53 protein-coding genes and 1 pseudogene (2 of these 54 running past the window's edge) are annotated in these 56,421 nt (G+C 64.6%); 26 read left to right on the top strand and 28 right to left on the bottom strand.

The annotated features are described in order from the left end of the window. Positions 1–522, bottom strand: partial view of a DMT family transporter gene (locus QAZ47_RS00785; protein WP_278232158.1) — the 5' portion only. The gene continues 399 nt to the left of window position 1, outside the view; the window shows 522 of its 921 coding nt (coding positions 1–522); the start codon lies at positions 520–522; its stop codon lies off the left edge, out of view. 393 nt (positions 523–915) lie between these two features. Then, on the bottom strand, positions 916–2,196 hold the full coding sequence (locus QAZ47_RS00790; RefSeq protein WP_278232159.1) for an amidohydrolase family protein: 1,281 nt from the start codon (positions 2,194–2,196) through the stop codon (positions 916–918). A gap of 164 nt (positions 2,197–2,360) precedes the next feature. On the opposite strand from QAZ47_RS00790, the gene QAZ47_RS00795 reads away from it, so the two are divergent. Next, positions 2,361–4,115 (top strand): ABC transporter ATP-binding protein, encoded by a 1,755-nt coding sequence (locus tag QAZ47_RS00795; protein WP_278232160.1) that lies wholly within the window; start codon positions 2,361–2,363, stop codon positions 4,113–4,115. A gap of 172 nt (positions 4,116–4,287) precedes the next feature. Here the strand turns inward: QAZ47_RS00795 and ilvD are convergent, their stop codons facing one another. Continuing rightward, positions 4,288–6,132 (bottom strand): dihydroxy-acid dehydratase, encoded by a 1,845-nt coding sequence (gene ilvD / locus QAZ47_RS00800; protein ID WP_278232161.1) that lies wholly within the window; start codon positions 6,130–6,132, stop codon positions 4,288–4,290. A gap of 224 nt (positions 6,133–6,356) precedes the next feature. Between ilvD and QAZ47_RS00805 the strand changes: the two genes are divergently transcribed. Next, entirely contained in the window at positions 6,357–6,827 is a 471-nt protein-coding gene (locus QAZ47_RS00805) for a VOC family protein (protein WP_278205055.1), read from the top strand. Positions 6,828–6,996: 169 nt separating this feature from the next. Here QAZ47_RS00805 and QAZ47_RS00810 read toward each other — a convergent pair whose 3' ends face one another. The 4 genes from QAZ47_RS00810 to QAZ47_RS00825 all read right to left on the bottom strand — a co-directional run bounded on the left by QAZ47_RS00810 (position 6,997) and on the right by QAZ47_RS00825 (position 9,841). Beyond that, positions 6,997–8,589, bottom strand: a complete 1,593-nt coding sequence (locus QAZ47_RS00810; RefSeq protein ID WP_278205056.1) for a peptide chain release factor 3 — start codon at positions 8,587–8,589, stop codon at positions 6,997–6,999. 124 nt (positions 8,590–8,713) lie between these two features. Next, positions 8,714–8,956, bottom strand: a complete 243-nt coding sequence (locus QAZ47_RS00815; protein WP_278205057.1) for a DUF1127 domain-containing protein — start codon at positions 8,954–8,956, stop codon at positions 8,714–8,716. Between the two features lie 74 nt (positions 8,957–9,030). Further along, on the bottom strand, positions 9,031–9,546 hold the full coding sequence (locus QAZ47_RS00820; RefSeq protein WP_278205058.1) for a hypothetical protein: 516 nt from the start codon (positions 9,544–9,546) through the stop codon (positions 9,031–9,033). Positions 9,547–9,562: 16 nt separating this feature from the next. Continuing rightward, on the bottom strand, positions 9,563–9,841 hold the full coding sequence (locus QAZ47_RS00825) for a DUF4242 domain-containing protein (protein WP_278205059.1): 279 nt from the start codon (positions 9,839–9,841) through the stop codon (positions 9,563–9,565). Positions 9,842–10,046: 205 nt separating this feature from the next. Here QAZ47_RS00825 and QAZ47_RS00830 point away from each other — a divergent pair, with 205 nt between their 5' ends. Then, positions 10,047–11,855, top strand: a complete 1,809-nt coding sequence (locus tag QAZ47_RS00830; protein ID WP_278232162.1) for a winged helix-turn-helix domain-containing protein — start codon at positions 10,047–10,049, stop codon at positions 11,853–11,855. A 67-nt stretch (positions 11,856–11,922) separates the two neighbouring features. Continuing rightward, positions 11,923–12,996 carry an FAD-binding oxidoreductase gene (locus QAZ47_RS00835; RefSeq protein WP_278205062.1) on the top strand — a complete coding sequence of 358 codons (1,074 nt, stop codon included), beginning with the start codon at positions 11,923–11,925 and terminating at the stop codon, positions 12,994–12,996. On the opposite strand, the gene QAZ47_RS00840 is transcribed toward QAZ47_RS00835, so the two are convergent. The 4 genes and pseudogenes from QAZ47_RS00840 to QAZ47_RS00855 form a co-directional block, all read right to left on the bottom strand. Then, positions 12,990–14,363, bottom strand: a complete 1,374-nt coding sequence (locus QAZ47_RS00840; RefSeq protein WP_278233745.1) for an amidase — start codon at positions 14,361–14,363, stop codon at positions 12,990–12,992. The two genes, QAZ47_RS00835 and QAZ47_RS00840, sit on opposite strands and share 7 nt — an antisense overlap. A gap of 123 nt (positions 14,364–14,486) precedes the next feature. Next, the gene (locus tag QAZ47_RS00845) at positions 14,487–15,287 is read right to left on the bottom strand and encodes a class II glutamine amidotransferase (RefSeq protein WP_278232163.1); all 801 of its coding nucleotides are present in this window, start codon (positions 15,285–15,287) and stop codon (positions 14,487–14,489) included. A gap of 139 nt (positions 15,288–15,426) precedes the next feature. Continuing rightward, positions 15,427–16,227: pseudogene (locus tag QAZ47_RS00850) on the bottom strand (class II glutamine amidotransferase). A gap of 16 nt (positions 16,228–16,243) precedes the next feature. Then, positions 16,244–16,501: a DUF6356 family protein gene (locus tag QAZ47_RS00855; RefSeq protein WP_278077340.1), complete on the bottom strand. Its 258-nt coding sequence runs from the start codon at positions 16,499–16,501 to the stop codon at positions 16,244–16,246. A 115-nt stretch (positions 16,502–16,616) separates the two neighbouring features. Between QAZ47_RS00855 and QAZ47_RS00860 the strand changes: the two genes are divergently transcribed. From QAZ47_RS00860 to QAZ47_RS00870, 3 genes are all read left to right on the top strand, one after another. Next, positions 16,617–17,087 carry an Lrp/AsnC family transcriptional regulator gene (locus QAZ47_RS00860; protein WP_278232164.1) on the top strand — a complete coding sequence of 157 codons (471 nt, stop codon included), beginning with the start codon at positions 16,617–16,619 and terminating at the stop codon, positions 17,085–17,087. Positions 17,088–17,176: 89 nt separating this feature from the next. Then, positions 17,177–17,662, top strand: coding sequence for a dUTP diphosphatase (gene dut, locus QAZ47_RS00865; protein WP_278205070.1), 486 nt, complete (start codon positions 17,177–17,179; stop codon positions 17,660–17,662). Further along, entirely contained in the window at positions 17,662–18,327 is a 666-nt protein-coding gene (locus QAZ47_RS00870) for an HAD family phosphatase (RefSeq protein WP_278232165.1), read from the top strand. The genes dut and QAZ47_RS00870 overlap by 1 nt, the downstream gene beginning before the upstream one ends. 77 nt (positions 18,328–18,404) lie before the next feature. Here QAZ47_RS00870 and QAZ47_RS00875 read toward each other — a convergent pair whose 3' ends face one another. Then, complete coding sequence (locus QAZ47_RS00875) at positions 18,405–18,551, bottom strand: hypothetical protein (protein WP_278232166.1); 147 nt, start codon at positions 18,549–18,551, stop codon at positions 18,405–18,407. Between QAZ47_RS00875 and QAZ47_RS00880 the strand changes: the two genes are divergently transcribed. Further along, positions 18,550–19,404 carry a hypothetical protein gene (locus tag QAZ47_RS00880; RefSeq protein ID WP_278232167.1) on the top strand — a complete coding sequence of 285 codons (855 nt, stop codon included), beginning with the start codon at positions 18,550–18,552 and terminating at the stop codon, positions 19,402–19,404. The genes QAZ47_RS00875 and QAZ47_RS00880 overlap by 2 nt on opposite strands. Before the next feature lie 79 nt (positions 19,405–19,483). Continuing rightward, entirely contained in the window at positions 19,484–20,290 is an 807-nt protein-coding gene (locus QAZ47_RS00885; RefSeq protein ID WP_278232168.1) for an oxaloacetate decarboxylase, read from the top strand. A 1-nt stretch (position 20,291) separates the two neighbouring features. Here QAZ47_RS00885 and QAZ47_RS00890 read toward each other — a convergent pair whose 3' ends face one another. Continuing rightward, entirely contained in the window at positions 20,292–20,987 is a 696-nt protein-coding gene (locus QAZ47_RS00890; protein ID WP_278232169.1) for a sulfate transporter family protein, read from the bottom strand. A 65-nt stretch (positions 20,988–21,052) separates the two neighbouring features. Continuing rightward, positions 21,053–21,955, bottom strand: a complete 903-nt coding sequence (locus QAZ47_RS00895) for an EamA family transporter (RefSeq protein ID WP_278232170.1) — start codon at positions 21,953–21,955, stop codon at positions 21,053–21,055. Between the two features lie 292 nt (positions 21,956–22,247). Between QAZ47_RS00895 and QAZ47_RS00900 the strand changes: the two genes are divergently transcribed. Next, positions 22,248–23,240, top strand: a complete 993-nt coding sequence (locus QAZ47_RS00900) for an adenosine kinase (RefSeq protein WP_278205077.1) — start codon at positions 22,248–22,250, stop codon at positions 23,238–23,240. 219 nt (positions 23,241–23,459) lie between these two features. Here the strand turns inward: QAZ47_RS00900 and QAZ47_RS00905 are convergent, their stop codons facing one another. After that, positions 23,460–24,542, bottom strand: a complete 1,083-nt coding sequence (locus QAZ47_RS00905; RefSeq protein WP_278230985.1) for a transposase — start codon at positions 24,540–24,542, stop codon at positions 23,460–23,462. A gap of 510 nt (positions 24,543–25,052) precedes the next feature. Between QAZ47_RS00905 and QAZ47_RS00910 the strand changes: the two genes are divergently transcribed. Both QAZ47_RS00910 and QAZ47_RS00915 read left to right on the top strand, forming a co-directional pair. Continuing rightward, positions 25,053–25,757, top strand: a complete 705-nt coding sequence (locus QAZ47_RS00910; protein WP_278232171.1) for an antitoxin Xre/MbcA/ParS toxin-binding domain-containing protein — start codon at positions 25,053–25,055, stop codon at positions 25,755–25,757. A 383-nt stretch (positions 25,758–26,140) separates the two neighbouring features. Then, positions 26,141–27,271 carry a porin gene (locus tag QAZ47_RS00915; RefSeq protein WP_278205079.1) on the top strand — a complete coding sequence of 377 codons (1,131 nt, stop codon included), beginning with the start codon at positions 26,141–26,143 and terminating at the stop codon, positions 27,269–27,271. A gap of 71 nt (positions 27,272–27,342) precedes the next feature. Here the strand turns inward: QAZ47_RS00915 and QAZ47_RS00920 are convergent, their stop codons facing one another. Further along, on the bottom strand, positions 27,343–29,622 hold the full coding sequence (locus QAZ47_RS00920; protein WP_278205080.1) for an NADP-dependent malic enzyme: 2,280 nt from the start codon (positions 29,620–29,622) through the stop codon (positions 27,343–27,345). 231 nt (positions 29,623–29,853) lie between these two features. Between QAZ47_RS00920 and mutS the strand changes: the two genes are divergently transcribed. After that, positions 29,854–32,589 (top strand): DNA mismatch repair protein MutS, encoded by a 2,736-nt coding sequence (mutS, locus tag QAZ47_RS00925; RefSeq protein ID WP_278232172.1) that lies wholly within the window; start codon positions 29,854–29,856, stop codon positions 32,587–32,589. On the opposite strand, the gene QAZ47_RS00930 is transcribed toward mutS, so the two are convergent. Both QAZ47_RS00930 and QAZ47_RS00935 read right to left on the bottom strand, forming a co-directional pair. Beyond that, positions 32,590–33,219, bottom strand: a complete 630-nt coding sequence (locus tag QAZ47_RS00930; RefSeq protein ID WP_278232173.1) for an isoprenylcysteine carboxylmethyltransferase family protein — start codon at positions 33,217–33,219, stop codon at positions 32,590–32,592. It abuts the gene before it with no gap. 31 nt (positions 33,220–33,250) lie between these two features. Next, positions 33,251–34,249, bottom strand: coding sequence for a DUF3313 domain-containing protein (locus QAZ47_RS00935; RefSeq protein WP_278232174.1), 999 nt, complete (start codon positions 34,247–34,249; stop codon positions 33,251–33,253). 81 nt (positions 34,250–34,330) lie between these two features. Between QAZ47_RS00935 and QAZ47_RS00940 the strand changes: the two genes are divergently transcribed. The 3 genes from QAZ47_RS00940 (at position 34,331) to QAZ47_RS00950 (ending at position 36,121) form a co-directional block, all read left to right on the top strand. Then, entirely contained in the window at positions 34,331–34,921 is a 591-nt protein-coding gene (locus tag QAZ47_RS00940; protein ID WP_278232175.1) for a TetR/AcrR family transcriptional regulator, read from the top strand. A 101-nt stretch (positions 34,922–35,022) separates the two neighbouring features. Beyond that, positions 35,023–35,487 (top strand): nuclear transport factor 2 family protein, encoded by a 465-nt coding sequence (locus tag QAZ47_RS00945; RefSeq protein ID WP_278232176.1) that lies wholly within the window; start codon positions 35,023–35,025, stop codon positions 35,485–35,487. 64 nt (positions 35,488–35,551) lie between these two features. Continuing rightward, the gene (locus QAZ47_RS00950) at positions 35,552–36,121 is read left to right on the top strand and encodes a TetR/AcrR family transcriptional regulator (protein WP_278232177.1); all 570 of its coding nucleotides are present in this window, start codon (positions 35,552–35,554) and stop codon (positions 36,119–36,121) included. A gap of 9 nt (positions 36,122–36,130) precedes the next feature. Here QAZ47_RS00950 and QAZ47_RS00955 read toward each other — a convergent pair whose 3' ends face one another. The 4 genes from QAZ47_RS00955 to QAZ47_RS00970 all read right to left on the bottom strand — a co-directional run bounded on the left by QAZ47_RS00955 (position 36,131) and on the right by QAZ47_RS00970 (position 40,914). Next, the gene (locus QAZ47_RS00955) at positions 36,131–36,790 is read right to left on the bottom strand and encodes an MBL fold metallo-hydrolase (protein ID WP_278232178.1); all 660 of its coding nucleotides are present in this window, start codon (positions 36,788–36,790) and stop codon (positions 36,131–36,133) included. Between the two features lie 192 nt (positions 36,791–36,982). Further along, the gene (locus tag QAZ47_RS00960) at positions 36,983–37,828 is read right to left on the bottom strand and encodes an aldo/keto reductase (protein WP_278232179.1); all 846 of its coding nucleotides are present in this window, start codon (positions 37,826–37,828) and stop codon (positions 36,983–36,985) included. 141 nt (positions 37,829–37,969) lie between these two features. Next, positions 37,970–38,359, bottom strand: coding sequence for a DUF305 domain-containing protein (locus tag QAZ47_RS00965; protein ID WP_278205087.1), 390 nt, complete (start codon positions 38,357–38,359; stop codon positions 37,970–37,972). 44 nt (positions 38,360–38,403) lie between these two features. Then, complete coding sequence (locus tag QAZ47_RS00970; protein ID WP_278232180.1) at positions 38,404–40,914, bottom strand: heavy metal translocating P-type ATPase; 2,511 nt, start codon at positions 40,912–40,914, stop codon at positions 38,404–38,406. A gap of 189 nt (positions 40,915–41,103) precedes the next feature. Here QAZ47_RS00970 and QAZ47_RS00975 point away from each other — a divergent pair, with 189 nt between their 5' ends. Together QAZ47_RS00975 and murJ are read left to right on the top strand one after the other, a co-directional pair. After that, complete coding sequence (locus QAZ47_RS00975; RefSeq protein WP_278232181.1) at positions 41,104–43,905, top strand: [protein-PII] uridylyltransferase; 2,802 nt, start codon at positions 41,104–41,106, stop codon at positions 43,903–43,905. Positions 43,906–43,944: 39 nt separating this feature from the next. Beyond that, complete coding sequence (gene murJ / locus QAZ47_RS00980; protein WP_278232182.1) at positions 43,945–45,552, top strand: murein biosynthesis integral membrane protein MurJ; 1,608 nt, start codon at positions 43,945–43,947, stop codon at positions 45,550–45,552. On the opposite strand, the gene QAZ47_RS00985 is transcribed toward murJ, so the two are convergent. The 3 genes from QAZ47_RS00985 to QAZ47_RS00995 all read right to left on the bottom strand — a co-directional run bounded on the left by QAZ47_RS00985 (position 45,527) and on the right by QAZ47_RS00995 (position 46,892). Next, a complete protein-coding gene (locus tag QAZ47_RS00985; protein ID WP_278232183.1) occupies positions 45,527–45,931 on the bottom strand; it encodes a type II toxin-antitoxin system VapC family toxin in 405 nt (134 codons plus the stop codon). The genes murJ and QAZ47_RS00985 overlap by 26 nt on opposite strands. Then, positions 45,931–46,176: a type II toxin-antitoxin system VapB family antitoxin gene (locus tag QAZ47_RS00990; RefSeq protein ID WP_278205092.1), complete on the bottom strand. Its 246-nt coding sequence runs from the start codon at positions 46,174–46,176 to the stop codon at positions 45,931–45,933. Before QAZ47_RS00990 ends, QAZ47_RS00985 begins: the two co-directional genes overlap by 1 nt. A gap of 89 nt (positions 46,177–46,265) precedes the next feature. Then, positions 46,266–46,892: a LysE family transporter gene (locus QAZ47_RS00995; protein WP_278232184.1), complete on the bottom strand. Its 627-nt coding sequence runs from the start codon at positions 46,890–46,892 to the stop codon at positions 46,266–46,268. 173 nt (positions 46,893–47,065) lie between these two features. Here QAZ47_RS00995 and trpS point away from each other — a divergent pair, with 173 nt between their 5' ends. From trpS to QAZ47_RS01015, 4 genes are all read left to right on the top strand, one after another. Next, positions 47,066–48,133, top strand: a complete 1,068-nt coding sequence (trpS, locus tag QAZ47_RS01000; RefSeq protein WP_278232185.1) for a tryptophan--tRNA ligase — start codon at positions 47,066–47,068, stop codon at positions 48,131–48,133. A 103-nt stretch (positions 48,134–48,236) separates the two neighbouring features. Beyond that, positions 48,237–48,728: a universal stress protein gene (locus QAZ47_RS01005; protein WP_126096486.1), complete on the top strand. Its 492-nt coding sequence runs from the start codon at positions 48,237–48,239 to the stop codon at positions 48,726–48,728. A gap of 309 nt (positions 48,729–49,037) precedes the next feature. After that, complete coding sequence (locus QAZ47_RS01010; protein WP_278232186.1) at positions 49,038–51,206, top strand: glycogen debranching N-terminal domain-containing protein; 2,169 nt, start codon at positions 49,038–49,040, stop codon at positions 51,204–51,206. Between the two features lie 146 nt (positions 51,207–51,352). Continuing rightward, complete coding sequence (locus QAZ47_RS01015; protein ID WP_278232187.1) at positions 51,353–51,922, top strand: NifU family protein; 570 nt, start codon at positions 51,353–51,355, stop codon at positions 51,920–51,922. Positions 51,923–52,060: 138 nt separating this feature from the next. Here QAZ47_RS01015 and QAZ47_RS01020 read toward each other — a convergent pair whose 3' ends face one another. Next, positions 52,061–52,678, bottom strand: coding sequence for a L,D-transpeptidase (locus QAZ47_RS01020; RefSeq protein ID WP_278232188.1), 618 nt, complete (start codon positions 52,676–52,678; stop codon positions 52,061–52,063). A 226-nt stretch (positions 52,679–52,904) separates the two neighbouring features. Between QAZ47_RS01020 and cueR the strand changes: the two genes are divergently transcribed. Beyond that, on the top strand, positions 52,905–53,309 hold the full coding sequence (cueR, locus tag QAZ47_RS01025) for a Cu(I)-responsive transcriptional regulator (RefSeq protein ID WP_278205100.1): 405 nt from the start codon (positions 52,905–52,907) through the stop codon (positions 53,307–53,309). An 18-nt stretch (positions 53,310–53,327) separates the two neighbouring features. Here cueR and QAZ47_RS01030 read toward each other — a convergent pair whose 3' ends face one another. Continuing rightward, on the bottom strand, positions 53,328–54,293 hold the full coding sequence (locus tag QAZ47_RS01030) for a helix-turn-helix domain-containing protein (protein ID WP_278232189.1): 966 nt from the start codon (positions 54,291–54,293) through the stop codon (positions 53,328–53,330). 280 nt (positions 54,294–54,573) lie between these two features. Between QAZ47_RS01030 and QAZ47_RS01035 the strand changes: the two genes are divergently transcribed. From QAZ47_RS01035 to QAZ47_RS01045, 3 genes are all read left to right on the top strand, one after another. After that, positions 54,574–55,311, top strand: coding sequence for a hypothetical protein (locus tag QAZ47_RS01035; protein ID WP_278232190.1), 738 nt, complete (start codon positions 54,574–54,576; stop codon positions 55,309–55,311). Then, the gene (locus tag QAZ47_RS01040) at positions 55,308–55,484 is read left to right on the top strand and encodes a hypothetical protein (RefSeq protein ID WP_278232191.1); all 177 of its coding nucleotides are present in this window, start codon (positions 55,308–55,310) and stop codon (positions 55,482–55,484) included. The genes QAZ47_RS01035 and QAZ47_RS01040 overlap by 4 nt, the downstream gene beginning before the upstream one ends. A gap of 114 nt (positions 55,485–55,598) precedes the next feature. Next, positions 55,599–56,099: an MmcB family DNA repair protein gene (locus QAZ47_RS01045; protein ID WP_278232192.1), complete on the top strand. Its 501-nt coding sequence runs from the start codon at positions 55,599–55,601 to the stop codon at positions 56,097–56,099. Positions 56,100–56,195: 96 nt separating this feature from the next. On the opposite strand, the gene nhaA is transcribed toward QAZ47_RS01045, so the two are convergent. Next, positions 56,196–56,421, bottom strand: partial view of a Na+/H+ antiporter NhaA gene (nhaA, locus tag QAZ47_RS01050; protein WP_278232193.1) — the 3' end only. It continues 959 nt past the right edge of the window; the window shows 226 of its 1,185 coding nt (coding positions 960–1,185); its start codon lies off the right edge, out of view; the stop codon is at positions 56,196–56,198.

The following is a 56,421-nucleotide window of genomic DNA, read 5'->3' on the forward strand; positions in this document are numbered from 1 at the left end:
GATGATGGCGAAGCCGAAGGCGATGCTGCCGATCAGGGCATAGGTCGACGACAGCGAGAACGCCGCCGACGAAGGCTTCAGGATGATCAGCACGCCGCAGAAGCCGACCAGGATCGCCAGCCAGCGCCGCCAGCCAACCTTCTCGCCAAGCAGGAGATGCGACAGCGCGGCGACATAGATCGGTCCAGCCATGTAGAAGCTCATCACGTCGGCGAGCGGCAGATAGACGACGGCGGCGTAAAAAAGCCCGGTGTCGAGCGTGGTTGCGATAACGCGCAGCAGTTGCAGCAGCGGCCTTTCCATCTGGAACAGCTTGCCCGCGCCCTGGTTGGCGATCATCGGGCCGAGCACGAAGAAGGCGCCGATGGAGCGGATCAGCACGACCTGGCCGACGGAGAAGGAGGCGACCAGCCATTTGCCCATCGCATCGTTCAGCGCGAACATGAAGTCGCCGGCCAGCATCAGGAGGATGCCGGCGAGCAGGACGTTCCGGATCGTGAGATTGCGGGCGAGTACAGCCATGCCGGCTCCCCTAGCCGCAAGCTGTCGCTTTGACGAGAGAAATTCGTAAGACCAGCGGAGGGAATCTAGATTGGCCGAAGCGCCGGAACTTCGTCATCCACGGGCGGAGCGGGAGCGAAGCGGACGCGCAGACCCGAGGATCCATGCCGTGACCTCTCGCGACGAGTGAAGGCGGCGCAAAACAGAGGATGTTCTGAACCGCTGCAACTCTCATAAGTAATGGCATGGATCCTATGGTCTGCGCCGCGTCGCTTCGCTCCTTGCTTCGCCATAGGATGACGAAGTGACGAGCGTTCCGGCCAATCGCAGATCGTTCACGATGCTTTGTCCCAAAGAAGCAAAGCGCTGGCTTTGGAGATTGGCGGAAGCGCGCTGTCCGTCCGCGGACGCGACCTACGCTGTCTTATGCCGCCGGTTCACCTGTGCCGGCCGGCCGGCGATCGACAGCCTGGTCTCCTGCTTCGTCCGTTCGGCGACCACCTTGCCCCTGGCGATCACGCACAGGCGCTCAGGGCGCAGGCGCACGGCCTCGATCGGGTTGCCGGCGTCGAGCACGACCAGGCTGGCCCGCTTGCCGACCGCAAGCCCGAGGTGGTCGAGGCCCATGATGGCGGCGTTGACGTTGGTGACCATGTCGAAGCAGCGCGCCATGTCGGCCGGACTCGACATCTGGGCGACGTGGAGCCCCATGAAGGCGACGTCGAGCATGTCGGCGGTGCCCAGCGAGTACCACGGATCGAGCACGCAATCCTGGCCCCAGCCGACGCGGATGCCAAGCGCCAGCATTTCCTTCACCCGGGTCAGGCCGCGGCGCTTGGGGAAGGTGTCGTGGCGCCCCTGCAGCATGATGTTGATCAGCGGATTGGGGATCGCAGAGACGCCGGCTTCGGCAATCAGCGGCAGGAGCTTCGAGACGTAGTAATTGTCCATGGAATGCATGGAGGTGAGATGCGACCCGGCCACCCTGCCCTGCAGGCCGAGGCGCTGCGTTTCATAGGCAAGCTGCTCGATATGGCGCGACAGCGGATCGTCGGTCTCGTCGCAATGCATGTCGACCATCAGGCCGCGTTTGGCGGCGATCTCGCAAAGCTCCGTCACCGAGCGAGTGCCGTCGGCCATGGTGCGCTCGAAATGCGGGATGCCGCCGACGATGTCGACGCCCATGTCCAGCGCTCGGATGGTGTTTTCGCGCGCCGTCGGCGAGCGGTAGAGACCATCCTGCGGAAAGGCGACCAGCTGCAGGTCGATATAGGGCGCGACCGTCTTCTTGACGTCGAGCAGCGCCTCGACGGCGAGCAGCCGGTCGTCGCAGACGTCGACATGGCTGCGGATGGCGAGCAGGCCCATCGAGACGGCCCAGTCGCAATAGGCGAGCGCGCGGTCGCGCACGGCTTCATGCGTCAACAGCGGCTTCAGCTCGCCCCAGAGCGCGATGCCTTCGAGCAGCGTACCCGAGGCATTGATGCGCGGGATGCCGTATGACAGCGTGGCGTCCATGTGGAAATGCGGATCGACGAAGGGCGGCGAGACGAGATTGCCGCGCGCGTCGACTTCGCTGCGGGCCGAGCCCGGCAGTTCCGCCTCGATCGCCCGAATAGTCTCGCCGGCGATGCCGATATCGGCAATCCTGCCGTCCGGCAGCGTGCCGCCGCGCACGATGAGGTCGAAATCCATCTTTCGTCATCCCTTTGTAGAATCAGTAGCTACCGTGGCTAAAAGGACGGCCTGCCGCAGCCTTTTCTTCCCCCGTCGGCGGAAGGTTTCCTCCGGCGGCAACTCGCTCTATAAGCCGCCTCTCGCCTTCGTGGCGAATCCGAAATTCACATGGGATAAGCCGTTTGTTTCGCTTCTTCCGCTCGACGGAGAACCAGCGCCTCGTCGCGAGGCTGGTGAGGGAATCCTTCCGGGAGCACAAATTCGGCTATGGCGCGGCCATAGTGTCGATGCTGGTGGTGGCCGCCATGACGGGCGCCAGCGCCTGGATCCTGCGCGAGATCACCAACGAATTCGTGATCTACAAGCGGATCGACCGCGTCAACCTGATCGCGGGCGGGGTCGCGGTCATCTTCCTGCTCAAGGGCGTGGCCAATTTCGTCCAGGCCTATTTCATGAGCAGGGTCGGCAACGCCATCATCGCCGACCGGCAGCGCAAGATCTATGACCGGATCCTGGCGCAGGGCATCGAGTTCTACCATTCGACCTCGTCGTCCGACCTGATCACCCGCATGACCAACAATGCCCAGGCGGCGCGCAGCGTGCTCGACCTCGTCGTAACATCTTATGTGCGCGACCTGGTGACGCTCATTGTCCTGGTGCTGGTCATGGTCTGGCAGCAGCCGGTCCTGTCGCTGATCTGCTTCATTGTCGGGCCGGTGGCGATCTACGGCGTCAATCGCATCCTGAAGCGCGTCCGCAAGATCGCCCAGATGGAGTTCCGCTCGCTCGGCCAGATCGTGCACGTGATGCAGGAGACGGCGATCGGCGTGCGCGTCGTCAAATCCTTCAATCTCGAAGGCGCGATGCGCAAGCGCATGTACAAGGCCGTGTCGGACGTGCAGAACCGCGCGAACAACATCGCGACGCTCGAAGCGGCCACCAGCCCGGTGATGGAAACGCTTGCCGGCCTGGCGATCGCCGGCGCCGTTCTGGTCAGCGGCTTCCTGGTGCTGGAGGGCGGCCAGATGCCGGGCAACATCATGGCCTTCATCGCAGCGCTGCTGCTCGCTTATGAGCCGGCAAAACGCCTTGCGCGCGTGCGCATTTCGCTGGAGACCGGCATCGTCGGCGTGCGCATGATGTTCCAGCTCGCCGACCGGCCGCTGACGCTCGCCGAAAAACCCGACGCCAAGCCGCTGCAGCCAGGCCCGGGCGAAATCCGCTTCGACAATGTCAGCTTCGCCTATCCCGAAAGCCCGCCGGTGTTCGAAGACTTCAACCTGACGCTGGCAGCCGGCAAGATGACGGCGCTGGTCGGGCCTTCGGGCAGCGGCAAGTCGACGATCCTCAACCTGATCATGCGCATGTACGACCCGCAGAGCGGCAAGGTGATGTTCGATGGCCAGGATATCTTCTACGCCACACTTGCCTCTCTCAGGGAGAAGATCGCCTATGTCAGCCAGGACACGTTCCTGTTCGCCGGCACGATCATGCACAACATCCGCCTCGGCCGTGAGAGCGCGACCGACGAGGAGGTCATCGCCGCCGCCAGGGCCGCGAATGCGCACGACTTCATCAGCGCCATGGCCAAGGGCTACGAGACGGAAGTGGGCGAGAACGGCTCGCTGCTTTCGGGCGGCCAGCGCCAGCGCATCTCGATCGCGCGCGCGATGCTGCGCAACGCCGAGATCCTGCTTCTGGACGAGGCCACCAGCGCGCTCGACGCCGAGTCGGAAGCGCTGTTCCGCGACGCGCTGCAGCAGCTTACCGCCGGACGCACGACGATCGTCATCGCGCACCGGCTGTCGACGGTGCACCAGGCCGACACGATCGTGGTGCTGGAGAACGGCAAAGTGCGGGAGAGAGGTGAGCACAAGACGCTGCTCAGGCAGGGCGGGCTTTACCAGAAGCTCTATGAATATCAGCTGATGCCGTAGGGGCGCCTCTCCCTCCTCCCCTTGTGGGAGAAGGTGGATCGGCGCGCAGCGCCGAGACGGTTGAGGGGTGTTCCAGCGGAGTGAGACGTGGGCTTTCCCTGGAACACCCCTCATCCGACCTCGCTTCGCGAGGCCACCTTCTCCCACAAGGGGAGAAGGGGAAGGCCGGGCCTTATTCCGGCACTTTCCTCACAGCGCCCTTGTCGGCGCTGGTGGCGAAGGCGGCGTAGGCGCGCAGCGCCGCCGTCACCTTGCGCTTGCGCTTTTCCGCCGGCTTCCAGGCATCGGCACCCTTCGCCGCCATCGCGGCGCGGCGCGCTTCAAGTTCGGCCTCGCTGACGGCGAGATGGATCTTGCGGTTCGGGATGTCGATCTCGATCGTGTCGCCTTCCTGGACCAGGCCGATCAGCCCGCCTTCGGCGGCTTCGGGCGAGACGTGGCCGATCGACAGACCCGACGTGCCGCCGGAGAAGCGGCCGTCGGTGATCAGCGCGCAGGCCTTGCCGAGGCCCTTCGATTTCAGGTAGCTGGTCGGGTAGAGCATCTCCTGCATGCCCGGACCGCCGCGCGGCCCCTCATAGCGGATGACGACGATGTCGCCGGCCTTGATCTCGTTGCCGAGGATCGCCTTGACGCTCGCGTCCTGGCTTTCGAAGACCCGCGCGGGGCCCGTGAATTTCAAGATCGACTCGTCGACGCCGGCCGTCTTCACGATGCAGCCATCGAGCGCCAGATTGCCCTTCAGCACCGCCAGGCCGCCATCCTTCGAGAACGGCGTCTTGGCCGAGCGGATGACGCCCGTCTCGCGGTTCGTGTCGAGCTCGTCCCAGCGCCGGTCCTGGCTGAAGGCGACCTGCGTCGGGACGCCGCCGGGCGCGGCACGGAAGAACGCGCGCACATTCTCGGCCGAGGTGCGGGCGATGTCCCAATGATCGAGCGCCTCGCCGAGCGTGGCGGTGTGTACCGTCGGCAGATCGCCGTTGATCAGGCCGGCCTGGTCGAGCTCGCCGAGGATCGCCATGATGCCGCCCGCCCGGTGGACATCCTCCATGTGGACGTCGGCCTTGGCCGGCGCGACCTTGCACAGCACCGGCACTTTTCGCGACAGCCTGTCGATGTCCTCCATGGTGAAGTCGACCTCGCCCTCGTGCGCGGCGGCGAGGATATGCAGCACCGTGTTGGTCGAGCCGCCCATGGCGATATCGAGCGCCATGGCGTTCTCGAAGGCGCCCTTGGAGGCGATGCTGCGCGGCAGCGCTGTTTCGTCGTCCTGCTCGTAATAGCGCTGCGCGAGATCGACGATCAGATGGCCGGCCTCGACGAACAGGCGCTTGCGGTCGGCATGGGTGGCGAGGGTCGAGCCGTTGCCAGGCAGCGAGAGGCCCAGCGCTTCGGTCAGGCAGTTCATCGAGTTGGCCGTGAACATGCCCGAGCACGAGCCGCAGGTCGGACAGGCCGAGCGTTCGATGACCTTGACGTCCTCGTCGGAAACACGGTCGTCGGCGGCCGCCACCATGGCGTCGACCAGATCGAGCGCCTGCGCCTTGCCGGCCAGCACCACCTTGCCGGCCTCCATCGGGCCGCCGGACACGAAGACTGTCGGGATATTGAGGCGCAACGAGGCCATCAGCATGCCGGGCGTGATCTTGTCGCAATTGGAGATGCAGACCATGGCGTCGGCGCAATGCGCGTTGACCATGTACTCGACGGAGTCGGCGATCAGCTCGCGCGACGGCAGCGAATAGAGCATGCCGTCGTGGCCCATGGCGATGCCGTCGTCGACGGCGATGGTGTTGAACTCCTTGGCGACGCCGCCGGCCTTCTCGATCTCGCGGGCGACAAGCTGGCCGAGATCCTTCAGATGCACGTGACCCGGCACGAACTGGGTGAAGGAATTGACCACCGCGATGATCGGCTTGCCGAAATCCGAATCCTTCATGCCGGTGGCGCGCCACAGGCCGCGGGCGCCGGCCATGTTGCGGCCATGGGTGGTGGTGCGGGAACGATAGGCAGGCATCGGATTGTCCTTGCTGGCTGGCCGCGCCTAGCATGGCGCGACGGCACTGTATCTTAGTCGGCGCCGGTTATAGCGACCAAGGTCCGGCCTTGCCACAGTTTTGCGCTGCGCCACGATTCTTCAGGAAATTTGAAAATCGCTGTCGGATCGCACTTTCCCGATCCGTCCTTGCGGCAGACGGCACCAAATCGCCGCCCAACCTGAACAAGCCCGAGGAGCAAGACATGCAGAAGATCACCACCTTCCTGTGGTTCGACGGCCAGGCCGAGGAGGCCATGAACCATTACCTCTCCATCTTCGAGAATTCGAAGGTGCTGAGCGTCACGCGCTGGCCCAAGGGCCATCCCCAGGAGGGCCAGGTGCTGGTCGCCTCGTTCGAGCTCGACGGCGTGACCTTCCAGGCACTGAACGGCGGGCCGCAATACAAGTTCACCGAAGCGATCTCGCTGTCGATCGACTGCAAGACGCAGGACGAGGTCGATCATTTCTGGACGAGGCTCACCGAAGGCGGCGGCCAGCCCGGCCCCTGCGGCTGGCTGAAGGACAAGTTCGGCGTGTCCTGGCAGGTCGTGCCGGAGCAGCTGCCGCGCCTGCTTCAGGACCCCGACCAGGCGAAGGCCGGCCGCGTGATGTCGGCGATGATGCAGATGGGCAAGATCGAGATCGACAAGCTGGAGGCGGCGGCGAAGGGGTGAGCGCGACTTTCCCCTTCTCCCCTTGTGGGAGAAGGTGGATCGGCGCGCAGCGCCGAGACGGATGAGGGGTGTTCCAGCGGAGTGAGACGTTGGCTTTCCCTGGAACACCCCTCATCCGACCTCGCTTCGCGAGGCCACCTTCCCCCACAAGGGGGAAGGGAAAACAGCGCTACGCCGCCTTGTCGCGGACCTGATAATCCTTGACCGCGGTGAAGCGGATCGCTTTCCAGCGCTCAGCCTCGTAGTTCAGCGAGAAGGCGTGCTGGGCGAGGAACACCGGATCGTTGTCGAGGTCGCGGGCGATGTCGCCGCGATGCGCTTCGATGAAGCGCTGCACGTCCGCCTTGTCGTCGGCCGAGATCCAGCGGCAGACGGAAAAGCGCGACATCTCGAAATCGACGGGCAGCGTGTATTCGATGTTGAGCCGCTCCTTGAGCACGTCGAGCTGCAGCGCGCCGACGACGCCGACGATCGCGGGCGAGCCGTCCTCCGGCGAGAAAAGCTGCACGACGCCTTCCTCGGCCATCTGGTGCAGTGCTTCCTTCAGCTTCTTGGCCTTCATGGCGTCGCCGAGGCGCACCCTGCGCAGGATTTCCGGCGCGAAGTTCGGCACGCCGCGGAACAGGATCTCCTCGCCCTCGGTGAGGGTGTCGCCGATGCGCAGCGTGCCGTGATTGGGGATGCCGACGACGTCGCCGGCGAAGGCCTCGTCGGCGGTGACGCGGGTGCGGGCGAAGAAGAATTGCGGCGCCGACAGGCTCATCGGCTTGCCGGTGCGTACGAGCCTAGCCTTCATGCCGCGCTCGAGCTTGCCCGAGCAGACACGGACAAAGGCGATGCGGTCGCGGTGGTTGGGGTCCATGTTGGCCTGGATCTTGAAGACGAAGGAGGTCATCTTCTCCTCGGTCGCCTCGACCGTTCGTTCATCGGCTTCCTGCGCGCGCGGCGGCGGCCCGAAGGCGCCGAGCGCCTCGATGAGATCGCGCACGCCGAAATTGCGCAGCGCCGAGCCGAAATAGACCGGCGTCAGATGGCCTTCGCGGAATGCATCGACGTCGAGCGGTCGGCAAGCTTCCCGCGCGAGCTCCAGCTCCTCGATGAAGTCGTTGCGCTCGTTTTCGGGCAGCAGTCCGGCGACACGGTTGGAATCCGGACCGTGGACCGGCGTGCGCTCCTTCTCGTCATCGCTCCGGCGCACGGCGTTCTGCGCCAGGTGGTAGGTGCCGCAAAAGGTCTTGCCGCGGCCGATCGGCCAGGTGACGGGTGCGGTGTCCAGCGCCAGCTTCTGCTCGATCTCGTCGAGTATCTCGAACGGGTCGCGGCTCTCGCGATCCATCTTGTTGACGAAGGTGATGATCGGGATGTCGCGCAGCCGGCAGACCTCGAACAGCTTCAGCGTGCGCGGCTCGATGCCCTTGGCGGCGTCGATGACCATGACCGCCGAGTCCACCGCCGACAGCGTGCGGTAGGTGTCGTCGGCGAAATCCTCATGGCCGGGTGTGTCGAGCAGATTAAAGACGTTGTCGCCATACTCGAAGGTCATCACCGAGGTGACGACCGAGATGCCGCGCTCGCGCTCGATCTTCATCCAGTCGGACCGGGTCTGGATGCGGTCCTTCTTGGCCTTGACCTCGCCGGCAAGCTGGATGGCGCCGCCGAACAGCAGCAGCTTTTCGGTGAGCGTGGTCTTGCCGGCGTCGGGGTGGGCGATGATCGCGAAAGTGCGGCGGCGCGATACCGCCTGTTCGATGTCTTCTGCCAATCTGATGGAATCCTGTCTGTGGCGCGGGCTTCTAGCAGCGCTTTCCCGCCCTGTCGACGGTTTTGGGCAGATCGGCTCGACCCGAGCAGCGATCAGAAGGCCACAGCGGGAACCCCGCATCATTTCATATCCGCCCGCTACCGCCTTCCTTGCGGCCCAATCTGGTAACCGACCGTATCTCCGCCCGCTCGATGCCGATGTCGCGTAGCAGGTAGTCCGGCAATTCGTCGAGCCGCGCGCGATCCCTGCGGATGCGCAGGACAGGCGCGAGAACACGTCGGCCGGAATGACAGATTTCGACGATCGCGGCGAAGACGCGCCCAAATGCCGAGCGGTTAGCCGTGAGCTCCTGCCCAAGGATGGTCATGTCGTATCTCCTTCAGTTGAACGACGGAAGCTGGGAGGACCGGCGATGGCCCTCCCGAGGCCCGAGTCAGCAGATCAGGACCGCTCGTGTCCGCAGCTCACATACGGGTTCCAGTCGGCGAACATGCCGGCCGGATTGTGCCGCCAGTGCCAGACATGGAGCTCGTAGTACGGGTCCACCGGGTGGACACCCACCGTCGTCTTGCGCTGGAGGGTGCGGCCGAGGAATTCGGGAACGCCTTTTCCCTTCCAGTCCTTTTCGAAGACGATGTACTCCATCCCGACGAGCTGCATCGAGCCATCAGCCTGAGGCTCGTAGGTCAGCACGTCCGGCTCGCCGAGCATCAGCTTGCCGTCGCCGGCGCGACCGGGATGGATGAAGTGGACGCCCATCGTGCCGTGCTCGTCATGCGTCGTGCACTCGAAGAGCTGCTGATAGCCGTCCGCCTTGGCGACCTCGATGTTGAAGTACTTGGACGCCATCTCCCGTGACCGGTTGACCGCCGGGTCTGGTGCGTCATGGGCGACTGCGGAACCGCAGAAGAGCGCGGAGGCGCCCACAGCGAAGATAATTTCTGCAAAGCGCTTCACGATCCATTCCTCCCTGTCAGGCGGCATATGCCGTCGTTGGATCGAACATGCGCTTGATCTGCGTGATCTTGGTCGCCGGGAAGCCGCTCATCTTGGCGTGGCGCTGGATAATGGCCTCGTCCTTGGCGAGGTAGACGCAGAACGTCTTGTCGTCCGCCACGAAGGATTCGACCCACTGGATGTCCGGGCCAAGCTCGGCAAGAACGGCGTTCGAAGCCTTGGACGCGTCGCGAAGCTGCTCGCGCTCGAAGGTGCCTACCTTGGGAATTTCCCGTTCGATGATGTATTTCTGCATGTCGCAATCTCCTTGATCTGAGGTTCAAATGCCTCCCGACGCTCGACCAGGTCAGCGCCGGTGACATCGCCGGGGCGGCTGAGGTAAACTTTCACTTGGCTCGCCAGGCAGGTGGAGAATTACGGGAGAGGCGGCCAACAGTCCTTATGCCGCTCTTATCTTGTTCTGATCCTTTGCCTATTGCCGTTTACAGGGATTACAGCCGATGGGAATTTATTGCTTCGGCGACTTCGAGCTTAACGAGGACTCCCGCGCCCTTCGTCTCGCCGGGCGCGAGATCGAGGTACAGCCCCTGGTCTTCGATTTCCTTGCCGTTCTGCTACGGCACCAGGACCGGGCCATGAGCAAGGACGAGTTGCTTGAAACGCTGTGGCCGGGCGTGACGGTGACCGAGGCTTCGTTGCAGCGCGTGGCAAGCCTTGCGCGCGGCATCCTTCGGCAGGGCGGCATGGAGGCGGCGCTGCGCAACCTGCCCCGCTTCGGCTACCGCATTTGCCTCGATCAGCCGCCTGTTTCGGAAAATGGGCCGGCCGATACCGGCAGCAAGCCATCGCGTCCCGGCTCACCAATCCTGGCGGCACGCACGGCCGTCGCAGCCAGAAAATGGCAGGACGCCGCTGCTTCCTTCGCCAAGGCGGATGCTGCCGACGAGTTGCTGACGGCCGATCTCGAAGAGTGGGCATTGGCGCTGGAATGCATGGGGCGGCCGGCCGAAGCCATACCACTCCTGGCGCGGGCGGTGACGGAATACGGCGTCGCTGGCGAGCGGCTGCGTGCCGCGTCCCCGGCAATCAGCCTCGCCAAAATCCATCTGGAAAGAGGTGAACTCGCGGTCGCCAAGGGCTGGCACAAGCGCGCCGCACAGCTGATTAATACCTCGGCCGATAGCAGGGAGCACGGACTGTGGTGCTGGATGGGCGCGCGGATCATGGGTGCGGAAGCCGAGCCCGAGCAGGCGCTTGCACTCGCCGATCAGGCGTTCGAGGTCGGCAGACAGCTCGAGGACCCGGTCGTGGAGTCGCTCGGGCTGATCTATCGCGGCTTCTTCAAGCTTTGCCTCGGTGAAACCAAATCCGGCCAGGAAGATCAGGATCTTGCCGCCGCGCTCGGTCTTTCCAGCGACGTGGATCCGATCGTCGGTGGCATCCTCTACTGCAACATTCTGTGGGCCTGCCGGAATTTCGGCGACTGGTCGAGGGCCAACCAATGGACGCTTGGCTACGAAGGCTGGTGCAAGGGACACGGGCTGGAAGACCTGTCGGGCTCATGCCGGCTGCATCGCGCCGAGGTGCTCGGCGTCCACGGCACGTTGAAGGAGGCCGAGGCACTGGTACGCGCTGCGCTCGACCAGCTTGCGCTCGATGCGCCTTGGGCGACAGGTGACGCGCTGCGCGTCCTGGGTGACATTCATCTCGCGGCCGGCGATTTTGCCGAGGCGGAGATCGCCTATCGCGCGTCCCATGCCGCGGGCTGGGACCCGCAGCCCGGCCTTGCGCTGCTGCAGCTCGAGCAGGGGCACGCGGAGGCCGCCTTCAGCGCGCTGGAGCGGTCTCTGGTCGGGAACGGCTGGCCGACTCTGCAGCGACGCGGCCTCGTGCTCGCCACTCTGGCAAAAGTGGCAGCGCGGATCGGCCGACTGGAGCGCGCAAAGGAGGTCATAGCCGAGCTGGAGACCCAGCCGCAGCGCTGGCCGATGGCCTCCGTCCGGGCGCTGACCGCCGAGGCCAAGGCAGAGCTTTTCATACAGGAAGAACGCCTCGCCGAGGCCGTTCGGGAACTGCAGACCGCATGCTCGCGCTGGAGCGAAATCGGCTCGCCGATCAATGTCGCCGACGCCAGGCTTTCGCTCGCGGCGCTGCTCATTCAGCTTGGCGATCGCACCGGCGCCGAGCTGGAGCTCGGCACCGCGTTGGCGGTTGCGAGGAAGGTCGACTCCTCACGGCTCATGCGGCGCTGCGAAGAGCTCAAGGACCTGCTTTCCGGGGCGCAGAAGGTGGCCGCGGGCAGCGCGTAGGCGCTTCGCGCTTGAGGTCCGGCCAGCGTGGTGGCATGACGGGGAAAATCTCCCCCGAAGGTCCAGCATGAACAGCGCAAAACAAGTCATCGTCATCGGCGCCGGCATCATCGGCGCATCGGTTGCGTGGCATCTGACAAAGGCAGGAGCGCGAGTAACGGTCGTTTCGACAAGTGGCGCGGGCGGTGTGGCAACGCCGAATTCCTTCGCCTGGATCAATGCAAGCTGGGGCAACCCCGAGACCTATTTCCGCCTGCGCACCCGCGCCATGGCCGAGTGGACGCGGCTGGCGGGAGATGTGCCGGCTATTCCGCTCGCCTGGTGCGGCGGCCTGTGCTGGGACCTGCCGGTGGACAGGCTCGAAGCCTTTGCGGCCGAGCATTCGTCCTGGGGCTACGGCATCGAGCGGGTCGGCCGCGACCAGGCGGCGCGCATCGAGCCCAATCTGGCTGAGCTTCCCGATTTCGCCCTCTACGTTGCCGAGGAAGGCGTGGCCGAGCCGATGGCGGCCACAAAGGCACTACTGGCGGATACCGAGCGGCGCGGCGCCCGGATCGTCACGGGGACCGTCCAAACGCTGGCGCTGTCCGGCAGCAAAGTCACCGGCGTCGTCGTTTCGGGTGAAACCATCACCGCCGACGAAGTGGTGGTCGCCGCAGGCGCCGGCGCGCCGGCCATTGCAGCAACGGCCGGCATAAAGCTGCCGATCGAGACGCCGCCGGGCCTGATCGTCCATTCGCGCCCCTACAAGAAATTGCTCAACGGGCTGGTGCTGGCCGAGACGCTGCATATGCGCCAGACGGCCGAGGGACGCATCGTCGCCGGCTCGGATTTCGGCGGCGGCGATCCGGGTGAGGATCCGGAAGCCACCGCGCGCGAGCTTTTCGAAGCGACGAAAGCCATGCTGCGCAGCGCTGACGGGCTGGAGCTCGATTTCCACACTGTCGGCTACCGCCCCACCCCGGCCGACGGCTTTCCGATCGTCAGCCGCGCCGACGGCGTCGGCGGCATCTACATCGCCGTCACCCATTCCGGCATCACGCTGGCGCCGGCGGTCGGCCTGTTTGCAGCCCGCGAAATCCTCGACGGCGAGCGCGATGCGCTGCTCGCGCCCTATGCACTGTCGCGTTTCGCTCAGTAGCCCGGCGGCCGGCGAAACCCACCAGCCAACGGCGCGATCGCTGCGGCGACGCCGAGCAGCCGCGCTTCCGACCAGCGCTTGCCGAGGAGCTGCAGACCGATGGGCAAGCCATCGCCGTCCTGTCCGCAGGGGAATGCGAGCGCCGGGTGGCCTGAATAGTTGAAGACCGCGCCATAGGCCGGCAGCATCCAGTAGCTCTCGTCCTTGCCGTCGACCTCGAGCGGGCTGCCTGGCTTGCAGTGCGCAAAGGCCGTGGTCATCGCGGCCGGGCAGAGCAAGGCGTCGCAGCTTTCGAAAAAGCGTTCCCAGGCAAGGATCGACCGGTCGCGACGGGCAAGCGCCACGAACCAACTCGATACCGGGGTCGGCTCAGCCGGCGGTTCCGGCTGAGCGGCCTCCAGCATCATGCCGATCAGCTTGCCGCCCTCGGCGAGATCGTCGTGCAGGTCGAGCTTCGGCAGACTTGCTTCCTCGACGCGTGCACCGGCGGACGCCAGCGCGGCAGCCAGTCTTTCGACCGCGGCGCCGATCTCCGCCGCCACCGGAAGGCCGGGGAAGGTGCTGGCGAAGGCTATGCGCAGCGATTTCAGCTCGAGCCTCGGCACCGGATCAACCGGCACCGGCGCCAGATCGGTGTCGGCTCCGTCAGGTCCAGCAATGATCCGATAGATCAGCGCCAGGTCCTCAAGATTGCGAGCAATCGGCCCAGCACAGGACATCAAGCGGACGCTGCGCGGAACGCCGCCCGGATCGGGAAAGGCACCCTCCAGCGAAACGCGGTGCTCGGTCGGCTTCAGGCCATAGACGCCGCAAAAGGCGGCCGGCAGGCGGATGGAATCCTGCATGTCGGTGCCGATCTCGAAGGGCGTCATGCCCGCAGCGACGGCTGCAGCAGCACCGCCGCTGGAGCCGCCCGCCGTGCGATCGAGGGCCCATGGATTGTTGGTGCGGCCGAACAGCGGATTGTCCGATTGCCAGTCGCCCAGCATGGTGGCGACATTGGTTTTGGCCGTGAGCACGCCGCCGGCGGCTTTCAACCGGGCGACGACGGGACTGTCGCTCCCCAACACATAATCGGCAAAGGGCGGGAAGCCGGCGGTGGTCCTTATGCCCGCCGTCTCGTGCGCGTCCTTCAAGGTGAACGGCACGCCATGCAGCGGGCCGTGCGTGTCGCCGTGCGCCAGTGCCGCATCGGCCCGACTGGCGCGCTCACGGGCCTCGTCGCGGTCGAGGATGACGACGGCGTTGACTGCCTCGTTGTGCCGATCGACTTGAGCGAGGTGCGCGTCGAGCGCCTCGACTGCCGAGATTTTGCGCTCGGCGATCATCGCCGCGAGTTCGGTGACGGATGAGAAGGCGAGGTCCATGACCAGTGCTCCGGCTGGCTGCGCGCCGCCATCAAACATGGCGGACTTCGATGTGGCTTCAAGCCGAGTTCAGCATCCAGAGGATCGAGACGCTTGATCGAAATTGCGCTCGCGCCAGTCGTTTCAGCCCGCCAGCGCGAACCGGGAAGCCGCAGGCGCAAAAGGCCTGATGCTGGTGCTGTCCCTGGTCATGGTGACAAAGGTCGATTGCGGGATCTCGTGCCAGGTGCGGCCATCGCGGTCGAAAGGTTCGGAGACGATGCAGCGGCCCGTACGCTTGGCGAAGGCAGCGGTGTAGAGCGTCGGGGCATGATCGTCGGTGGTGTAGCGGACGGCGTGAAGCGCCCTTCCGTTACTGAAGGCGGCGGTCAGTTTCAGCGACGGCTCGATGCCGGCGCGGCGCGAAGCCTCCAGCACATGAGCGGCAGCACGCGACACCGCGCCATAAGGATCGTTCGAGAGCCCCTCGCCCAGCATCAGCCGGAAGAACAATTCGGAATCGGTGGTCCCTTCGAGCTGGTCGAACAACGCATCGGAAAGCGAATGCTCCAAGGCACGGCGAATCTTCTCGAAGCCGCCGATCTGGCCGTTGTGCATGAACGACCAGGGGCCGGAGACGAAGGGGTGGCAGTTCATGCGGCTGGTGGCGCCGCCGGTCGAGGCGCGCACGTGAGCCAGGAACAGCCCGGATTTTATCTGGCTGCCAAGGCTCTTCAGATTGGGATCCGACCAGGCCGGCAGGATGTCGCGGTAAAGGCCGGGCTCCGGCCGGTCGCCATACCAGGCCACGCCAAAGCCATCGGCATTGGTCGGCGATTTCGCTTCCTTCGCACCATGACTCTGAACGATCAAAGAATGCGGCGGTGCGGCGATGACGTCTTCCAGGAAGATCGCGTCGCCAAGATAGGCGGCCCATCTGCACATTGTCCTGTCATCCTTCTGTTCACGCGCTTTTCGAGCGCGCGAATGAACCCATTCGCCGCTCGTCGGGCGCCACAGATGACAGGAGGACGGTTTGGCGTCCTTACACTGCGCTTATGTTTCGCTGATCATTTGCCTGAAGTCAGCCGGCCAGGGCCAATTGGGACGTGGCAGGCGCAAACGGCCGAACGCTGGTGCCGTCCGTTGTCATGGTGACGAAGCTTGACGGCGGGATCGCCTGCCACTCGCCGCCTTCGCGGTCGAACGGTTCCGAGACGATGCAGCGGCCGGCGCCTCTGGCGAAGGCGCCGGTGTAGAGCGTCGGCGCGTGGCCGTCGGTGGCGTAGCGCACGGCGTGGAGCGCCTGCCCGTCGGAAAAAGCGGCGGTCAGTTTCAGGGACGGCTCGATGCCGGCGCGGCGCGAGGAGTCCAACACGCGGCTGGTAGCGCGCGACACCGCGCCTTGCGGGTCGTTGGACAGACCCTCGTCGATCATCAGGAGAAAAAAGAGTTCGGAATCGGTCGTCCCTTCGCGCTGGTCGAAGACTTCGTCGGAGAGCGAATTCTCCAGCGCGCGGCGGATCTTTTCAAAGCCGCCGATCTAGCCGTTATGCATGAATGACCAGCGCCCGGAGACGAAGGGATGGCAATTCATGCGGCTGGTGGCGCCGCCGGTCGATGCACGGACATGGGCGAGGAAGAGGCCGGACTTGATCTGCCGGCATAGGCTCTTCAGGTTGGGATCGGACCAGGCAGGCAGGATGTCGCGATAAATGCCGGGCTCAAGCCGGTCGCCATACCAGGCAAGGCCGAAGCCGTCGCCATTGGTCGGCGACTTCGCCTCCTGGGCGCAGTGGCTTTGGACGATCAGCGAGTGGCAGGGCGCGGTGATGATGTCTTCCAGGAAGACCGCTTCACCGAGATAGGCCGCCCACCGGCACATCGCATTCCACCATCTATCAGGCGCGGTCCATGAGAGTCCTCGCCGGCTCCTTCACCGCATGCGCGCCTCTGTTGTGCGTGCGCTCATAGAGCTCGCGAACGATTCGGCTCGCGGTAGTTTCGAACAGAAATGGCAAGAAAGCGTGAACGAACGCGGCGCCTGCGGCCATCGACAGGCGGGAACAGAACCAGGCGGCAAAGGCCATGTGGCCGAAATAGGTCTCGCCCACCTTGGCCGGGTGTGACGTGAAGAGCGCTGTGAGCCGTGTCATCATGGTGATCCCTCCTGCCGGGATAAGCCCCGATGCCGAGCAGCCTGCCATGGGTCGCAGGTTCACAGGTCTCAAATTGTCCTTGTGTTAAAGCCATTTTTGGGACATTTATCCCAAGATGCCCTTTGAACTCGATGCAATTGATCGAAGATTGCTGGCGGAGCTGCAGCGCGACGGCACGCTTTCCGTCGACCAGCTGTCGGAGCGCGTGGCGCTGTCGCGCAACGCCTGCTGGCGTCGCGTCAAGCGGCTGGAGGAGGACGGCGTCATCACCGGGCGCGTGGCGCTCGTCGATGCTGACAAGCTTGGGCTCGGCCTTTCGGTGTTCATCCTGATCCGTACCTCCAACCACGACCCGGACTGGCTGCAGAAGTTCCGCGCGGCAGCGACCGGCTTTGCCGAGATCACCGGCGTCTACCGGATGTCCGGCGACCTCGACTATGTGCTGAGGGCCAGAGTTGCCGACGTCAAAGCCTATGACCGGCTCTACCAGCGGCTGATCGCCAAGGTGCCGCTGTCGGATGTGTCGGCTTCCTTCGTCATGGAGGAGATCAAGGAGACGACGGTGGTTCCGGTGGAGCTGCGCTGAAACCGGCGGAACCGTCGCTCAAAGAAAGCCGTTGATAGGCTTGCCGCCGAGTTGACCGAATCGCCATTCGCGACGATAGGAATGGGTTCATGCGCACCGCTGTCTATCCTTCCTCCGTCATCGGCCCCACCGTCGGTTTCGTCAGGCTTCCGCACGGCGAAGGCCTGCCGTTGCCTGCCTATGAAAGCACGGGCGCGGCCGGCATGGATCTGCGCGCCGCGGTGCCTGAAGACCGGCCGCTGCTCATCCTGCCGGGAAAACGCGCGCTGGTGCCGACCGGGCTGATCCTGGAAATCCCTGAAGGCATGGAAGGCCAGGTGCGGCCTCGTTCCGGCCTCGCCTTCAAGCATGGCCTGACCGTCCTCAACACGCCCGGCACCATCGACAGCGACTATCGCGGCGAGGTGAAGGTGCTGCTGATCAACCTCGGCGACGAGGATTTCGCCGTGACGCGCGGCATGCGCATCGCCCAGATCGTGTTCGCCGCGGTGACGCAGGTCGCCAGCGAGGAGCGCGCGCTCGCCGGCGGCACGACGCGTGGGGCCGGCGGGTTCGGGTCGACCGGCACGGCCTGATGTTCAGGCCCCTTCCAGAGCTGGTCATCTTCGACTGCGACGGGGTTCTGGTCGACACCGAGAACCTTGCCAACAAACGCCTCGCGGAATGGCTTTCCGAGGCCGGCTTTCAAACCACATTCGAATATTGCCGCAAGCACTTTTCCGGCCGCAGCATGGTCTCGGTGCAGAAGGAGATCGAAGCGGCGACCGAGGTCAGGCTCGGTGCCGACTTCGTCGAGCGCTGGAATGCCGGCCTGCCGGACCTGTTCGCGCACGGCGTCGAGGCGATCCCTCACGTCCGCGACTTCATCGACAAGGTAAGCGCCGCCGGCATCGCTTATTGCGTGGCTTCATCGGCGCGGGTCTCGAAGATGCATATCACGCTCGGCCAGACCGGACTTTTGCCGCTGTTCAAGCACGCCATGTTCTCCTCCACCATGGTCGGACGCGGCAAGCCGTTCCCCGACCTGTTCCTTCATGCCGCCAAGACGATGGGCTTCGCGCCGGCCGGCTGCATCGTCATCGAGGACAGCGTCGCCGGCACGCAGGCCGGCATTGCCGCCGGCATGCGCGTGTTCTCCTATCATGCGGATCCATTCTCCGACCCAGACGGCCTGGCCGCGGCCGGCGGCATCCTCTTCGACGACATGCGCGAACTGGCGGACATGGTGCCAATTCCCTGATCGCGTTCCAGCTGCGCGCCGCGAAACTCCGTGCCAGAGCAGCTCATCGTTTCACGGAAACGCCGAGCTTGCTCCAGCTATTTCTTTTTACGCAATTCCGGACGGAAAACCGCTTCACACTTTTCCTGGAATTGCTTCTTTTTACGCAATTCCGGACGGAAAACCGTTACACACTTTTCCTGGAATTGCTCTAGCGTGAGCGCCTTCGAGGGGGCGCTTTCCATGACTTCCGTATTATCCCGTCTCGTGCTTGCGTGCATGCTGCTGCCGTGCCTGTGGATGGCGGCGGACGCGCAAGCGGTCAGCTTTCCGGAGCTGAACAGTGCCATTCCCGGCCATCAGGACGTCACCTATCTCGACCTTGCCAGGATGATCGTCCCCGATCTCGCCGCCGGCGATGACGGTTTCTACAAGGGAAGCGCGCCGATCGAGATGCGCCACATACTCGGCGGCGACGAGGGCGGCTCGCCACCCGAGACCATCAACCTGCCGAACGCCGCCGTTCTTTCCATCAAGGCCGGCGGCAGGGAGCGGCTGACCATGCTTTTCGACCTCGGGCAGGCGCAAGACAGCGCCGAAGGATTTGCGGTGCTGGCGCTCTACGATCTTTCAGGCAAGCCGAGACTGCTCGACGCGGTCAATGTCGGAACCGACCAGAGCAGCTATTTTCGCGATCCCGGCAAGCTCGCGCTCGGTCCCGGCGACGACGCGCTCATCACCATGAGCACGCATTTCAATTCGAACCAGGGTTATGTCAGCACGATCCTGGTCGTGGTCCGTGACGACCGTTTCGAGCCGATCGATCAGATCGACACGTTCGACGAGAATGTCTGTGCCTACAGGCGCACGCAGGACCTGTCCTTCCAGACGCCCGGTGACGAAAAGCCCTACGCGGCGATCAGGGCGACGGTGACCGATGCCACCGTGCCGAGCGGCGAAAACTGCGAGGAGCCGCCGCCCGAAGCCGCCTCGCGCGACATCTCGGTCACCTATCGTTGGGACAAGGCCAAGTCGCGTTATGCGAAGGATTCAGACGCCTTCGAGAAATTGGCAGCAGAGAACGCCGAACGCTTCTGAACCAACCGCATTCGTTTGCCCGGGCCGGCGGGCCGCGATAAATTCCCCCTACAATCCCCTCTCATGATTGAGGAGCGCCATGGACAAGGGCAAGATTTTTCGCGATCTGCATGCCTCGACTTTCGTCATGCCCAATCCCTGGGATGTCGGCACGACGAAGCTTCTGACCTCTTTCGGCTTCAAGGCGCTGGCCACGACCAGCGCCGGTTTCGCCTTCTCGCGCGGCCTGCCTGACGGCGCCGTGACGTTCGAGGCCATGATCCACCATTGCCGCGAGGTGACGGCGGCGACCGAGCTGCCGGTTTCGGCCGACCTCGAACGCGGCAAGGGCGACAGCCCCGAGCAGGCGGCCGAAACCATCTTCGCGGCCGAGGCAGCCGGCCTTGCCGGCTGCTCGATCGAGGACCATACCGGCGACCCCGACAACCCGATCTATGAGTTCTCGCATGCCGTCGAACGCGTCGCCGCGGCCGTCGAGGCCGCCCGGGCGCTCAAGCACGATTTCGTCTTCACCGCGCGGGCCGAAAACTTCCTGTGGGGCAAGACCGATCTCGACGACACGATCAAGCGGCTGCAGGCCTTCGAGAAGGCGGGCGCGGACGTGCTCTATGCGCCGGGCCTGGGCGACGTCGACACGGTGCGGACCGTGTGTTCGGCGGTGACCAAGCCGGTCAACATCATGGCGCGGCCCGGCTTCACCGTCGCCGACCTTGCCATGGCCGGCGTCAAACGCATCTCGCTTGGACCGTGGCTGACGAACTTCGCCTATGGCATGCTGGAAACGGCGGCGCGCGAAATCCAGCAGGACGGCACTTTCGATTTTACCCGCGCGGCCATGCCGTTCGGCAAGCTGCAGGCGCTGTTTCGCGAGGGTGGTGCCGAATAGGTCAGACCAGTTCGCGGGCGGACACAGCCTTGTGCAGATGCACCATCATGGCGGCGGCAAAGAGCGGCGTCAAAAGGTTGAGCAGCGGCACGGCAAGGAAGACGGCGATGACCAGTCCAGCCAGGAACACCGTGCCGGCATATTTGCGGCGCAGCGCCTTGGCCTCGGCCTCGGGGCGGAAGCGCATGGCGGCGAATTCGAAGAACTCGCGCCCGAGCAGATAGCCGTTGACGATGAAGAAGGCGGCGATGTTGATGCCCGGCACCAGGAGCAGCAGCAGGGCGACGACGTTGCCGATGATGACGACGCCGAAGAATTTGACTGCCAGCACCAGCGCGTGCAGCGCCGGGACGGGGCGGCCGGACGGATCGCTCGGGTAATCGGTGCGCTCGACCACCTCGGCGACATCGTCGAGGAACAGGCCGGCAATGATTGCCGTCACCGGCGCGATGAGCAGCGCCATCCCGGCCGCCAGGGCGATGCCGGCGATGATGGCGCCGAGCCAGCCGGCCCAGGCGGGCAGCCCGGGCACAAATGTCTGCAGCCACGGCCAGGCCAGCCACTCGAGCACGCTCTCGATGCCGAACCACAGCGCCACCAGGGCCAGCAAGGTCAATCCGAGCGTCTTCAGGAAGACGGAGCGGAATTCGGGCGAGAACAGCCGGCTGGCGGCGGCGCGGGCAGCGTCTAGGATCACGGCAGGTCCAGGCCCCTATCGAGGAACGACGTTGCCGAGATAGGCGGGGTTGTCGCCCAGCGCAACTACCGCGCAAGCCTGATCTGACGAGCCGGAATGGTCATGGCGGCGACGCCGACGACGACAAAGGCCATGCCAAGCCAGGCCGTTGGCCCGAGGCTTTCGCCGAGAAAGACGGCGCCGATGCCGACGCCGATCGGCACGCGCAGATAGGCCTGCGAGGTGGTGCCGACCGAGCCCAGCGTGTGGATGAGCCGGAAGAAGATCGAGAAGGCGAGCGCGGTCGAGAAGATCGAAAGCCCGAAGAGCGCCAGGATCGACGCCGTCGATGGCGTCAATGCCCAGGGCCGGTCGAAGACGAGGCTCAAGGGAATCAGGATCGCGGCGCCGCAGATCATCGAGCCGGCAGCCGGCACCATCGGGTCGAGCCCCCTGAAATTGCGCCCGAAAATGGCGGCGCCCGCATAGCTGACGGTAGCCGCGATGACGGCAAGCTGCGCCCAGAGCTGATGGCCGAGACCGCCAAGCGCCTCGGTGCCGACGATGAGGCAAATACCGGCGATGCCGGCACCGACGCCGACCAGCTTGCGCAGCGTCACCGGCTCGTGACGCGTGATCAGCGCGGTCAACAAAAATGTGAAGATCGGCGACGTGGCGTTGAGGATGGTAGCAAGGCCGGCGTCGATCGAGCGTTCGGCAGCGGCGATCAGCGTGAAAGGAATGACGCTGTTGAGGCAGGCCTGGAACATGAAGCGGCGCCAGTTCACCGCATCCCGAGGCATGGCGAGGCCGCGCCAGCGGATGAGGCCAAGCAGAATGGCGCCCGCGATCAACGTGCGGCCGGCGATGAAGGTCACCGGCGGGATGGTCTCGACGCCGATCTTGATGAAAGTGTAGGAGGCACCCCACAATACCGCCAGCATGGCCAGCAGCGCCAGTTCGGTGGTCATCCCGGTCTTTTCGGACATTTGTGGTTCGCGCCTTCAGCCTGTTGCCGGAAACCATCCGCTTCTAGCTTACGGCGCGGCGGACCCGTTTCGATGACGGTGAAACCATAGCTGCGAGCCACGCATCTGTTATGAGCCAGTTCGACGCGAACGCTGCCGCAGCCGGCGAACAATCGCGGCCAGATCGGCACGACGCAAAGCGACGCCAATTTTCGGGGTAGGCAAAGTGGCTGCAAGCCGCTAGACCCGCGCCCGGCCGGCATGGCAGAAAGCCGGTGGGGCAGAAAGCCGGTGGGTGTTGGCGGAGACATTGATGCCGAAATATGACGTGCTTTGCATCGGCAATGCCATTGTCGACATCATCGCGCAGTGCGACGAGGCCTTTCTCGAAACCAACGGCATCATCAAGGGCGCGATGAACCTCATCGACACCAGGCGCGCCGAGCTGCTCTATGCCCGCATGGGACCGGCGATCGAGGCTTCGGGCGGCAGCGCCGGCAACACGGCGGCGGGCGTGGCGAGCTTCGGCGGCCGCGCCGCCTTCTTCGGCAAGGTGTCGAACGATGCGCTCGGCGACATCTACACCCACGATATCCACGCCCAAGGCGTGGCCTTCGACACCAAGCCGCTCAAGGGCGAGCCGCCGACGGCGCGCTCGATGATCTTCGTCACGCCCGACGGCGAGCGCTCGATGAACACCTATCTCGGTGCCTGCGTCGAGCTCGGACCGGAAGACGTCGAGGCCGACAAGGCCGCGGGCGCCAAGGTCACCTATTTCGAGGGTTATCTGTGGGATCCGCCGCGCGCCAAGGAGGCGATCCGGCAGACCGCGAGGCTGGCGCATGCGGCCGGGCGCGAAGTGTCGATGACGCTGTCGGATTCCTTCTGCGTCGACCGCTACCGCGACGAGTTCCTCGAACTGATGCGGTCGGGCACGGTCGATATCGTTTTCGCCAACAGCCACGAGATCAAGTCGCTCTACCAGACCTCTTCGTTCGAGGACGCGCTGGCGGCGATACGCAAGGACTGCAAGATCGCCGCCGTCACTCGCTCGGAAAAGGGTTCGGTGATCGTGCGCGGCGACGAGACCGTGACCATCGAGGCGACGAAGATCAAGGAACTGGTCGACACGACCGGCGCGGGCGACCTTTATGCCGCCGGCTTCCTCTACGGCTACACGACCGGGCGCAGTCTCCAGGATTGCGGCGATCTCGGCTCGCTGGCGGCCGGGCTGGTGATCCAGCAGATCGGCCCGCGGCCACGCCAGAATCTGCGCCGCGAGGCGGAACAGGCCGGGCTGCTGTAGCGACAGCGAAGCTGCCGATCTCCCCCCCTTGTGGGCATATGCGCTAAGATAGCTTTGGCATGGCTTGAAATTTGCGTTTTCGCGGTGGCTCACGCCAACGATGCCGCAAGGCATGGAGATTTTGGCGCAAGCTTGCCAAGCGAGGCTGAGTAAAGATCGCTGCGATCAGCGAGGCGACGATCTGGCGGGTGGCGCGCCACAGCAGCGGGCGCCCGTCGCTCAAGGGGGAGAGACACCCAACTCCTGCGAGAGGGGTTCGGTCACAAGCGCGATGAGGAAGTGGGCAAGAATCCAAGGCTTTGCGATCCTTGGGTCTTTGGCGGGAGGCGCGCGCAGCCCGATCAGGCTCTTCAGACGCTTGAAGGCGAGCTCGATGCGCCAGCGCATGCGATAGAGCTTGAGAACCGTGCCGGCGGGAAACTCCTGCCGGTCAAGCGAGGTCACAAGGATGACGAAGCCGGCCGCAATCAGCGTCTCGGGTCGAACCTTGTTGCCCTTGGCCTTGGCTTCCTTGTTGATTTTGCGCCGCGCTTCTTGTGCCGCTGCCTCGGATTTGCGCAAGGCGATCAGGCGCATCTTCACAGGCTCGCCCTTCTTGAGGGCCAACCGGACAGGCGTTTCGAAGACTTCCTCGCGGCGGCTCTCCAGGTAGCCGATGAGATCGAACGCCTTGCCGTTGGCGTCGAGCCATCGCGCATTCTTCCACGACGCGCGCACGACAACGTCGCCGCCTTGCGCCATGACCCTTGCGATCCGCTCGGCCTGCAGATAGGCGCGGTCGCCGATGCGGATCTCGCCCGCCACCACCGGCACGCGGTCGATCAGCTCGGCCTCGCTTTGGTCGGTGATCTCGAGGAAATCGAACTGCTCGCGCTCAAGCTCGAAGGCGCAGTGCATGCGCCAAAGGCCATTGTTCTTCTTCTCATGCGCACCGGCCTTGGCAACCGCCGTCGCATCGAGGATGCGGATCAGCCGGCCCTTGGCCAAGCCTTTTTCCTCGCGCTTCAAAAGATGCCCAATCAACTGCTGCAGCCACGGCCCTGCATTGCGCAGCCGGCCGAGCAAGGCCACGTCCGAGATGTCGGCAATCCCGCTCGCCGCCGCCCAGGCCACGACGCCCCGCATGCCCACCTTGCCAAGGCAGTAAGCCAATGTCAGGCGCAACAGATCGCACGCCGACCGGATACCCCGCGGTCGCAGGAACGCCTTCGTCTCGCGCGCACTTCCTGCGATCAACTCTTCGCCGCCGAGAAGCGCAATCGTCTCGGCCCAGCCGTCATCAACAAGTGATTCGTGTGTCATCCTCAGCGTAGAATCACAACCGATTCCGCGCTGCAACACCTATCTTAGCGCCTATGCCCAAGTGGGGGAGATGGCCGGCAGGCCAGAGGGGGGCGCTGTCCCGCCAACATCTCCAAGATCCCACACCGCCGCGAAACTCAGAAGTGCGTCATGGACTTGGTATCCATGGCGTGACGCCAATCGGCGAGCGCGGGGCGTAAGAGCATCGCTCGGTAGTGATCCTTCGCGCCCCCCTCTGCCCTGCCGGGCATCTCCCCCACAAGGGGGGAGATCGGCAGCTTCGGTGCCGCTCCCGCGTCTGTCGCGCTGCTGTCACAGAGCGCTTCTACTGGCAATCTGGGCGTTGCCGCGACTGACATTTCGGGACGCCCGCAGCGTTGGGGTGTCAAAATGCAAGACAGCAACCTTTACGGTCGCTGCATCTGTTGCCGTTGCGATTGCCGCTTGCCGTTGTAGCCGTTCAAAAACCAGCCGCGGCTAGGGGGAGAGCGCGGCGCGCAAGACAGATGCATGACCAGATTTCAGAATCCGCCTGAAGGAATTTCGCAAGAAGCTTTGGCAGGCCTCGTGGCCGAGGCCGTGCAGCAGGCATTGATGCAGCATGGGGTCCTGCTGGATGCCGAAGCCCTGGTTTCCGCCAGCGCGATGGCTGGCGCGGTTGCCGCCGCCCTTCCCTTCCTGCCGCACGCGCAACGGCTTGCGATCGCCTCGTCGAAAGGCGGCTGGACCGAGCTGACGTCCGAGTTTTTCCGCCGGACGGCGGAAAAGATCGCGCGCGCCGACCAGGCAGGCGCCGAAAGCGTGGACGAAAGCCCGACGGCAGGGCCCGGCAAACCTGCTTCCCGGCCTTTGGCCGAGCGAGCCTCCGAGCTCCAGTCCATGCTCATCGAAGATTGGGCCGGCGAGGTTGCCGGGTCGACCTATCTGGAAGAGAGATTGCGCATACCCCGTTCGACGCTGCATCGCTGGCAAAGGCGCGGCGAGGTGGTCGCGCTCCGCAAGGGCGGCCGCAAACATGTCTTCCCGCTCGCCCAATTCGTCGACGGCAGGCCGGCTCCGGGCATAGGCGAGGTATTGGCGGCGATCACCAATCCGAGGCTGGCCTGGTTCTGGCTCACTCGCCCGTCCGCCGAGCTGGGCGGCCGCATCCCCATCGAAATGCTGCGCGAGGACACGATCGAGGATGTGGTTCGCATCGCGCACAGCTTGTCCTGATCCGCGATTTCCAACGTGACCCCCTATGTTTTTAACGCGTCGCTTTCTGAAGTATTAGCGGATTGTCTTTCTGTCATAAAAATGTAGCAAACGGCACATCTGGCACGTTTACCAGCTTAGATTTTCGTGCCTTACGTATATTTTGTGCAAGATGTGCCATTCTTACAAATATGTGACGTGATATTTGCGCAACAAGACTTTTCCAAGAGCCGAAACGGCCGCTTTCCAGCCATAATCTCTGTTGTGCGCAGCCGCCAATTGGGTCATGTCGAGGGCGAAGAAGCGGCGCCGGTGCGCGGCTTTTTCAACGATGGGGACGGGGGTGGCAAAAGCTGGATGGCTTGTCAGGCCTGTCTTGAACCTTTGACTGGAGATTCAAGAAAATGAACATCAAGAGCCTTCTACTCGGCTCCGCTGCGGCACTGATCGCAGTTTCGGGCGCCCGCGCCGCCGACGCGGTCACCGTCGCCGAGCCGGAACCGGCCGAATACGTCAAGATCTGCGACGTCTATGGCGCGGGTTACTTCTACATCCCCGGCACCGAGACCTGCCTGCGCATCGGCGGCTATGTCCGCTATGACGCTGGCGTTGGCGATGTCGGCTCCTTCGACGGCCGCACGGCTACCGACCATGAGGACGGTGACGCCCAGGACTCTTGGAAGAAGAACGCCCGCTTCACGCTGAAGACCTGGACCGGCCAGGAGACCGAGCTCGGCACGTTGAAGACCTATACCGAGACAAAATTCGACTTCTCGAATGGCGGCCCCACGTCTACTCCTAAGCTGAGCTTCGCCTGGATCCAGCTCGGCGGCCTGCGCGTCGGTAAGGACGAAACGCCTTACGATCAGTTCATCGGCTACGCCGGCAACGTCATCCAGGACACGATCATCCCGTACGGCATCAAAGATACCAATGTCGTCAGCTACTACTTCGACGCCGGCAGCGGCTTCTCGGGCGTGATCTCGCTCGAAGAGGGCTCGGACGGTTCAGGCATATCCGGCACGATCGACAGCTATGTTCCGCATGTCGTCGGCGGCTTGAAGTACAAGGGCGACTGGGGCGCGGTCACCGGCGTCGTGGCCTATGACAGCAACTACGAGGAAGTGGCCGGCAAGGTTCGCTTGGACGTCAATGTCACCAAGGAGCTGTCGCTGTTCATCATGGGCGGCTACGGCACGGACGACAACCTCACCGACGACGCCGGCAACGTCATCGACGCTCATGGCCGCGGCTTCTACAAGCCGTGGGGCGGCAACTGGGCCGTCTGGGGCGGCGGCACCTACAAGTTCAACGACAAGACCTCGTTCAACCTGCAGGCCTCGGCTGACGACGACAAGAACTACGCGCTCGCAGCCAACATCGCTTACACCATCGTTCCGGGCTTCACGATCACGACCGAAGTCGACTGGGATCACTACGGTCACTTCGGCGACGGCACCTCGGCCGTCAACTGGACCAAGGCCGACAAGAAGAACAGCGTCGGCGGCATCGTCCGCTTCCAGCGCTCGTTCTGATCGAACCTGCTATCTCGACAAGGAAGGCCCGCGGCATCGCCGTGGGCCCTTTTGTTGTCTGGGCTGAAGGTTCAATTCCCCGCCGTATAGGCCGCGATCGCCGCCATGTTGACGATGTCACTATCCTTGGCGTTGAGCGAGACGATCTGGACCGGCTTGTTCAGGCCGACCAGCAGCGGGCCGATGACGGTCGAGCCGCCGAGCTCCTGCAGCATCTTGGTCGAGATCGAGGCCGAGTGGAATGCCGGCATCACCAGCACATTGGCCGGACCGGTGAGCCTGATGAATGGATACTGCGCCATGGCGCGAGGGTTCAGCGCCACATCGGCGGCCATCTCGCCGTCATATTCGAAATCGACGCGGCGCTTGTCGAGGATGCGCACCGCCTCCTGTATCCGCTCCGAGCGCTCGCCCTGCGGGTGGCCGAAGGTGGAGTAGGCGAGCATGGCGAGCCTGGGCTCATAGCCCATGCGGCGGGCAAAGCCAGCCGCCTCCTCGGCGATGTCGGCGATCTGTTCGGCATTCGGCATGTCGTGCACGGCGGTGTCGGCGATCATCACGGTGCGGCCGCGCGCGAGCACGATCGAGGCGCCGATGACGCGATGGCCGGGCTTGGCGTCGATGACGCGGCGCACGTCGTCGAGCGCGGTGGAATAGTTGCGCGTCACGCCGGTGACGATGCCGTCGGCGTCGCCCAGCGCCACCATGCAGGCGGCGAAATGGTTGCGGTCGTTGTTGATCAGGCGCTGACAGTCGCGGAACAGGAAGCCTTTCCGCTGCATGCGCTCGTAGAGATAGTCGGTGTAGATGCCGTTGCGGCGCGACAGCCTGGCATTGATGATCTCGAGGCCCTGCTTGTTGAGGTCGATGCCGGCGTTGCGGGCGTTCTCCTTGATGACGTCGTCGCGGCCGAGCAGGATCGCGGTGCCGAGCTTCTGGTTCGCATAGGAGACGGCGGCGCGCATCACCTGTTCCTCCTCGCCCTCGGCGAAGACGATGCGCTTGGGCTGGCGGCGGACCCGGTCGTAGATACGCTGAAGCGTCGAGGCGATCGGATCGCGGCGGGCAGACAGCTCCTGCGCATAGCGGTCGAGGTCGAGGATCGGCTTGCGGGCGACGCCCGAGTCCATCGCGGCCTTGGCCACCGCCAGCGGGATCGCCGAGATCAACCGCGGATCGAAGGGCACGGGAATGATGTAGTTGGGACCGAATTTCGGCCGGTTGCCTTGATAGGCCGCCGCCACGTCGTCCGGCACATCCTGGCGCGCAAGCTCGGCCAGCGCGCGTGCGGCGGCGATCTTCATCTCGTCGTTGATGGTGGTGGCCCGGACATCCAGCGCGCCGCGGAAGATATAGGGGAAGCCCAAGACATTGTTGACCTGGTTCGGGTAATCCGATCGTCCGGTCGCCATGATGGCATCGGTGCGGATCTCGCCCACTTCCTCGGGCGTGATCTCCGGATCGGGATTGGCCATGGCGAAGATGATCGGGTTCTTGGCCATGGATTGCACCATGGCGGGTGTCAGCGTGCCCTTGGCGGAAAGGCCGAGGAAAACGTCGGCGCCGTCCAGCGCCTCGGCCAGGCTGCGCGCCTCGGTCTTGACCGCATGCGCCGACTTCCACTGGTTCATGCCTTCGGTGCGGCCCTGGAAGACCACGCCCTTGGTGTCGCACAGGATGATGTTTTCCGGCGAAAAGCCCATCGCCTTCATCAATTCGATGCAGGCGATGCCGGCGGCGCCGGCGCCGTTGCAGACCATCTTCGTGGTCTTCATGTCGCGGCCGGTGATCTCCAGAGCGTTGATCAGCCCGGCGGAAGAGATGATGGCGGTGCCGTGCTGGTCGTCATGGAAGACCGGGATGTCCATCAGCTCGCGCAGGCGCTGCTCTATGATGAAGCATTCCGGCGCCTTGATGTCCTCGAGATTGATGCCGCCGAAGGAGGGCCCGAGGAAGCGCACGCAGTTGATGAACTCCTCGGCATCCTCGGTCGCCACTTCGAGGTCGATGGAATCGACATCGGCGAAGCGCTTGAACAGCACCGCCTTGCCTTCCATCACCGGCTTCGAGGCCAGCGCGCCGAGATTGCCGAGGCCGAGAATGGCAGTGCCGTTGGAGATGACGGCGACCATGTTGCCGCGCGCGGTATAATCGAAGGCGCGGCTCGGATCCTCGGCGATGGCGCGCACGGGAACGGCGACGCCCGGCGAATAGGCGAGGCTGAGATCGCGCTGGGTGGCCATCGGCTTGGTGGCGACGATCTCCAGCTTGCCTGGCCGCCCCATGGCGTGGAATTCGAGCGCCTCCTGCGCGCTGACGGAGGGCCCGCTGTTTTCGGTTTTCCTGGCCATGATGCTCTTGATTTCCTCGCCTGTGCGGCACCGCTTGGGACGGGTGCTTTCTTATGGATTCCCGAATTAAGGCTACACGCGGCCACTGTAAACCGACAAGCCCGGCGAAGCTGCTTCAAGGCGCACGGGCCCAGGGATTGCCGAGGCTCAATTGGCAGCAGGCTCGCGGTTTCCCCTGCTTTTCGAGCGCCTGGCATTAAACCGCGTCGTCACATCTGCTAGCGTTCCGGCATGAACATGCACATGCCGACCGACCCCGACGCGCAGGAAACGACGACGCCGGCGCCCGCCATGGGCACCGTCACGCCGATGATGGAGCAGTATATCGAGATCAAGGCGGCGAACCCGGATTCGCTGCTCTTCTACCGCATGGGCGATTTCTACGAGCTGTTCTTCGACGACGCCGAGAAGGCGAGCCAGGCGCTCGGCATCGTTTTGACCCGGCGCGGCAAGCACCAGGGCCACGACATTCCAATGTGCGGCGTGCCGGTGCATGCGGCGGACGACTATCTGCAGAAGCTGATCGCGCAAGGCTTTCGCGTTGCGGTGTGCGAACAGATCGAGGATCCGGCCGAAGCCAAGAAACGCGGCTCGAAATCGGTGGTGCGCCGCGACGTGGTGCGGCTGGTCACGCCCGGCACCATCACCGAGGACAAGCTGCTCGCGCCCTCTGAATCGAGCTTTCTGATGGCGCTGGGGCGGGTGAAGGGCGGCAATGCGGCCAGCCAGGGCAGTTTCGCGCTGGCCTGGATCGACATCTCGACCGGCGCTTTCCGCGTCGCCGAGACGACGGCGGAGCGGCTGCTTGCCGACATCTTTCGCGTCGATCCGCGCGAGCTGATCGTCGCCGAGCCGGTGTTCCACGACCCGGAGCTGCGGCCGGTCTTCGACGTGCTCGGACGGGTCGCCAACCCGCAGCCGCCGTCGCTGTTCGATTCGGCGTCGGCCACGGGCCGCATCGCCCGCTTCTTCGATGTGGCGACGCCGGACAGTTTCGGCACCTTCTCGCGCGCCGAGCTGTCGGCGATCTCGGGCGCCATCGCCTATGTCGAGAAGACGCAGAAGGCCGAGCGGCCGCCGCTGTCGCGCCCCGAGCGCGAGGAGAGCGGCTCGACGCTGTTCATCGATCCGGCGACACGCGCCAATCTGGAACTCCTGCGCACGCTGTCAGGCAGCCGCGACGGCTCGCTGTTCAAGGCGATCGACCGCACGGTGACCGGCGGCGGCGCAAGGCTGCTTGCCGACCGGCTGATGGCGCCGCTGACCGATCCGGCGGCGATCGCGGCAAGACTGGATTCGGTCTCGTTCTTCCGGGCCGAGACGCAGCTTTGCCAAGGCTTGCGTGCGAACCTGAAAAGCGTCGCCGACATGCCGCGAGCGCTATCCCGGCTGGCGCTCAACCGCGGTGGCCCCCGCGACCTCGGCGGGCTGCGCGCCGGCTTCGAGGCGGCGGCGGCGATTGCCGGGCTGTTCGCGGCGACGGACCTGCCCGCAGAGCTCGCTGCGGCGCTCGCGGCGATCAAGGCCTTGCCCGAGGCGCCGGCCCGCCATCTCAGCGAAGCACTCGACGACGAGCTGCCGCTCATCAAGCGCGACGGCGGCTTCGTGCGCTCCGGTTATCATGCCGAACTGGACGAGATGCGGGCGCTGCGCGACGAGTCGCGAAAAGTGATCGCCGGGCTGGAGCGCTCGCTGATCGAGGAGACCGGCATCCGCTCGCTGAAGATCCGGCACAACAACGTGCTCGGCTACTATATCGAGGTGACGGCCAACCATCACTCGATCATGACCGGCAGCGATGCGGCCAAGGCGCGCTTCATCCATCGCCAGACCATGGCCAACGCCATGCGCTTCACGACGACGGAACTGGCCGAGCTGGAATCGAAGATCGCCAATGCCGCCGACCGGGCGCTCGGCATCGAGCTTGCCGCGTTCGACCGACTGACGGCGGAGGTGGTCGGCGAGGCGGACAGCATCCGCGCCGGCGCCGAGGCGCTCGCCGTGCTCGACGTGTCGTCGGCGCTGGCACTGCTTTCCGAGAGCGAAGGCTGGTGCCGACCGGCGGTCGATGCCAGCCTCGCCTTCGAGATTTCCGGCGGGCGGCATCCGGTCGTGGAACAGGCGCTCAGGCGTTCCGGCGAGGGGCCATTCGTCGCCAATGACTGCGACCTCTCGCCGGAAGGCGGCGCGAAGGCGGGCGCCATCTGGCTGCTCACCGGTCCGAACATGGGCGGCAAGTCGACGTTCCTCAGGCAAAACGCGCTGATCACCATCCTTGCCCAGACCGGCTCCTTCGTCCCGGCCGAGAGCGCCCATATCGGCGTCGTCGACCGGCTGTTCTCGCGCGTCGGCGCTTCGGACGATCTGGCGCGCGGCCGCTCGACCTTCATGGTCGAGATGGTCGAGACGGCGGCGATCCTCAACCAGGCGGGCGAGCGGGCGCTGGTCATCCTCGACGAGATCGGCCGCGGCACCGCTACCTTCGACGGACTGTCGATCGCCTGGGCGGCGGTCGAATATCTGCACGAGAAGAACCGCTGCCGGGCGATCTTCGCCACCCATTTCCACGAGATGACGGCGCTGGCCGGCAAGCTGTCGCGGCTCTCCAACGTCACCATGCGGGTCAAGGAATGGGAAGGCGACGTCGTCTTCCTGCACGAGGTCGGCAAGGGCGCAGCCGACCGCTCCTATGGCGTGCAGGTGGCACGGCTCGCCGGCCTGCCGGAAGCGGTGGTGGCACGCGCCAGGCAAGTGCTGCACCAGTTGGAGGAAGGCGAGGTCTCGGGCAAGGCCAACCGGCTGGTCGACGACCTGCCGCTGTTTTCCGTGGCGGTGAAACGCGAAGCGCCTAAGCCGGCTAAGAACGACGCGCTGGGCGAAGCGCTCGGAGCGATCAATCCGGACGAGATGACGCCGCGCGAGGCGCTGGAGGCGCTGTATCGGCTAAAGGGCCTGGCCGACCGGTAATCAAAACAATCGGAACATCGGCGTCACCAGCCTTGCCGACTGGAGCCAGCCGAGCAATTCGACCGCCAGTATCGCCACAAGGAAGTAAGAACTGTCAATGGCGGTCCGCCTCAGCGCCACTGAGTCGAAGGTGACGGGAGACGGGCCCAAGACATCGTCGTCATCGCGCCACAGACGGGGAAAGAAGGGCGGCACGCTTCGACAATAGCGCCAATAGGCCTCGCCAAAGATGGCGTCCAGCGCGACCGCTTCGCGCGCCGCGACATAGGAAAAGACCAGATAGGTGAAGCCAAAGAGAAACGCCGAAAGGATCAGCGACCCGAATGTCAGCCCGACGCCGGCCAGTCCAAGGGCCGAGAAGAAATAAAGCGGGTTGCGCGTATAGGCGTAGGGGCCGGTTGTGACGAGTTCACGGTTCTTGCGTCCGCCAACATACAGCGATGCCCAGCAGCGGCCGCCGATACAGATGAAGATCAGCATGGTACCCACAAATTCCAGCATTTGGCGAAAGGCGCTGCCTTGCGGCCACCCACTCTCCGCAAGCAGAGCCGGCGTCAGGATGACGGGAACAACCAGCCAAAGGAAACGCATCCTTCTGCCCTGTTGAAAAGCCGTCGCGGAAAGCGGCATCGGGGACTTCTCGTGCATTTACGTCATCGCCTCAGTCGTCGCGCAGCGCGGCTCCCTTGTCGGTCCAGGCCGGCGGCAATCCCATCCGATCGCCGAGGAAGCCGACCAGTCCGGGCGATTTGCCGAATACGTTGCAGGCCGGATATTTCGGCCCGCCGCCGACCATGGCGCGCAATTCCGCCCTCATCGGCAGCGACGGCAGCTTGCCGAAGGGCCTCTCGCCGGTGACCAGGAGCTTGCTGAAATCGTGGCCGAACTTCGCCGCCAGGTCGTAGGCGTCGCCCTCCCGGGCGACCCGGCCGGAATCCAGCAGGGCGTTCGCGCCGCGCCCCCAGATCATGGCTGCCGCCTGCTTGCCGTTGTCAGCGATCGCTTCGGCTTCAAGCGACAGGCTGCCCAAGCCGATCGGCAGGCGCGGAACCGGAACGTGCATTTCAGGCAGCGCGACGGAAACCGCCGTGGACGCGAGTTTCGAAACGCCTGCCGCCAGCGCATTCGTCGGCGCCGCATGCGTTACCATCGCGTGGACCGTCAGGTCGGCCGGCTCGGTCAGGGCGACCACTTGAAAGCGCTGGCTCAGGCCGGAGCAAAGGGTCCTGTCGACGGCATTCGTGATCAGGCCGCGCTGCGCCGACGTCAATGTCGATTTTCCGGCGGCGGGCTGCGAAAAGCCCGTCGGAATGATCCGAACGGTTTTTGCCGCAAGCACGTCGTCCTTGCTCACCCGCATTAGTGAGCGGGCTAACAAACCGTCCGACGGTTTCAACTCGTCATAGGATTGCAGTGAGCCTACCTGATCCAGCGGTGCGGACGCGCAGCCGACCGCAAGCGTGCTCAAGACCAGCACAAACGGCCATATGATGCGGTGGTCCGCGCGGCACGCGCGCGGATCGGCCGGGCCGCGATCGATGTGAGCCTCGCGACGGGAACGCAAGCAAGCTGCCATGGATGCCTCTGCATGGGTGCGCCCGGCGGGGCGTGTTGGGGAGCGCCAATAATTGCACTCAGTGCAATAAATTGATGGCGCCATTATGGCGAGGTGTGATGACGGGCTTGAATATGCGCCAAATTTCTTGTCGCATCCGGGCAACGGTCATGGCAGGAGCACTCCATGAACGATGCGCCAAAACCAGAAGGCCTGCGCGAGCGGAAGCGGCGGGAAACGTCCCGCCGCATCGCCGACGCCGGCCTGAAGGCTTTCCTGGCCAATGGCTACGACGCGACCACGCTTGACGAGATAGCTGCTGCCGCCGGCATCTCGCGCCGGACGTTCTTCCACTATTTCAAAAGCAAGGACGAGGTGCTGTTTGCGTCCTTGGGCAACCACGCAAGCGTGGTCAAAGCATCGATCCTTGCCGAGCCACCCACGGGAACGGCGATCGACATCGCCCGCGACGCATTGCTCAGTATTATCGGCAGCTTCCAGGGATCACAAATGATGGCGACGGCCAAGATCATGCGGGAAAGCAAGACGCTGCGCTCGCGCAGGCACACGGGCTACCTGCAGTTCGAGCAAGCCATTTTCGACGGGTTATGCGAGTTGCAGCCAGACCAAGCCCGCGACGGCCTGCGACTGGTCTCCTTGGTGGCGGTCGTCGCGTTGCGCCTGGCCGTGGAAACATGGCAGCAGCAACACGCCAGGCGCCCGCTGGAAGGATATGTCCGGGATGCGTTTGAAAAACTGAAATCCGGGATTCGATAAGTCCAGCCGCCTGAGACGTCGCAAAGAACACAAGCTGTGTTGACTCATTGTACCGTTCGGTACGATGTCGTTATCGACGATCAAAACCGACAGGAGATCTCATGAGCCGTCCGCCATTGCCGCCCTTCACGGCCGAAACGGCAGCACAAAAGGCGCGGCTCGCGGAAGATGCCTGGAACAGCCGCGACCCGGAGCGGGTTTCGCTCGCCTACACCGAGGACAGCGTCTGGCGTAACCGGGCGGAGTTCATCTCAGGCCGCGGCCAGATCGTCGGCTTCCTCAAGCGCAAATGGGCGCGCGAGCTGGACTATCGCCTGATCAAGGAAGTGTGGACCTGGAACGAAAACCGCATCGCCGTGCGCTTCGCCTATGAATGGCGCGACGACAGCGGCCACTGGTTCCGCTCCTACGGCAACGAGAACTGGGAATTCGACGAGGCCGGGCTGATGCGCCGCCGCGTGGCGAGCATCAACGACCTGCCGATCACGGAGCGTGAGCGGAAATATCATTGGCCGCTCGGCCGTCGGCCGGACGACCATCCCGGTCTTTCGGAACTCGGGCTTTAGAGCATGATCCCAAAAAGTGTGTAGCGGTTTTGGAAAAGATCATGCTCAAACAAGAACGCTAAGCATGCGGCGCATCGCTCCAGATCGCGACCAGTTGCTGGGGATCGTGGCCGAGGTTTTCCGTGACCATGGCTATGAGGGCGCCAGCCTGGCCTTGATCGGCGAGGCGACGAGGCTGGGCAAGGGAAGCCTCTATCACTTCTTTCCCGGCGGTAAGGAGGAGATGGCGAGGGCCGTCATTGCCCATATCAATGGCTGGTTCGAGGACAATGTCTTTGCGCCGTTGCGCGACAGCGCCGATCCGCGGGCCGGGATCGGGCACATGCTCGAAGCGACGGACAGCTATTTCCGCTCGGGACGGCGCGTTTGCCTTATCGGCGCCTTCGCGCTGGATGAATCGCGCGACCTCTTCACCGGCCAAATAAGGGACTATTTCGGCCGCTGGGTCGCGCGTCTCGCCGAAGCGCTCGCGCGATCCGGACTCCGACCGGGCGAGGCCAGCGAGCTTGCCGAGGAAGCCGTCGCCGCCATCCAGGGCGCACTTACGCTTGCCCGGGCCGCCAATGACCTCGATGTATTCTCAAGGGCCTTGCGGCGGCTGCGGGTGCGGCTCGGGCTGCCGGCCGAGGTCTAGCCAAGCACCCTACAAGGGTTCGAAACGGAAACCTGTTTCGGTTCGGGAAACCTTGCCTACGCCCGGCGAATCGAGATGTGCTCCTGCGACGCACCAGGCGCTGTCCGCCGCAAGATCCAGGATGCGCAGCCGGGTTGTCCGCGCCTGGTCCTGGTTGGCGTCGAACTCCCATGCTACCTCCGGCCGATCGAACTGAAGCGACGGCACATGCACGAGGTCGCCCCAGACCAACAATGTTTCGCCGCCGCTCGTGACGCGAAAGCAGGTATGGCCGATTTCATGGCCGGGAGCGGCGATCGCCTCGATGTTCGCGCTCAGGCGCTGGCCAGGGTCCAAAGGCTCTGCCCGATCATGGAAGCGGCTCAACCTCGCTACCGACCGGAACATGTCGAGTTCAGGCCGAGGGACAAGCAAGCGGGCGAGCTGCGGGAAGCCGTCCCGGCCATCCGGACGGATGAGCCCGTGGATATGGTCGAGATGCGTGTGTGTAAAGGCAACCGTGCGTATCCGGTCGACGGCGATCTTCGCCTCGCTCAGCGCCCGCGGCAAAAAGCCCATCGTCGGATGCCAAGCATTCGAGGATCCCGTGTCGATGAGCGCGATTTCGTGGCCGTCGTCAATGGCAAAGGCATTGACCGACAATCTCAAGGCGCCGTCGAAGAGCGGCACCTGCGAGGGAAGATCGTCGCCGAAGGGCTTGTCTCCCGGCTGGCGCAGTCGCCGGACCGGCATGTCGACATGGCCGTCGCGCAGCGACGTGACGGTCATGTCGCCGATTCTATAGGCTGTGTGACGAGGTCCGGCTGAAATTCGTTCCAATGCGTGCTCCGGTTCAGTCGCAAAATCCGAAGTGCGGTTTCGTTAGATCATCTCCAGGCCGCGCTTGCGCGTCGGCGGCGGGAAGGCGCGGTCGAGCTCGGCAAGGTCTTCCGCCGTCAGAGCGATATCGAGCGCGGCGGCGTTCTGGCGGACATGCTCCTGGCGGCTGGCCTTCGGGATGGCGATGACGCCTTTCTGGGCCATCACCCAGGCAAGCGCGACCTGCGCGGCCGTGGCGTTGTGGCGGCCGGCCACGGCGTCTAGCCTGGCGTTGCGCGCCAGGGCGCCCTGCTCGACCGGCGAATAGGCCATCAGCGGGATGCCGCGCTTGAGACTCCAGGGCGCGAGGTCGAATTCCGGGCCGCGGCGCGAGAGGTTGTAGAGGATCTGGTTGGTCTGGACGTTGGCGCCCGAGGGCAGGCCGACCAGTTCCTCCATCTCGTCGGTGTCGAAATTGCTGACGCCCCAGTGGCGGATCTTGCCGGCCGCCTTCAAGGCCTCGAAGGCCTCGACCGTTTCCGACAGCGGCACGCTGCCCGGCCAATGCAGCAGATAGAGATCGATGCGGTCGGTCGCCAGTCGCCTCAGACTGTTCTCGCAGGCCCGCTTCACGCCGGCGCGCGAGGCATTGGTCGGCAGCACCTTGGACACCAGAAAAGTCTCGTCGCGACGCCCGGCGATGGCCTCCGCCACCACCTCCTCGGCACCGCCGCCGGCATACATCTCCGCCGTATCGACGAGCGTGACGCCGAGGTCCAGCCCGAGCTTCAGCGCCGCGACCTCATCGGCGCGGCGGCGCCGATCCTCACCCATCTTCCATGTGCCTTGACCGAGCACCGGAACGGCTTCGCCGGACGGTAGGGTGGTGGTTCTGATTTCAGAAGACATGGACTTGGAAGAGATTGGCTTGGAAGACATGGGCTTGGAAGACATGGGGGGCTTGCTCCGCGTGAAGCCGGATCGCAGCACAACCATGCCTGCAAATCCAGACCGAAGTCCTCGCTTCGTCCGGATACCGGAGCGGAGCGATCACTTCACGGGATGCTTGGCAAGCCAGTCCTGCATCTCTTTGATCTCGGCTTCCTGCGCCTTGACGACACCCTCGGCGAGCTTGCGGATCTCCGGGTCCTTGCCGTTGGCGATCACCACCTTGGCCATGTCGATCGCACCCTGATGGTGCGGGATCATGCCGCGCACGAAGTCGACATCGGCATTGCCGGTGTACTCGATCATCATGTCGCCGTGCATCTTGTCCATCGCCGCCTTGTAGCCGGCGGTGGCGGGGCTATCCGCGCCCATCGCCATGCCCGACATGTCGTGCTTCATCTCCTCGGTCCGCGCCGGAACGCTTTCGAGGAACACCGCGAGCAGCATTCCCGCCGCCATCAGCAGCAGCACGATCTTCTTGGCCAGGGTCATTCAGGTCTCCTTTGCGATTGGATTTTCGTATCTGGGAGCTTCGCTCAGAGTTTCAATGTTCTCAGCCGCAAGGCGTTGGAAATGACGGAGACGGACGACAGGCTCATCGCCGCCGCCGCGATCATCGGCGAGAGCAGCGTGCCGGTGAGCGGATAGAGCACGCCGGCGGCGACCGGCACGCCGAGCACGTTGTAAAGGAAGGCGAAGAACAGGTTCTGGCGGATGTTGCGGATCGTCGCCTGGGCCAGCGTGCGAGCCCTGACGATGCCGTTGAGGTCGCCCTTGACCAGCGTGATGCCGGCGCTTTCGACCGCGACGTCGGCGCCGGTGCCCATGGCGATGCCGACATCGGCGCCGGCCAACGCCGGGGCGTCATTGACGCCGTCGCCAGCCATGGCGACGCCCGCGCCGTGAGCGCGCAGCTCGTCGACCAGCGCGCCCTTTTCGTCCGGCAGCAGGCCGGCACGCACCTCGTCGATGCCGAGCCTGCCGGCGATCGCTTTTGCCGTGCGCTCGTTGTCGCCGGTCGCCATGATGATCCTCAGGCCCTTGTCGTGCAGCGCCTTGATCGCTTCGGCCGTGGTGGCCTTGACCGGATCGGCGACGGCGACGAGGCCGGCGAGCTTGCCGTCGGCGGCAACGAACATCGCCGTCTTGCCTTCGGCCTGCAGCGTTTCCGCCTTGGCGGATACCGGAGCGGTGTCGATGGCAAGGTCGGCCATCATCGCCGCATTGCCGAGCGCGACCTTTTTGCCGGATACCGTGCCGGCAACGCCCTTGCCGGTGATTGCCTCGAAGTTTTCGGCATCGGCAAGCTTGACGCCGCGTTCGGCGGCACCCTCGACGATCGCCTCGGCGAGCGGGTGTTCAGAGCCTTTTTCGAGGGTGGCGGCAAGCGACAGCAGATCATCCTCATCGATGCCCTCGACCGCGACCACGTCCGTCAGACGCGGCCTGCCCTCGGTCAAGGTGCCGGTCTTGTCGACGATCAGCGTGTCGACCGAAGCGAAACGCTCCAGCGCCGCAGCTTCCTTGATCAGCACGCCGGCATGCGCGCCACGCCCGGTCGCTGTCATGATGGACATCGGCGTGGCAAGCCCCAGCGCGCAGGGGCAGGCGATGATCAGCACCGACACCGCCGAGACGATGGCGAAGATCAGGCTGGGCTCGGGCCCATAGACCGCCCAGGCGATGAAGGCAACGACGGCCACCAGCACCACGGCCGGGACGAAATAGAAGGACACGCGGTCGGCCAGCCCCTGGATCGGCGCGCGCGAACGCTGCGCCTTGGCGACCATCTCGACGATGCGCGACAGCGTGGTCTCGGCGCCGACCTTCTCGGCGCGCATGACCAGCGAGCCGTTCTTGTTGAGCGTGCCGCCGGTCAGAGGATCGCCTTCCGTCTTTTCCACCGGAAGCGGCTCGCCGGTGATCATCGATTCGTCGATCGACGAGCGTCCTTCCAGCACGATGCCGTCGACCGGGACGGCGTCACCAGGGCGGATGCGGAGCTTGTCGCCGGTGTTGACGCTGTCCAGCGGAACGTCCTTTTCGGACCCGTCGGCGCCGATCAGGCGCGCCGTCTTCGGAGCGAGGTCAAGCAGGGCGCGGATGGCCGATCCCGTGCGCTCGCGGGCGCGCAATTCCAGCACCTGGCCGAGGAACACCAGCGCGACGATGACGGCGGCGGCTTCGAAATAGACCGGCACGGTGCCATCATGGCCGCGGAACTGATGCGGGAAGATGTCGGGGAACAGCACGGCGACCACGCTGTAGAGATAGGCGGCGCCGACGCCGAGCGAGATCAGCGTCCACATATTGGGGCTGCGGTTCAGGATCGAGTCCCAGCCGCGATGGAAGAACGGAAACGCCGCCCACAGCACCACCGGGCTTGCCAGCGCCAGTTCCGCCCATGTCTTCGTCCGGCCATCGATGAAGCTTTCGAAACTGACACCCAGCATCGGCGCCATGGCGAAGACAAGCAAAGGCACGGACAACACCGCGCTTATCCAAAAGCGCCGCGTGAAATCCACCAGCTCCGGGTTCGGACCCTCATCGCCGGTCGGCACGCCCATCGGCTCCAGCGCCATGCCGCAGATCGGGCAGGAGCCGGGCTTGTCGCGGATGATCTCGGGATGCATCGGGCAGGTGTATTGCGTGCCCTTCGGCATCGGCTCCGGCGCTGGCCGGCCGGCGAGGTATTTTGCCGGCTCGGCCTCGAATTTGCCCTTGCAGCTGCCTGAACAGAAATAGAAGCCCTGCCCTTCGTGGCGGACGAAATGCCTGGCGCTCGCGCGGTCGACATTCATGCCGCAAACGGGATCGGTTGCCGTCAGGTATTTGTCCGGCTCGGCTTCAAACTTCGTGCGGCAGCGCTCGCTGCAAAAATGAAAGGTCCGGCCGCCGTGCTCGGCCGCCGGCTTGCCGGCGGCCGGATCGACCGTCATGCCGCAGACCGGATCGCGAATCACCGCTTCGGCGGCAGGCGCGGTATCCTTTGCGGAACAGCAGGATGCACCGTGCGCATGATGGTGGTGATGGTCGGAATGGGTCATGAGCAAATACCTCGGAAGTCTCGAAATTGAGGCGGAGGTAGTCCTTCCAGTTACTGGAAGGTCAAGGGCCAGAATCGATTTTCGGAAATTCCGGTCGCCCGGCCTTGCGCTGCATCAAATGTAAGCCTTTGGAAACACGGCCGCCGCCCCATACACAGCGCCGGGAAAACGCGCTATAGACGCCGCCGAATGGCAAAGATCTCCCTGAAACTCGACGAAATCATCGACGGCGACGCCTTGCGGCGCGACCTGACCGCGCTGACGGCGGCGAGCGCCGGCGACGGCTCAAGCAAGACCACGCGCACGGCCGTCCTGCAGCTGCTCAAGGGCAGGCTTGGCGAGGGACGAAAGATCGCCGAGGCGATGCTCAAGGAGGATGGCGGCGGCAATGCCTGCGCCGAGCGGCTGTCGCATCTGATGGATGAGCTGATCCGGGCGCTCTACGACTTCGCCGCCACGCATGTCTACCGGGTCAAGAACCGCTCCGCGGCCGAGCGCATGGCGGTCGTGGCGGTCGGCGGCTACGGGCGCGGCACGCTGGCGCCGGGCTCCGACATCGACCTGTTGTTCCTGCTTCCCTACAAGCAGACGCCGTGGGGCGAGCAGATCGTCGAATACATGCTCTACATGCTGTGGGACATGGGGCTGAAGGTGGGCCACGCCACCCGCAACATCGAGGAATGCCTGAGGCTGTCGCGCACCGACATCACCATCCGCACTTCGATCCTGGAAGCGCGCTTCCTGTGCGGCGAGCACAAGCTGTACGAGGAATTGCTCACCCGCTTCGACCACGAAGTGGTGCGCACCACCGGGCCGGAATATGTGCAGGCCAAGCTCGCCGAACGCGACGAGCGCCACGCCAAGGCGGGCGAGAGCCGCTATCTGGTCGAGCCCAACATCAAGGACGGCAAGGGCGGGTTGCGCGACCTGCAGACATTGTTCTGGATCGGCAAATATTTCTACCGCGTGCGCACCGGCGAGGAACTGGTCGAGAAAGGCGTCTTCACCGAGGCCGAATATCGCGAATTCCAGAAGGCCGAGGATTTCCTCTGGGCGGTGCGCTGCCACATGCACTTCCTCACAGGCAAGGCGGAAGAGCGGCTGCATTTCGATATCCAGCGCGAGATCGCCGAGCGGCTCGGCTACACGACCCATCCCGGCCTGTCGGCGGTCGAGCGCTTCATGAAGCACTACTTCCTGGTCGCCAAGGATGTCGGCGACCTTACCCGCATCTTCTGCGCCGCGCTCGAGGAAGAGCAGGCCAAGCACGTGCCGGGCTTCAACCGCATCTTCCTCACCTTCTCGCGGCGCAAGCGCAAGCTCGCCGGCACGTCCGACTTCATTGTCGACAACCACCGCATCAACATCGCCGACGACATGGTGTTCGAGCGCGATCCGGTCAACCTGCTCCGCCTGTTCTGGTTCGCCGACAAGCATGGGCTGGAGTTCCATCCCGACGCGCTGAAGCTGCTCACCCGCTCGCTCGGCCTGGTCAACAAGTCGCTCAGGCGCGACGAGGAGGCCAACCGGCTGTTCCTCGATATCCTGACCTCGGACCGCAATGCAGAGCTCAACCTCAGGCGCATGAACGAGGCGGGACTGCTCGGCAGGCTGATCCCTGATTTCGGCAAGATCGTCGCCATGATGCAGTTCTCGATGTACCACCATTATACAGTGGACGAGCATCTCATCCGCTGCATCGGCGTGCTGGCAGAGATCGAGCGCGGCGACGGCGCCAAGGTGCATCCGCTAGCCCACTCGCTGATGCCGGGATTGAAGAAGAGCCGCGAGGCGCTCTATGTCGCGGTGCTGCTGCACGACATCGCCAAAGGCCGGCCGGAGGATCATTCGGAAGCCGGCGCCAGGATCGCGCGGCGCATCTGCCCGCATATGGGACTGTCGGCCGCCGACACCGAGACCGTCGCCTGGCTGGTCGAGAACCATCTGGTGATGTCGATGACGGCGCAGACGCGCGACCTCAACGACCGCAAGACGATCGAGGACTTTGCTTCGATCGTGCAGTCCGTCGAGCGGCTGAAGCTGCTCCTGGTCCTCACCGTCTGCGACATCAGAGGCGTCGGACCGGGCGTGTGGAACGGCTGGAAGGGGCAGTTGCTGCGCACGCTCTATTTCGAGACCGAGCTGCTTTTGACCGGCGGCTTTTCCGAGGTATCGCGGGCCGAGCGCACCGCGGCGGCGCGCGAGCGGCTGGCCGAGGCGCTGGCCGCCTGGCCGGCGAAAGAGCGCAAGCGCTATGTCGCGCTGCATTACGAAAATTATCTGCTCACCGTCGACCTGCCCGACCAGTTGCGGCACGCCGAATTCGTCCGCGAGGCGGATGCGGCCGGCAAGAAGCTCGCCACCATGGTGAAGACGCATGAGTTCGAGGCGGTGACCGAGGTGACGGTTCTGGCGCCCGACCATCCGCGCCTGCTTTCGGTGATTGCCGGCGCGTGTGCCGCAGCCGGCGGCAACATCGTCGACGCGCAGATCTTCACCACCTCCGATGGGCGCGCGCTGGATACCATCTTGATCAGCCGGGAATTCGACCGCGACGAGGATGAGCGCCGGCGTGCCGAGCGCGTCGGCAAGCTGATCGAGGACGTGCTGTCAGGCAAGAGCTGGCTGCCGGAGATGATCGAGAAGCGCACCAAGCCGAAGCGCGGCGCCAAGGCCTTCCGCATTCCGCCGCGCGCCGAGATCCGCAACACGCTGTCGAACCGCTTTTCCGTGATCGAGGTCGAGGGACTGGACCGGCCTGGCCTGCTGTCAGAAATCACCGGGACGCTCTCCGACCTGTCGCTCGACATTGCCTCCGCGCACATCACCACCTTCGGCGAGAAGGTCATCGACACCTTCTATGTCACCGACCTCACCGGCCAGAAGATCGACAGCCCGACGCGCACGGCCACCATCCACAAGCGGCTGATCGATACGCTCGAAGGCAACGCGCCCGAACGCAACGGCAAGACCAAGGCGGCGGCCGAGTGACATGCATTTGACGCAATTCCGCAGGCAGTCATCCTCCGCATGAGCCTTGTCAAGAAATTCGCCACCGTCGCTTCCGGCACGCTGATGAGCCGGGCGCTTGGTTTCGGCCGCGAGATGCTGATGGCGGCGGCGCTGGGCACCGGGCCGGTCGCCGACGCCTTCAACGCCGCCTTCCAGTTCCCCAACACCTTCCGCCGGCTGTTCGCCGAGGGCGCCTTCAACGCCGCCTTCGTGCCGCTCTTCGCCAAGGAGATCGAGACGCACGGCACCGACGGCGCCAAGCGCTTTTCGGAGGAAGTGTTCGGCGTGCTGTTCTCGGCGCTGCTCGCGCTCACCATCGCCATGGAACTGGCGATGCCGCTGATCGTGCGCTACCTGGTGGCGCCGGGCTTCGCCGACATTCCGGGCAAGTTCGAGACGACTGTCCGGCTTGCGACGATCATGTTCCCGTATCTCATCTGCATGTCGCTGGGCGCCATGATGGCGGGCATGCTGAATTCGCTGCGCCGCTATTTCGCGGCGGCAATCGCGCCCGCTTTCCTCAACATCATCCTGATCGGCGTGCTCGGCTATGCCTGGTATCATGGGGCGGACGCGCATGACGTCGGCTTCGGGCTTTCCTGGGGCGTGCTGGCGGCGGGTATCGTGCAGCTCGCAATCGTCTGGGTGGCGGTGCGCCATGCCGGCATCTCGATCGGCTTCCGCCGGCCGAAGATGACGCCGAACGTCAAGCGGCTCCTGATCCTGGCGCTGCCGGCGGCGATCACCGGCGGCATCACCCAGATCAACCAGCTCATCGGCACTGCGATCGCCTCGGGGCAGAACAGCGCCGTGTCGTCGCTCGCCTATGCCGACCGCATCTACCAGCTGCCGCTCGGTGTCGTCGGCGTCGCGGTGGCGATCGTGCTTCTGCCGGAACTGTCGCGAGCGCTGAAATCGGGCAATCTGATCGAGGCCGCCAACCTGCAGAACCGCTCGGTCGAGTTCACGCTGTTCATGACGCTGCCTGCCGCGGCGGCGCTTTGGGTGATGTCGGAACCGATCGTTCGGCTGGTCTATGAGCGCGGCGCCTTCGCCGCCAACCACTCGACACCGATCGTCGCCTCGATCCTGGCGATCTTCGGCCTCGGCCTGCCGGCCTTCGTGCTGATCAAGGCCTTCACGCCCGGCTATTTCGCGCGCGAGGACACGCGCACGCCGATGATCTTCGCCGCCATCTCGGTCGGCGTGAACGTCGCCACCGCGCTGACACTTTTCCCGTTCATGGGCGCGCCGGGAATCGCGGTCGCTTCGGCGATAGCCGGCTGGGTCAACGCGCTGATGCTGCTCGGCATGCTAATCCGGCGCGGCCATTGGGGCCGCGACATACCGCTGTTGAAGCGCATTCCGCGGCTGGTGCTTTCGGCGGTGGTGATGGCTGCGGCGCTCTACTTCGCCGAGCACTATTTCGCGGCAAAGCTCGGACCGGGCTCACCGCTGGTGGTCAAGGCGACGACGCTGTTCGCGCTCGTCGGCGGCGGGGCGGCACTCTACTTCATCACCGCCTTCGGCACCGGCGGGGCCGATTTCGGCATGATCCGCCGCAACATCAGGCGCGGCGAGGCGAAGGCAGTGCCGCCGGTCACGGAACAGTCTCCAGATCCGTGAGCCTGAATTCGTCGGCCGTAGAGAGCATCGGAACGGCGTAGTAGCGCGCGCAAGCGTAGTGGAAGCAGTCGGCCATATTCAGACGGATGGCGTTGTTGCGATACCGCGACGCGGCCTCGACGGACAGCGATGCTGCCTCGGGCGCGGGCGGAAGCTCGCGCAAGGCAATGGCCCGTTCTTCAAGGAAGCGGCTCACGATCTCCGCGCTCCTCGCAACAGGTATGGCCAGCTTTTCCGGCCGCGCGAGCGCCATCGCGGCCTCCCACATGGCGATCGCCGAAGTGAACGGGGTCGACGTATCAACAACCGCCCGCGCACAGCGCTCGGCCTCGGCTTCGTTGCTCAGCATCGCGACGATGGCGGCGGCGTCGACGAACATCAGTTCTCGCCGGAAAGCTCGTCATAGACCGAGCGCGGCAGCGGGTTGCGCGCCCGCTCGCTGAGCTTGATCCCGAATTCGGCGCGCAGCCTTGCCGCCGTTTCCAGCGGCGTCTCGCGATTGCGGCGCCGCTCCAGGGCTTCGCGCATGGCGATCACGATAGCCTCGGTAATGCCGACACCTTCGACCCTGGCGAAAGCGCGCGTCAGACTATCCGCTTCTTTGTTACTGATGTTGATGGTCATCGCGAGCGCCCACATCGATTGTGTAGCTTACTTAATGTAGCAGGCAACAAAAAGAAATCAACATGCGGCGGGCCGGTTCAGCCTGGACCTTACCCGCGCTCCAGCGCCAGCTTTGCGCCGAACAGGATGAGCAGGCCGCCGGCAAAGCGATCGATGGCGCGGCGCAGCCGCCGATAGCCGTTCGAAACGACTTCGGCCGCGAACAGCCAGACCACGCAGGCATACCAGCCGACCGAGATCGCCACCATCAGCGCGACCGACGCGACGCCGAGCGTCAGCGAGGGCTGTGCCGGCAAGGCGACGGCGAAGATGCTGGCCACCGAAAGCGCCGAACGCGGATTGGCAAGGCTGGTGGCAAGACCGATCCAGAAGGCGCGCCCGGTCGAGAATTTCTTGCCGTCGACAGCCAGCGCGGCATCCGCCGTGCCGCGCTTTTCGGCAAGCACGATCAGCCTCATGCCCGAATAGATGAGGTAGCCGGCGCCGGCGAGCTTCAACGCTGCAAAGGCCCAAGGTGCTGCCAGGAAAAGCGCCTTGATGCCGGCAAGCCCGCAGACGCCCCAGATGGCGGTGGCGATGCCGATGCCGCAGACGGCGGCAAAGCCCGCGCCGCGCGAGCGCGCCACCGCTATCCGCGCCGTCATCAAAAAGTTCGGCCCGGGCGAAACCGCCGCGACCGACCAGACGGACGCCACGGCAAGCAGATGCGAAAGCATGATGAGAACCCCAAACGACACGACAATGCTAGGCCACTTCAATTCCGACTGGCTAGAGCCAACCGAAGTCATGGATCGGGCCTCTTGATCCCGCATGAACCTTCGTCCATAAGCGCGCCGTCGCAAGACTTTCGCCGCGCGCGAAACGGCCCTCCACAAGCCATGAGGACATCATGACCGCCTTCAAGCCACTCGTCTTTTCGGGCGTCCAGCCGACCGGCAACCTGCATCTCGGCAATTACCTCGGCGCCATCAAGAAATTCGTCGCCCTCCAGGAACAGTCCGACTGCATCTATTGCGTCGTCGACCTGCATTCGCTGACAGCGCAGCTCGTCCATCAAGACCTCGGCGACCAGACGCGTTCGATCACGGCGGCGTTCCTCGCCTCCGGCATCGATCCCAAGAAGCACATCGTCTTCAACCAGTCGCGGGTTATCCAGCATGCCGAGCTTGCCTGGATCTTCAACTGCGTGGCGCGCATCGGCTGGATGTACCGCATGACGCAGTTCAAGGACAAAGCCGGCAAGGACCGCGAGAACGCCTCGCTCGGCCTGCTCGCCTATCCGAGCCTGATGGCGGCCGACATCCTGCTCTATCGGGCCACGCATGTGCCGGTGGGCGAGGACCAGAAGCAGCATCTGGAACTGACCCGCGACATCGCGCAAAAATTCAACAACGACTTCTCCGAGCGCATCGCGGCTCTCGGCGTCGGTGTCGAAATGCAGGTCGGCGAAGAGACGGTGAACGGCTATTTCCCGATCACCGAGCCGGTGATCGGCGGTCCGGCAGCGCGCATCATGAGCCTCCGCGACGGCTCGAAGAAGATGTCGAAATCCGATCCGTCGGACCTGTCGCGCATCAACCTGACGGACGATGCCGACACCATTTCGAAGAAAATCCGCAAGGCCAAGACCGATCCGGAGCCCTTGCCGAGCGAGCTCGAAGGGCTGGAAAGCCGGCCGGAAGCGGAAAACCTGGTCGGCATCTATGCCGGCCTCGCCGAAATCTCCAAGGCCGACGTGCTGAAGGAATATGGCGGCCAGCAGTTTTCCGTGTTCAAGCCGGCGCTGGCCGACCTTGCGGTGGAAAAGCTGGCGCCGATCGCCTCCGAGATGCGCCGCATCGAGGGCGACCGCGCCTATGTCGACGCCGTGCTCAAGGATGGCGGCGAGCGCGCCCGCGCGATCGCCGAAGGCACGATGAAGACGGTGCGCGACATCATTGGCCTGCTGCAGGACTGATCGCGCTCCTGCCCCGTGACTTCCATCGCCATGCCGGCCGGCGGCTTGCCGCCGGTCCGTGGCGGTGGCAGATTGCGGCCGAATTGATACCGAGCAGATAGACATGGTCTCCAAACGCCTCAGCCGTGAAGCCGGGCATCGCCGCAAGTTCCTGGCGATCATCGATGACACACCGGAATGCGAGCGCGCCGTCGCCTACGCCTCGAAGCGGGCGCAAAGCACCAGCGGCGTGCTGGTGCTGCTCTATGTGATCGAGCCGGACGATTTCCAGCATTGGCTGGGGGTCGAAAAGATCATGCGCGAGGAGGCGAACGCGACCGCTCGCGCGGCGCTCGACAGCTACGCCAACAAGGTGCGCCAGAAGGTCGGTATCGAGCCCGAGTTGGTGGTGCGCGAGGGCAAGCCGACCGAAGAGATCCACAAGCTGATCGAGGAAGACCAGGACATCGCCATCCTGGTGCTGGCGGCCGGCGCCGGCAAGGAAGGTCCGGGACCGCTGGTGAGCGCCGTGGCCGGGCGGGGCGCCGCCTTCCCGATCCCGGTCACGGTGGTGCCGCAGAACCTCTCCGACGAGGAAATCGAGAGCCTGGCCTGATTTTGCGAAGGCCTTCCTGTCCGATTTGAGGCCCGCGGGGCCGCAAATACACATCGATGTTATCGACCAGCCCGTAGCCGACACCGACCCTTGGCCTGTGCCGGCAGCGCGCCATTTGGAATCGTCACGGCAGCGACAATTCCAAATGGAGCGCTGATGGACGAATCAAGCCGGAAGACGAGCCGGAGCGGTACATCGAAACCGCAGGAGACTGCCGCCAAATCGGCGGCTCGGACCAGCTTGCAGCCTGCGCGGACGCAGCAAGAAGCCCGGCAGGTGCCTCATGCGCGGCAAGGACGCAGGCATCGTGTGCTCGCGAAGCGCCATCCGGCCATGGTCGACAGCATCGCCGGCGCGGTGACCGTCAAGAGCCTCGATCTCTACTATGTCGTCGCTTCCGACGCGCAGATCCCCCTGAAAGGCGAACACGGCTTCGGACTTTATTTCCACGACTGCCGCTTCCTCGGCGGCTATCGGATGGCGTTGGCCGGCCTGGAGCCGATCGTGCTGGCCTCGACCGCGCAAAAGGGCTACGCGGCGCTTTTTGAGCTGACCAATCCGGACCTCGAGGTGGAGCAGGGACAATCGATCCCCAAGGACGAGCTCGGCATCCGCTGGGAACGCATTCTCGATGCGCGGCAAACATGCGTGCGGGAGGTCATGACCATCCAGAATTTCGGACACCAGGCGCATGGCTTTCCGCTGACCTTGCACTTCCGCGCCGGGTTCGAGGATATCTTCAACGTGCGCGGGCTGGTGCGGCAGGACCTCGGCAAGCCTCAGCGGGCCTCCTGGCGGGAGGGCAGGCTGCATTTTGTCCATCACGGCGCCGACCGGCTGCGCAGGGCGGCGACGATCGCCTTCTCGCCTCAACCCGATGCCACGCATGAAACAACGGCCGAGTTCCGGATCGATGTGCCGGCAGGCGAAACGCGGAGCATCGCCGTCACCATAGAGCTGAACGAATGCTCGGAAGAGGCCGAAGCCAATCGCTTGAACCAGCAGCCGACGGTCGCGCTCGACAATCTTGCGGGAAACCTTCAGGCGGGTTCCGAGGAATGGCTGGAACGGCACACGAAGTTCTATAGCGACAGCCTGCTGCTCAACCGCATCGTGGAACGCTCGCTGCGCGACCTGGCGATGCTCAGATCCGATCTCGGCAACAGGGAGTATTTTGCCGCCGGCGTGCCGTGGTTCGTCGCCCTCTTCGGGCGCGACAGCCTGATCGTCGCGCTCGAGATGCTCGCCTTTCAGCCGGAGATCGCCGCCCAGACGCTGCGTCTTCTCGCCAGCTATCAGGGACGTCGAACGGATCGATGGCGTGAGGAGCAGCCCGGCAAGATCCTGCATGAGCTGCGCGTCGGCGAGCTCGCCGGGGCAGGCAATGTCCCGCATGCCAGGTTCTACGGCACGGTGGACGCGACCCCGCTCTTCCTGCTGCTCCTCGGCCGCTATGCGGCATGGACGGGCGACCTCGGGCTGTTTCGCGAGCTGCAGGAGCCCGTGGAAAGAGCGCTGGGCTGGATCGCCAGGGCCGGAGACGACCATGGCGAAGGCTATCTCAAATACCGGAGCACCTCGGAGAGCGGCCTGATCAATCAGGGATGGAAGGACTCGGCCGATGCGATCGTCAGGACCGACGGCGCTATCGCCAAGCCGCCGATCGCGCTTGTCGAGGTGCAGGGCTACGTCTTTGCCGCCAAACACGCGATCGCCGACCTCTACGAGCGTATCGGGAGACGCGATCGCGCCAGGGAGCTTCGCGGCGAGGCCGAAAGGCTTCGGGCATGGTTCAACCGCGACTTCTGGTGCGAGGACCAGGGTATCTTTGCCCTGGCGCTCGAAGCGCGGAGGCGTCGGCTCGGGGTCGTTTCCTCAAATCCGGGGCATGCGCTGTGGACCGGCATTGCGGATCGGGGGAAGGGCCGCCGAACCGTGCGTCGGCTGATGCAGGACGACATGTTCGGCGGCTGGGGCGTGCGCACGCTTTCGACCGCGGAGCGGCGCTACAATCCCGTAGGCTACCATCTCGGAACCGTCTGGCCGCACGACAACGCGCTGCTGGCAGCCGGCTGCCGACGATATGGCGAGGACGAAGCCGCGCTGCGGATCTTCACCGCCATCACCGAGGCGGCGATGCACTTCCGCCACCACCGACTGCCCGAGGCGATGGCGGGCTTTCCGCGCAAGGATTTTCAGGTGCCGGTGCACTATCCGGTGGCGTGCCACCCGCAAGCCTGGGCGGCGGGAGCGGTGCCGTTCCTGGTGACCACCTGCCTCGGCCTGGAACCCGATGCCTTTGCAAGCAAGCTTCGGATCGCGCGGCCGCGGTTGCCCGATTTCGTCAATCGCATCGCGCTTCACGGGCTGCGCGTCGGGGAGGCAAGCGCCGACCTCGAATTCCGGCGGACGGCCGACGGAGCCGAGGTGAACATCCAGAGGACGAGTGGACGACTCAGCGTGGAAGTCGGAGGATAAGGCCTGCTTGGCCGAAGTGTTCCGTCCGGGCAAAAACATTCCGCCAGCCAGCCATACGGGCGACGCGTTTCGCTTGAATGTCCAGCCGATAGAGCCTATTTAGAACTATTCCAAACTATCGGCCCGGGAAGGGCCTGGAGATACCCATGTTCATCCAGACCGAATCGACGCCGAACCCGGCGACGCTGAAGTTCCTGCCTGGCAAGGAAGTGCTGCGCGAAGGCACCGCCGATTTCCGCGACGCCGATGCCGCCGCGGAGGCCTCGCCGCTGGCCGGCCGGCTGTTCGAGATTCCCGGCGTCACCGGCGTCTTCTTCGGCTACGACTTCATCACCGTGACCAAGGACGGCCCGGACTGGCAGCACCTGAAGCCGGCGATCCTCGGCGCCATCATGGAGCATTTCATGTCCGGCGCCCCGGTCATGGCCTCGGCCGCTCCTTCGGGCGAGGCCGGCCAGACCGGAGAGTTCTACGACAAGGCGGACGAGGAGCTGGTGCTGACCATCAAGGAACTGCTCGACACCAGGGTTCGCCCAGCAGTGGCGCAGGACGGCGGCGACATCACCTTCCGCGGCTTCGAGAATGGCACCGTGTTCTTGCATATGAAGGGCGCCTGCGCCGGTTGCCCGTCCTCGACGGCGACGCTGAAGCACGGCATCCAGAACCTTTTGCGGCACTTCGTCCCCGAGGTGGAGCACGTCGAGCAGGTCGCCTGATCGTTTTCGCAGCGTCTGCTGCGTATAAGCCGCCAAAAACAAAAAACCGGGCCCCAACAGCCCGGTTTTCTGTCTGTGGACGTCTTGTTGTTGCCTAGACGGTCCGCGCACGAAAGCTTTTGTCCATGGTCATCGCGATCACATCACGATGACCTTGGCACCGACCGATGTGCGGTCGTAGAGATCGATAATGTCCTGGTTCATCAGGCGGATGCAGCCCGACGACATCGCCTTGCCGATGGAGAACCATTCCGGGCTGCCATGCAGGCGGTAGCCCATGTCGCCGCCCTTGTTGAAAAGATACATGGCGCGCGCGCCGAGCGGGTTCATCAGACCGGGGTCCATGCCGCCGGCAAATTTGGCGAGCTCGGGCTGGCGCTTGATCATCGGCGCCGGCGGCGTCCAGGTCGGCCATTCGCGCTTCAGCGCGATATGAGCGGTGCCGTGCCATTCGAAGCCTTCACGGCCGACGCCAATGCCGTAGCGTATCGCCATGCCGTCACCTTCGACGAAGTAGAGGAACTTGTTCTGGGTGTCGACGATGATGGTGCCCGGCTTTTCCGAAGTGTCGTAGCGCACTTCCTGGCGGTGGTAGCGGGCGGGAACCTTCTCGATCGGGATGCGCGGCAGATGATAGCCGGCATCGGTCATCGCGCCATAGTTGTTGGTGAACAATTGCCCGCCGATGGTGCTGCAGCCGCTGATCGCGGTCGACAGCGCAAGGGCGGCGACGATTGCAAACGACTTCAAGCGCATGAATAGGTCCGACGCCCTGCCTTAATATCAGCGGCGCGAGTCGGCCGCCTTGTCGCCATCATTCATGCTGGCATTTCTTTTGCTTGCCAAGCGCGCACTGCCTATATGCAAGACCTTCCCTGCCGGTAAGTGCCGAACTGCGGCATTTCGGCAACAGGGCTCACAGGATTATGAAGCAAAATCAATGGGGCGGCCGGAAGGGCTGCCGGAGACCAAGGAGAGCGCCATGAATGTCGGTGATGCCGCCGAACGTTCCGGCCTGCCGGCCAAGACCATCCGCTACTATGAGGAGATCGGCCTGATCCGGCCGGCCCGGGCCGAGAACGGCTACCGCGATTACTCTCGCGACGACGTCCACCGGCTTGCCTTTCTGCGCCGCGCGCGCAACCTCGGCTTTTCAATCGACGATTGCAGGCAGCTGATGGCGCTCTATCAGGACCGCGGCCGCGCCAGCCACGACGTCCGGGAAATCGCCAGCGCCCATGTCAGGGCGATCGAGGTAAAGGTGCGCGAGCTGCAGTCGATGCGCGCGACGCTGCAGAGGCTGATCCACGCCTGCCACGGCGACGACCGGCCGGAGTGTCCGATACTGGATGACATGGCGGGGGTGGTCGATAAGGTGTCCGCCTGACAGGATCGGCGGCCCACCCTATCCGCCGCGATATTGCGTGGGCGATGCGCTAAAACGAGCCCGGAATCGCCGATTGAAATAGGACACGTCGTTGAAGCCGGCTGCGAGCGCGATGTCGCTTACCTTCATCGCGTCGTTGCGGATGTCGGACAGCATGGCGCACGCCTTTTGCAGCCTCAGCTCCAGGACGCGCTCGGCGAAGGTGCGGCCGCTTTCCAGAAGAAGCGTGTTCAGGTAGCGGCGCGACAGGCCGACCGCGCGTGCCACCATGTCCGTCGACAGGGCCGGATCGGCGAAGCGAGCCTCGATCACCGCTATGGCTTCGCGCAGGCGCGCCGCGCGCAACCCGCGCGAGGCGGCGATTTCCGCAACCTCGCCATTGCCTCCAAGCGCCAGCACGATCAAATCGGCGAGCGCCGTTCCGGCTTGCCGCGAGAGCGCCTGCTCCTCGTCCACCTCGTCGGCGTGGATCAGGAAGTCGATCGTGCGTTCCAGATGCCGCACGGCGGGATTTGCCGGGTCGAGCCGCGTCGCCGGGCGATCGTCGGCATGCGGCACCTGCCGGAGCAGCCATGTTCTGGGAACGGAGGCCAAAACCCAGGAGGTGACACCGTCGGTAAAGCTGCTGCAGGGTTGCGCTATGTTGTAGGCGATCGCGTTGCCCCGCTGCAGCGAAAGATCGCAATCGGCGACGGACCACACCTGCGGCTTGGGGCTGCGATAAAACCCCACGAAGATTTCGTCGCGGTCATTGGCGACGTGCTTGCGCGTGCGCACGTAATATTCGGTCGTCGTCTCGAACAGGCCGACGCGCAGATCGCCAAGAAAGCGCATCTTCGTGGCCGTGGCGAACGGCTTGTCCTCGGCATGCCTGATCTCGGCCGCGCCCAATTGCTCCATCCACATGTCGCGCCATAGGCGAAAGCGATCCCTGTCGCTCAGATGGGCTGGCAGGCTGTCCGACGAAAAATCGATCTTCTGCATTGGCAAAATCAGTTGACCGATCCAACACTATCACGGCCATCGCACCTGGGAACCGGCCAAAAGAAACGGTAAGGCCCCACCGTCCAACCTCACGGCCAGCCGGTCCAAGCCGCATTCATCTGTGCGGCCGCTTGTTGCAGCGGCGCCACATCCCGAGCCCATCTCACGCTGAGCCCGTTCGTCCAAAACCAAGGCCTCTGCATCCAAGACGGTGGTCGCGAAATCAGCCATGGCTGCCTGCGAAAGATAACTTGGGGACTTTTGCATGAGACTTTTGTTTGTGGGCGGCATCGCGATCGCGAGCATTCTGCCGATGGGAGCATTGGCCGACGACGTGAGCACGGCGGAACCTACCCCTGTCGCGGCAGCCGTCTATGATTGGAGTGGATGGTACGGCGGCGTCAATCTCGGCTACGGCTGGGGCCGCACCAGGGCGGCTTTCACAGGCGACGGCCTGTCCGACTACTGGACGACCGGAATGGGGCCTGGGGCAGGTACGGAATTTGTTCAAAACCTGATGGCCTATGCCTATAATCTCGACCCTGAGTTTGATCCTTTCAGCCAGCCGCTGGTTTATACGCAATCCTTCACCGCCTCCGGCGTCTCCGGCGGTGTGCAACTCGGACACAACTGGCAAGTCTCCTCCAGCTGGCTGGTCGGCCTTGAAACCGACCTTCAGTTGTCCGGCATCAGGGGCGGCACCGAATATGTCGAGCCCGACAAAGGCCCCCAAGGCGTCAGGCTTGGCGCGAGTTCGTCGCAACGGCTCGACTGGTTCGGCACGGCGCGCGGCCGGGTCGGCTACTTGCCAGACGAGCGCCCTGCTGGTCTTCGCAACTGGAGGCTTGGCCTATGGCCAGACCAGATCGGCGGCGTCGGTTTCCATCGTCGGCGATGCGGGATGGACATTCGACGATCCGACATTCGCCACGAAAATGGTTTGCCCAGGCCATACCACCTGCTTCGCCGGGAAGGCATCGCACGTGACCGCCGGCTGGTCCGTCGGCGGAGGTCTTGAATATGCGCTCTCCCCCCCGCGTGACTCTCAAAGCTGAATATCTGCATGTCGATCTCGGTCGCCCAAAAGTCCATCTCGCCGCTCAAAGCCCGGCCGTCGGCGATGCCTTCATCGACGTCCGGTTCAAAAGCGCCTATGACGTAGTGCGGCTCGGAATGAACTACCGCTTTTAGCTTTTTCTCTTCAGAACCCGGCATGCGAGAGACGCGAAAGCGCGCCTTGTATCGATCGAGATGCCTCGAACCCAGGGGTTCAAACCGTGAACAAAATCTGGCATGGTGTCTCCCATGCCACTCGTTTCTCCGATTCCCATCAACCCGCTGATCGACGGCCGTCAGTCCGAGCGAGCCATGCTGGTGCGGCGCGGCGTGCAGCGCCTGCTGAAAGAAATGGGCGCGCATGTGCTGCCTGAGCTGTCCCTGGCCACCGGCCGGCGCGCCGATCTCGTCGCGCTGACCCGCCAGGGCGACATCTGGATCATCGAGATCAAATCCTCGATCGAGGATTTTCGCGTCGACCGCAAATGGCCGGACTACCGGCTCCACTCCGACCGCTTCTTCTTCGCCACGCATCCCGGCGTGCCGCAGGAGATTTTTCCCGAGGAATGCGGCTTCATCCTCTCCGACGGCTACGGCGCCGAGATCCTGCGCGAGGCGCCGGAGCATCGCATGGCGGCCGCGACGCGCAAGGCGCTGATGCTGAGGATCGCGCGGGCCGGCGCGGCGCGGCTCTTGGCGGCGGAGCTCGCCGGCGTGGCGGTGCCGGCGCTTGACGGCGAGAGCGAGTAGCAGCCCCTCACCCGCCCTCCGCTACGCTCGGGCGACCTCTCCCCGAGGGGAGAGGAGACGGTCGGCGCCGGCGCCCGGATGAGGGGGCGAAGCAGCCTATCCCACGTCCTCTTCGGCCGCCGCCGGAGCGGTGAGCAGGACCGCCGTGCCAAGCAGCGCGGCCACCAGCGAGCCGGCAAGGATGCCGACCTTCACCGCGTCCTGGAGTGCTGCGTCGTTGGCGAAGGCGAGCAGGCCGATGAACAGGCTCATGGTGAAGCCGATGCCGCACAGAAGAGAAATGCCCAGCATATGCAGCCAGCCGGCATGGGCCGGCAGGTCG

The sequence above is a fragment of the Mesorhizobium sp. WSM4904 genome (assembly GCF_029674545.1).
GTDB lineage: Bacteria > Pseudomonadota > Alphaproteobacteria > Rhizobiales > Rhizobiaceae > Mesorhizobium.

Bases quoted from the DNA above. Each gene is read 5' to 3' on its own strand.
- QAZ47_RS00790 (WP_278232159.1), bottom strand. From the start codon at position 2,196: ATGGATTTCGACCTCATCGTGCGCGGCGGCACGCTGCCGGACGGCAGG.
- ilvD (WP_278232161.1), bottom strand. From the start codon at position 6,132: ATGCCTGCCTATCGTTCCCGCACCACCACCCATGGCCGCAACATGGCC.
- QAZ47_RS00805 (WP_278205055.1), top strand. From the start codon at position 6,357: ATGCAGAAGATCACCACCTTCCTGTGGTTCGACGGCCAGGCCGAGGAG.
- QAZ47_RS00815 (WP_278205057.1), bottom strand. From the start codon at position 8,956: ATGACCATCCTTGGGCAGGAGCTCACGGCTAACCGCTCGGCATTTGGG.
- QAZ47_RS00825 (WP_278205059.1), bottom strand. From the start codon at position 9,841: ATGCAGAAATACATCATCGAACGGGAAATTCCCAAGGTAGGCACCTTC.
- QAZ47_RS00830 (WP_278232162.1), top strand. From the start codon at position 10,047: ATGGGAATTTATTGCTTCGGCGACTTCGAGCTTAACGAGGACTCCCGC.
- QAZ47_RS00835 (WP_278205062.1), top strand. From the start codon at position 11,923: ATGAACAGCGCAAAACAAGTCATCGTCATCGGCGCCGGCATCATCGGC.
- QAZ47_RS00840 (WP_278233745.1), bottom strand. From the start codon at position 14,363: ATGGACCTCGCCTTCTCATCCGTCACCGAACTCGCGGCGATGATCGCC.
- QAZ47_RS00845 (WP_278232163.1), bottom strand. From the start codon at position 15,287: ATGTGCAGATGGGCCGCCTATCTTGGCGACGCGATCTTCCTGGAAGAC.
- QAZ47_RS00855 (WP_278077340.1), bottom strand. From the start codon at position 16,501: ATGATGACACGGCTCACAGCGCTCTTCACGTCACACCCGGCCAAGGTG.
- QAZ47_RS00860 (WP_278232164.1), top strand. From the start codon at position 16,617: ATGCCCTTTGAACTCGATGCAATTGATCGAAGATTGCTGGCGGAGCTG.
- dut (WP_278205070.1), top strand. From the start codon at position 17,177: ATGCGCACCGCTGTCTATCCTTCCTCCGTCATCGGCCCCACCGTCGGT.
- QAZ47_RS00870 (WP_278232165.1), top strand. From the start codon at position 17,662: ATGTTCAGGCCCCTTCCAGAGCTGGTCATCTTCGACTGCGACGGGGTT.
- QAZ47_RS00880 (WP_278232167.1), top strand. From the start codon at position 18,550: ATGACTTCCGTATTATCCCGTCTCGTGCTTGCGTGCATGCTGCTGCCG.
- QAZ47_RS00875 (WP_278232166.1), bottom strand. From the start codon at position 18,551: ATGGAAAGCGCCCCCTCGAAGGCGCTCACGCTAGAGCAATTCCAGGAA.
- QAZ47_RS00885 (WP_278232168.1), top strand. From the start codon at position 19,484: ATGGACAAGGGCAAGATTTTTCGCGATCTGCATGCCTCGACTTTCGTC.
- QAZ47_RS00895 (WP_278232170.1), bottom strand. From the start codon at position 21,955: ATGTCCGAAAAGACCGGGATGACCACCGAACTGGCGCTGCTGGCCATG.
- QAZ47_RS00900 (WP_278205077.1), top strand. From the start codon at position 22,248: ATGCCGAAATATGACGTGCTTTGCATCGGCAATGCCATTGTCGACATC.
- QAZ47_RS00905 (WP_278230985.1), bottom strand. From the start codon at position 24,542: ATGACACACGAATCACTTGTTGATGACGGCTGGGCCGAGACGATTGCG.
- QAZ47_RS00910 (WP_278232171.1), top strand. From the start codon at position 25,053: ATGACCAGATTTCAGAATCCGCCTGAAGGAATTTCGCAAGAAGCTTTG.
- QAZ47_RS00915 (WP_278205079.1), top strand. From the start codon at position 26,141: ATGAACATCAAGAGCCTTCTACTCGGCTCCGCTGCGGCACTGATCGCA.
- QAZ47_RS00920 (WP_278205080.1), bottom strand. From the start codon at position 29,622: ATGGCCAGGAAAACCGAAAACAGCGGGCCCTCCGTCAGCGCGCAGGAG.
- mutS (WP_278232172.1), top strand. From the start codon at position 29,854: ATGAACATGCACATGCCGACCGACCCCGACGCGCAGGAAACGACGACG.
- QAZ47_RS00930 (WP_278232173.1), bottom strand. From the start codon at position 33,219: ATGCCGCTTTCCGCGACGGCTTTTCAACAGGGCAGAAGGATGCGTTTC.
- QAZ47_RS00935 (WP_278232174.1), bottom strand. From the start codon at position 34,249: ATGGCGCCATCAATTTATTGCACTGAGTGCAATTATTGGCGCTCCCCA.
- QAZ47_RS00940 (WP_278232175.1), top strand. From the start codon at position 34,331: ATGAACGATGCGCCAAAACCAGAAGGCCTGCGCGAGCGGAAGCGGCGG.
- QAZ47_RS00945 (WP_278232176.1), top strand. From the start codon at position 35,023: ATGAGCCGTCCGCCATTGCCGCCCTTCACGGCCGAAACGGCAGCACAA.
- QAZ47_RS00950 (WP_278232177.1), top strand. From the start codon at position 35,552: ATGCGGCGCATCGCTCCAGATCGCGACCAGTTGCTGGGGATCGTGGCC.
- QAZ47_RS00960 (WP_278232179.1), bottom strand. From the start codon at position 37,828: ATGTCTTCTGAAATCAGAACCACCACCCTACCGTCCGGCGAAGCCGTT.
- QAZ47_RS00965 (WP_278205087.1), bottom strand. From the start codon at position 38,359: ATGACCCTGGCCAAGAAGATCGTGCTGCTGCTGATGGCGGCGGGAATG.
- QAZ47_RS00970 (WP_278232180.1), bottom strand. From the start codon at position 40,914: ATGACCCATTCCGACCATCACCACCATCATGCGCACGGTGCATCCTGC.
- QAZ47_RS00975 (WP_278232181.1), top strand. From the start codon at position 41,104: ATGGCAAAGATCTCCCTGAAACTCGACGAAATCATCGACGGCGACGCC.
- murJ (WP_278232182.1), top strand. From the start codon at position 43,945: ATGAGCCTTGTCAAGAAATTCGCCACCGTCGCTTCCGGCACGCTGATG.
- QAZ47_RS00985 (WP_278232183.1), bottom strand. From the start codon at position 45,931: ATGTTCGTCGACGCCGCCGCCATCGTCGCGATGCTGAGCAACGAAGCC.
- QAZ47_RS00990 (WP_278205092.1), bottom strand. From the start codon at position 46,176: ATGACCATCAACATCAGTAACAAAGAAGCGGATAGTCTGACGCGCGCT.
- QAZ47_RS00995 (WP_278232184.1), bottom strand. From the start codon at position 46,892: ATGCTTTCGCATCTGCTTGCCGTGGCGTCCGTCTGGTCGGTCGCGGCG.
- trpS (WP_278232185.1), top strand. From the start codon at position 47,066: ATGACCGCCTTCAAGCCACTCGTCTTTTCGGGCGTCCAGCCGACCGGC.
- QAZ47_RS01005 (WP_126096486.1), top strand. From the start codon at position 48,237: ATGGTCTCCAAACGCCTCAGCCGTGAAGCCGGGCATCGCCGCAAGTTC.
- QAZ47_RS01015 (WP_278232187.1), top strand. From the start codon at position 51,353: ATGTTCATCCAGACCGAATCGACGCCGAACCCGGCGACGCTGAAGTTC.
- QAZ47_RS01020 (WP_278232188.1), bottom strand. From the start codon at position 52,678: ATGCGCTTGAAGTCGTTTGCAATCGTCGCCGCCCTTGCGCTGTCGACC.
- cueR (WP_278205100.1), top strand. From the start codon at position 52,905: ATGAATGTCGGTGATGCCGCCGAACGTTCCGGCCTGCCGGCCAAGACC.
- QAZ47_RS01030 (WP_278232189.1), bottom strand. From the start codon at position 54,293: ATGCAGAAGATCGATTTTTCGTCGGACAGCCTGCCAGCCCATCTGAGC.
- QAZ47_RS01045 (WP_278232192.1), top strand. From the start codon at position 55,599: ATGCCACTCGTTTCTCCGATTCCCATCAACCCGCTGATCGACGGCCGT.